This is a genomic window from Acidobacteriota bacterium, from assembly GCA_028875725.1.
In the GTDB taxonomy this organism is placed as follows: domain Bacteria; phylum Acidobacteriota; class Thermoanaerobaculia; order Multivoradales; family Multivoraceae; genus Multivorans.
The window spans coordinates 342,270-399,940 of record JAPPCR010000023.1; the positions used below are offsets into that span (position 1 = coordinate 342,270).

The window sequence follows — 57,671 nt, forward strand, 5'->3', positions numbered from 1 at the left end:
TTTCCCCAGACGATCTCCCGCCAGGGCGCTTTCGATCGACACGCTGACCAGATCGCCATCGCACAGGTCGGGTGCCCGCTCACACGGCACGATCGTCCGGCCGTCCCGGTCGATCACCCATGCGCGGTCCCCGGCCGTGAACAGGGCCGCCGGTTGATGCTCCACGACCCGCACAGTGAGTTCGTTCGGCAGGCGCTTGAGGAGTTGCGCCTCACGGATCCACTCGTGGTCGAGCCGTCTCGCGGCGGGCTCGAGGGCGAGCAGCGGAAGGTTCCGTCCCTCCAGCGGAGCAAGCCGGCTCCGCACCCACTCCTCGGAGATCCGCTCGGCCTCCTCGATCTGGATCTCGAGCTCGAGATCGAACACCGGGGCCGTCGCCAGCCACACGCCGATCCCGACAACGGGCGCGATCCCGAGGAGGACTTTCCCGACGCCCAGCGCCAGCCAGACGACGGGCCGCGGCCGCCTGCGGCGCACGGGACGGCGAGCGCCCGACAGCCTGCGAGTCGCGCGCCGACTCACGAAACGTCCCCCTCGCCGGCGGCGAGTCGATGAGCCAGCCGGTAGATGTCGCCCGCTCCCAGCGTGAAGATCAGGTCGCCTTCGCCGACCTCGGAACGAAGCCGGTCGGGCGCCGCCTGCCACGGTCCGCAGCCGCTGATGCTCGGATGACCGGCGCGAGCAGCGGCGGCCACCACCAGACCCGCGTCGACTCCCGGGATGGGCCGCTCGCGGGACGGATAGATGTCGGCGACCAGCACGTTGTCGGCGAGCAGCAGGGAGCGGCCGAAGTCCTCCGCCATGTCCCTCGTGCGACTGAACAGATGGGGCTGGAACACGGCGTGGATCCGGCCCGTCCGGGCGCCGTTCCCGCCGCTGGGACCAATTACCTCGCGGGCCGCCTTCAGCGTCGCCTCGACTTCGGTCGGATGATGCGCGTAGTCGTCGATCACCGTCGCACCGCGCCACTGCCCTACCCGCTCGAACCGCCGGTGGATGCCCCGGAAGCCCGAGAGAGCCCTGGCCGCCGCCTCGAAGTCGAGCCCGACGGCCCGCGCCGCGGCGACCGCCGCGAGGGCGTTCAGGACGTTGTGACGCCCAGGCAACGGCAGTTCCAGGACACCGAGCGGACCAAGGTGGGCGTCGGCGACCCCGAAGCGGACACCCGCGCCGGTCGGCGACGCGTCGAGCGCCCGGAGGTCGACCCCCGGATCGAAGCCGTAGGTGACGATCCGCCGGTCGGCGAGGCGCGGCAGCAGGTCCCGGACGTTCGGGTCGTCCGCGCAGGCGATCACCTGGCCGAAGAAGGGGACGCGGCCGGCGAAACGCGCGAAGGCAGCCTGGATGTCGGCCAGATCGCGGTAGGTGTCGAGATGATCGACGTCGATGTTCGTGATCACCGCGACCACCGGCGCCAGATCGAGGAAACTCCGGTCGAACTCGTCCGCCTCGGCGACCAGGTAGTCGCTGCTCCCGTAGCGGGCGCCGGTGCCCGAAACGCGAAGGCGTCCGCCGACGATCACCGTGGGGTCGAGGCCGGCGTCCGTCAGCACGCTGCCGATAAGCGAGGTCGTCGTCGTCTTGCCGTGGGTACCGGCCACGGCGACGCCGTACTTGAGCCGCATCAGTTCGGCGAGCATCTGGGCGCGGCGGACGACAGGCACTCCCCGCCGCCGGGCTGCGACGACCTCCTCGTTCCCGGCCGGAACCGCGGACGAGATGATCACCAGGTCGGCCCGGTCGACGTTGTCCGCGCTGTGACCGATGGCGACTTGAGCGCCGAGCGCCGCGAGCCGCTCGGTCGTTTCGCTCCCCTCCAGGTCGGAGCCGCTGACCTTCAGCTGGTAGTTCAGCAGGATCTCGGCGATTCCGCTCATGCCGGCACCGCCGATGCCGACGAAGTGGACGCGCTTGAGCCCCGCGGTGCGCAGGAACAGCAGCATCAGCCGGCCCTCCCCCGGCGCCCGGAGGTTCCGCGCTCCGCGATCTCGCACACCCGGGCGGCGATGTCGCTCGCCGCGTCGGTCCGACTCAGGCCCCGAGCCGCCCCCGCCATCGCCAGCAGACGCCCGCGATCCGCAATCAGCCGGGCGCAGCGGTCCGCCGCTGCTTCGCCCTGCAGGTCGTCCTGGTCGACCAGGATCGCGGCTCCCGCCCCGACCATTGCGCAGGCGTTCCCGCGCTGGTGCCCGGCGGCCATCGGCAGCGGGACATAGACCGCCGGCCGGCCGGCGGCGGCGATCTCGGCCACGGTCACCGCTCCGGCGCGCGACACGATCAGGTCGTGCGCCTGCATGGCGCCGGCGGTGTCCCGGATGAAGCCGGTCACCGTCGAGGAAAGCGCCGGCGTGGCCACTCCCCGGTAACGGTCGCGGGTCTCGTCGACCCAGGCCGGGCCGGACTGGTGCGTGACTTCGACCCGGCTCGGCCCGGCGGCACGGGCGAACAGACCGGGCAGATGACGGTTGAGCGCATTGGAACCCTGACTGCCGCCAAGCACCAGGACCCGAACGCGGTCGCCCGGAAGACGCAGTTCCTCGATCTCCCGGAAGGCCCGCCGCACCGGCACGCCGACCAGCCGCGCCTCGCACAAGAGGCTCCCGGCCGCGGACTCGAAGGCGACGCCCGCCTCGGTCGCGAAGCGCGACAGTCTCCGGTTGGCGGCGCCGCTCTCCGCGTTCGGTTCGAGCAGGTAGAGCCCGCAGCCATGGAGCCGGGCGGCCAGAGCCGCCGGCGCGCAGACATAGCCGCCCGTCGCGAACACGAGCGCCGCGCGGAACCGGCGCAGCAACGCCGCGGCGCGGAGGGTCGAGAACAGGAGGACCGCCAGGGCAACCGCACGCTGCGCGCCGCCGCGGTCGACGAACGGTCGGGCGGGGAGCGCCCTGAAGTCGACTCCGGCCGACGCCACCAACCGTTCCTCGAGGCTGCCGCGGCGGCCGACCCAGGCGGCGTTCCAGCCGAGAGTCCGCAGCTCGTCGGCCACCGCCAGGCCGGGGAAGACGTGGCCGCCCGTGCCGCCGCCGGAAAAGACGACCGTGCCGCGGTGAGTGCCGGTGCTCATCCATGCTCCGAGACGCTCAACAGCAGACCGCAGGCGATGAGGGTCATGACGAGGGACGACCCCCCGTGCGACAGGAACGGCAGCGGCGTGCCGGTCACCGGCACCAGGCCGACCGTGACGCTGACGTTCACCAGGACCTGGATCAGGACCGCCGACGTCAGCCCCCAGGCAAGGAAGCGACCGAAAGCATCCGGAGCGCGGTGTCCGGCGGCATAGCCGCGCCAGGCAAGCACCGAAAAGGCGGCCAACACCGCGGCGGCGCCGAGCAGGCCGAGTTCCTCGCTGACGATCGAGAAGATGAAGTCGGAACTCGCGAGCGGCAGGAAGTAGAGCTTCTGGGCGCTTTCTCCCAGACCCTGGCCGGTCAGGCCGCCCGATCCGATCGCGATCCAGGACTGCAGCACCTGGAAGCCGTTTCCGGAGGGATCGTTCTCGGGTGAAAGAAAGCCGAGGAGGCGTTCCCTGCGGTAGGGCTCCGACCAGATGAAGACAGCGAACAACCCCGGCAGAACCACCATCGCGGGAGCGATCCAGCGCCAGGAGAGGCCGGCAAGGAAGAGCATGACCCCGGCGATCCCCAGAATGAGCGCGGCGCTGCCGAAGTCCGGCGCCTGCAGGACGAGCAGGGTGACCAGCCCCACCGCGAGGCCGCAGGGCACGAGCACCCGGGGCTGGCTGACACCCTCCGGACAGCGGTGGATCTGGTAGGCGACGAAGACGACGACCGCGATCTTGGCCAGCTCCGACGGCTGGAAGGTCAGCGGCCCCACGGACAGCCAGCGGCTGCTGCCGTTGATCGGCGCCGACGCCAGCACGACGACCAGCAGGAGGAGCGACGCACCAAGGCCGGCATGGACCAGCCATGGCTTCGCCCAGCGCCGGTAGTCGATGCTCATGATGACAAGCATCGCCACCAGGCCGAAGACGGCCGCGAGCAACTGGGTGACGAACTGGCGCTTGAAGCCGCCGCCGGGGTCGGGCGGGTTGGCCGAGTAGACCATCACCAGGCCCGCCACGACGAGCAGCACGACGACCATGAAGAGGACCTTGTCGATCGCGAGCTTCCTAGCCATGGCCGCGCTCCCCGCCGGCCATCGCCAGCGCCCGCACCTGTTCCTCGAAGCGGCGGCCGCGCTCCGCGAAGTCCTCGAACTGGTCGAAGCTGGCGCAGGCCGGCGACAGCAGTACCGCCTGGCCTTCGCTCGCGGCCGCCGACGCCGCTTCGACCGCGCGCTCCAGCGTCCCGCACGGGCGGCACTCGACAGCGCCGCGGAGCACCGAGGCGATGACCGGGGCCGCCTCGCCGATCAGGTACACCGCCGCCGCCCTGGCGCCGGCCACCGACGCCAGTTCGGCGAAGGCCGCGCCCTCGTCCTTCGCCCGGCCGCCGAGGATCAGGTGGACGCTGCCCTCACCGAACCCGGTCAGCGCCTTCATCGTCGCCGCCGGGTTCGTCGCCTTGGAGTCGTTGTAGTAGCGGACGCCGCCGACCGTGCCGACGAGGCGCATCCGATGGGGCAGGCCGTCGAAGCCGCGCAACGCCGGCGCGAAGCGGCTCGGATCGGCGCCGACGGCCGCCGCGAGCAGAGCGGCCGCCATCGCGTTCTCCACGTTGTGCAAGCCGTCGAGCGCCAGGTCGTCAAGCCGGAACAGCTCTCGCCGGAACTCCGGCCCCACCTCGATCACCCGGTCGCGGTCGAGATAGCAGCCATCCTCGACCTGTCGCAGCCGGGAGAAGAACCGGCGCCTCACGGCGGCCGGCGCGCCGTCGCGGCCGCTGCTCCAGCGGCGGGCCTCACCGTCGTCGGCGTTCACGACCGCGACGTCGCCGGCGGCCTGCCTGCCGAAGATGCGCGCCTTCGCGGCGGCGTACTCGGAGACGTTCGCGTAGCGGTCGAGATGGTCGGGGCTGATGTTGAGCAGGGCCGCCGCACGGGGGCGGAACCGGTCGATCCCCTCGAGCTGGAAGCTGGAGAGCTCCACGACGAAGACGCGGCCCGGCGGACCGTCCACCCGAGCGCATAGCGGCGTGCCGATGTTGCCGCAGACCTCCACCGGGTAACCGGCCGCCTCGAGCAGCGCCCCGGTGAGCGCGGTCGTCGTGCTCTTGCCGTTGCTGCCCGTCACGCCGACCACGGTCGGCGAAGCCTCAGCCTCCAGGAGGCGCCAGGCGAGTTCGACTTCGGCCAGGATCGGAACGCGGGCCGAGCGGGCGGCTCGCAGCAGCGGACGGTCTGGCGGCACACCCGGACTCAGCACGATCGCGTCGAGGTCGGCCGGCAACTCCGCCCCTTCTTCGGCCAGAAGCTCGTCGACCCGCTCCGTTCGCAACAGCTCACCGGCTCCAGGAGGCAGGTCCTCGGCCAGACGGCCGTCGACCGCCACCACGCGGACGTCCCGGTCGGAGAGCACCCGGGACGCCGCCACCCCCGACAAGCCCAGGCCGTAGACCAGCGCACTTTCCCAGGCGGAAACCGGCGCCGCCATGGACGTCCCCATACGGCTCACTTCAAGAGTCACCCGCTACCTCAACTTCAGGGTCGAGAGACCCAGGAACGCGAACAGGACGGCGAGGATCCAGAAGCGGACGATGACCTGGTTCTCGCTCCAGCCGCGGAGCTCGAAGTGGTGGTGCAGCGGCGCCATCCGCAGCACCCGCTTGCCGGTCATCTTGAAGGACGCCACCTGGACGATCACCGACAGCGCCTCCAGCACGAACAGCCCGCCGACCAGGACCAGCAGCAGCTCCTGCTTGGAGAGCACGGCCACCGCGCCGATCGTGCCGCCGATCGCCAGCGACCCGACGTCGCCCATGAACACCTGGGCGGGATGGGCGTTGAACCAGAGGAAGCCCAGACTGGCGCCGACCAGGGCGGAACAGATGATCGCGACCTCACCGGCCCCCGGCACGTAGGACACCTGCAGGTAGCGGGCGGCGATCGAGTTGCCGGCGATGTAGGCGAAGACCGCGTAGGTGGCGGCCGCGACCAGGGTGGCGCCGATGGCCAACCCGTCGAGCCCGTCCGTCAGGTTGACCGCGTTCGAGGATCCCGCGATCAGGATGGCGACGAACGGGATGTAGAAGACCCCGAGTTCGAGCACGAGGGTCTTGAAGAACGGGAAGCTCAGGTTCGCGTCGAGGTCCGTGAGGTTGACGAGGGCGGCGCCGAGTGCCGCGCCGACGACCAGCTGCAGGGCGAACTTCGCCCTCATGCTCAGGCCCCCGTTGTCGCGCCGCCTCACCTTGAGCAGGTCGTCGACGAAGCCGACGGCGCCCAGCCCGATCGTCGTACCGATGGCGAGCCAGACGTAGACGTTCGAAAGGTCCGACCAGAGCAGCGTCGGCACGATGACGGCGGTCAGGATCAACAGCCCGCCCATCGTCGGCGTACCGGCCTTGCTCTGGTGCCGCTCCGGCCCCTCCTCGCGGATCGTCTGGCCGATCGAGAGCCGCCGGGCCGCCCGAATGAAACTGGGGCCCAGGACCAGGCTGAGCACGACGCCGGTCAGAGCCGCGCAGGCGCAACGGAAGGTGATGTACTGAATGACGTTGAAGGGTGCGATCCGCTCGCCGAGCGGCAACAGCAGGTCCAGGAGCATCAGTTCGGCCTCTCCTGAAGCAGCGCCTCCACCAGGTGCTCCAGCGCCGCGCCTCGCGAGCCCTTGACGAGGACCACGTCGCCCTCCCCGATCAGAAGGGGGGCCCCCGCGCTCGCGGCCCGCGTGTCCTCGAACCAGGCGGTCTCGACGCCAGCCTCCCCGGCGGCCGCGACCGTCCCGGACGCCAGCTCGCCGACGCCGACGACCAGGCCGAAACCGCGTTCCGCCGCGTCGCGGCCCAACTGCCGGTGGTAGCGGCGCTCGGCGCTGCCCAACTCCAGCATGTCGCCCAGAATCGCGACATGGCGCTGGCCGTCGAGCAGGCGCGCCGCCTCGAGCGCCAGGCGCGCCGCCTCGGGGTTCGAGTTGTACGAGTCGTCCACCAGGGTGGCGCCCGACGGCAGCGAGACGACTTCGCCGCGGCCGGCGCCGGGACGGGAACGGCGCGCCGCCGACGCGACTTTCTCGATCGGCACGCCCAGCCGCAGGGCGCAGGCCGCCGCGGCCAGGAAGTTCTCGACGTTCACCCTGCCGTGCAGCGGCAACTCGACGTTCGCCGAGGCACCCCGGTACTCCAGCCTGAATCGCGTGCCCGGCTCTCCAGCCAGGGGCTCGACCCCGTGAGCCGTGACCTCGGCCCGCGGAAGCTTGCTCCGCGCCGGTTCCACTTCGTACCAGACCACGCTCTCCACACTCTTCGCCCTGGCCGGGGCCGCCTCCCGGCGCCGCGCAGCCAGGTATCGCTCGACCAGACCGACCACTCGCGGGTCGCCGGCGTTGGCGACGATCAGACCGTCGGCGGCGAGGCCTTCCAGGAGTTCCGCCTTGGCACGGGCGATCGCCTCGACGTCCGCCGGGGCGCCGGCCGGTTCCTCGAAGCCGGCGAGATGCGCCGGCCGGACGTTCGTGAAGATGGCCACGTCCGGCCGCCCCAGGCGGCTCACCGCCGCCAGTTCGCCCGGCACCGACATCCCCATCTCGGCGACCAACCACTCGCAATCCGTGCCCGTGGCCAGCAGCGTAAGCGGGAAACCGAGCAGGTTGTTCAGGTTGCCCGGGCTCTTGCGTACCCGCCAGCATTCGCCGAGCAGGAGGGCCAGCAGGTCCTTCGTCGTCGTCTTTCCCGCGGAGCCGGTCACTGCGGCCACGCGGATATCGAGAAGCCGCCGGTGATCGCGAGTCAGCTCGTGCAGCGCCTCCGCCACGTCGTCGACCCGGATCTGGGGACAGCCGGCGTCCGCCGCGGGCGTTCTGACCACCGCCGCCGCCGCGCCCGCGGCCAGGGCTGCCGCCACGAAGCGGTGACCGTCGGTCCGCTCTCCGGGCAGCGCGAAGAAGAGCTCGCCGCCTTCGACCCGCCGCGAATCGATCGCGGCGCCGCGGTAGCAGGCGCCGCCGTCGACCTCTCCGATCAGTGTGCCGTTCATGACTTTGGCCGCATCAGCGAGGAGCCGCCTCACCTCGAAGGCGCCTTCCGCCCTCCGGGCAACCCGGAGGCGCTCAGCGCAACCAGTGCCTCCCCGGCCTCCTCCCGGTCGCGGAATGGCAGCTTGCGTTTCCCGATGGTCTGCGTCGTCTCATGGCCCTTGCCCGCGATGAGCACCGCCCAGCCGGGTTCGGCGGCGGCCAGCGTGACGGCTCGACGAATCGCGGACCGGCGGTCCGGAACTACCTCGTGGCCGCAACCCCCGGCCGCGCCGAGTCCCGCCACGATCGTCCGGTGAATCAGCGCCGGGTCCTCGCTCCGGGGATTGTCGTCGGTGACGATGGCGAGATCCGCCAACTCGCCCACGGCGCGTCCCATCAACTCCCGCTTGCCGCGATCCCGGTCGCCGCCGCAGCCGAACACCACGAGGATGCGCCTGTCGCTCAGTTCGCGGATCGCCTCGATCGCGGCGCGCAGGCCGCAGTCGGTGTGGGCGTAGTCGATGAGCACCGGAAACTCCTGGCCGCGGTCCACCGGCTCCAACCGGCCGTCCGGGGGCTTCTCCGCGGCCACCGCGGCGCGGATCGCGTCCGGCGGCACTCCCAGGACGTTCGCCGCCGTGACCGCCGCCGTCAGGTTTTCGAGGTTGAACCGGCCGAGCAGCCGGCTGACGAGCGAGAGACGGAGCCCGGGCGCCTCGACCTCGGCCCGAATGCCCGCGAGGTCGAGCTCGGACCGGACGACGCGCACCTCGGCACCGCTACGGCCGGCGGCGCTGTAACGCCACACGTCAGCGTGGTTCCCGACCTCCAGCGCCAGCCTGCGGCCGTACTCGTCGTCGACGTTGATCACCGCACGACCGCCCGAGCGGAGCAGGGAGAAGAGCCGGCGCTTGGCCTCGTAGTAGGCCTCCATCGAGGAGTGATAGTCGAGATGGTCGCGGGTCAGATTCGTGAACACGGCGACGTCGAACCTCATCCCGTTCAGCCGCCCCTGATCGAGCGCATGAGACGAGACCTCGATCGCCGCGGACCGCGCTCCCAGATCCACCGCCCGCCTGAGCATCCGAAACAGGTCGCTGCTCTCCGGCGTCGTCCGGTCGGAAGCCGCGGAACTCAGCGGGCTCGTGTCGGAGCCCCCGTCGCCCGGCACGTGCGCCCTCCGGCCCAGGGTCCCGATCACCGCGGCCGATCGTCCAGCCTGGGTCAGACAGGAACCGATCAACTGGGCGGTCGTCGTCTTGCCGTTGGTGCCGGTGACCCCGACGGTCAGGAGCTCCCGCTCGGGGTGGTCGTAGAGCCTTGCGGCCACCGGCCCCATCTGGCCCCGTGGATCGTCGACCTCCAGCCAGGGAACGGAAGGCGCGGCAGGCGGCGGTCCGAAGGAGAGGACAGCGGAGGCGCCGCGGGCTATGGCATCGGTCGCGAAAGCCCGGCCATCGTGGACCTCGCCCCGCCAGGCGACGAAGAGGTCGCCGCTTCCGATGCGCCGGGAGTCGTGCTGAATCCCCGTGACTTCCGTGTCGGCCGCGGGAAGGCTCAGCTCTGAGCGCAGAGGCAGGTCGGCGACCGCGTCGCCGAGTCTCATCAGCTCGATCCCGCCGCCGTCCACAGCTCGCCCTCCGTCGGCGCGTCATCCTGATCGGGGCCCGCGGACTGGCCGCCCGCAGCCGCGACCCGGACCTGCGGCGGCCCTTCGAGCGGCGCGGGCGCCGGCTGCAACCAGACGGGCTGGCTCCAGCCCATCGGCTGGCGCGACGGCGTCGCGCCGAGATAGAACAGGGCTTCGCTGATGATGCGCTGAAAGGCCGGCGCCGCCACTTCACCGCCGGAGGTCGAGACGGTCGGCTCATCGATCATCACCAGGCAGACCAGGCGCGGCGCCCGCGCTGGAGCGATGCCGACGAAACCGGCGACGCGGCCGGTCTCCGAGTAACCGGAAGCGTCCGACTTCTCGGCCGTACCCGTCTTGCCGGCCACCCGGTAGCCGGCGATCGCCGCCTTGCGGCCCGTGCCGCTGACGACGACCTCCTCGAGCAGGCGGATCACCCGGTACGCGGTCGCCCTGGAGATCACGCGATGGCCACGGTTGCTGGGCCGCATGTCGACGACCTCCCCTTCCCGTTCCAGCGCGCGCACCAGGTAGGGCCGGTTCCAGACTCCGCCGTTGGCGACCGCGGCGTAGGCATTCGCAAGCTGGAGGGGCGTCACCGCGACACCGTGGCCCATCGAGGCGTACGCCGTCGTCTCCTGGTCCCAGACCCGCAGCGGAACGATGCCCGGGTGTTCGCCGTCGAGATCGATGCCGGTGACTTCGCCGAAGCCGAACGCCGTGACCAGCTCCTGCATCGTCTCCGACCCGGCCAGGCCACCCGCCTTGATCGCGCAGACGTTGCTCGACTTGGCGATCGCGGTGCGGAAGGTGAGTTCAGGAAACGGCTTGTGGTCCTTGATCAGGGCCTTGCCGACCCGGATCCGGCCGTTGCCGCAGTTCATGATCTGGTCGGGATGCACCACGCCTCGTTCGAACGCCCCGGCCGCCGTGATCATCTTGAACGTCGAGCCCGGTTCGTAGGAGTCCTGCAACGCACGGTTCCGCCGCTCGTTCGGGCCAAAGTCGCCGAAGCGGTTTGGATCGAAGGTCGGGTAGGAGGCCATCGCCAGCACCGCCGAGTCCTCGGGGGCCAGGATGACGACGCTGCCGGCACTGGCGCCCGTCGACTCGATCGTCTCGCGCAGGGCGCGCTCGGCGAGGTGCTGGATCGTCGCGTCGATCGTCAGATGGAGGTCCGCCCCCGGTTTCGGTTCGCCCAGGGAACCGGCAACCACGACCAGTCGCTGCTGGCCATCGCGAAGGACGTGCCTTCTGACCGATTCACCCGCGACTTCCCTGTCGTAGCGGTACTCCAGGCCGGCGAGGCTGCGGTCGGTGCCGACGAAGCCAAGCACGTGAGCCATCAGGGGGCCCATCGGGTACCTGCGCTTGCTCTCGCCCAGGAAGTAAAGGCCGGGGAACGCGGACAGGTCGATCCGGTCGGCTACCTCGCGATCGAGCTTGCGCGCCAGGGGCACATGGCCCGGTTTGTTGAGCAACGCCTCGATCCGTTCCCTGGACCGACCGACCAGGGGAGCGATCTCCGCGGCAACGACCGACGGCTCGCCCACCTTCGCGGTTTCGGCGTAGAGCGTGCTCGTCCCCACCGAGACGGCGAGTGGCCTGCGGCGGGCGTCGTAGATCGTGCCCCGCTTGGGATTCAGCACGACTTCGCTTCGCTGCTGGCGGGCGGCCCGTTCGCGGTACTCGTCAGCCCCGCTGATCTGCAGGTCGAACAGCCGAACGGCAATCGCGCCCATCCACAGACCACAGAACGCGACCAGCACCGCCAACCTTCCGACGTAGCGGCGGCGGGCGCTCCGCGCCCGGGGTCCCAGCGTGGTCACTGCGCCGCCTCCGCGACCGCACGGGCCTGCAGGAGGGACACGCTCTCGGAACTCAGGAAGACCATCTGGTCCAGTGTCGGCGGCGCCATCCCGAGCTCCTCCAGGGCCAGGGCAGAGAGCCGCTCCGGCCGGCTGAGCCGGGTCGCCTCCAGTTCGAGCCGAAGCTCCTGCTGCCGCAGCTCCTCCAGGCGCCGTTCGAGTTCCTCGATGCGGTAGCCGGCTTCCAGTCCCTGTTCATGCACCCAGGTGTACGCGAACACGGCCGCCGCGAACGGCAGCAGGATCGCGAACACCGGCCACAGGCCGCGCAGGCGACCGGGATCCCGCTGGCGCACCAGGAAGGGATTCGCGACCTCCTTGCTGACGCTGTAGCCGGTCTTCACCGTACCGGTTCCCTGGCGGCCACCCCGCTAGAGGCGCCTCGCCGCCCGCAACCGGGCGGACCGCGACCTCGGGTTGTACTGCACCTCGCTCGGCTCGGGCCGGATCGGCTTCCGCGTCATCAGCTCGATCAGGCGGGTCTCGGTGCGAGGCCGTCCGGTGATCGGATCCACTTCGCCCAGGGCGCCCGCCCGGAGCCGGTGCTTGACGATCCGGTCTTCCAGACTGTGGTACGAGATGACCACCAGCCGCCCGTCCCGCTCGAGCAGTCTCATCGCCTGTTCCAGCGTCGCTCCGAGGCCGGACAGCTCCTCGTTCACCGCGATGCGGAGCGCCTGGAAGGTCCTCGTCGCCGCGTCGATCGACCTGGCGCCGGCCCGCAGGGCGCGGCCACGCCGCACTCTGGAGGCGCCGACCGCCTCGTGAACCAGATCGCGCAGGTCATCCGTGGTTTCGATCGGCTCGCGACGGCGGCGCTCGACGATCGCGCGAGCGATCCTGCGGGCCTGCCGCTCCTCGCCGTAGTCGCGCAGCACCGTCTCCAACACGCTTTGGGATTCCAGATTCACGACGTCCCTCGCTGTCCTCGTTGCCGATCCGGGCGATTGGTCCATCCGCATGTCGAGCGGCCCGGACCGCATGAAACTGAAGCCGCGTTCCGGCCGATCGAGCTGGAGCGACGAAACGCCCAGGTCGGCGAGGACTCCCGCCGGCTGGCCGATGTCCGCCGCCGCCACGATCTCCCGGACCGACTCGAAGTTGCCGTGGACGACGCGCGCCCTCGGGCCGAACTCGCGCAGCCGGTCCGAGGCGTGTTCCAGGGCCTCCGTGTCCCGGTCGATGCCCAGGACCGAAGCCTCAGGGTGGCGCCGCAGCACTTCGGCCGCGTGGCCGCCCAGGCCGACCGTGCAGTCGACGAACCAGCCGCCCCGTTCGGGCGCAAGGAACCGCAGCACCTCAGAGACGAGAACCGGCCGATGGGTAGCAGTCTGTTCGCCCACATCGGTTAGCCGTCCCTGTCTCCGTTCTCCTCGAGCGCCTCGAGATCCCGTGTGAGCTCGTCCTGGTCCTCGTCCGTGAACGGGTTCGCCTCGAGTTCCTTCTCCATCCGGCCGAGGTTCCAGACCTCCAAACGGTCGGGCCTGCCGAAGATGACGACCTCGCGGTCGATTCCCGCGCGCTCCCGCAGCCGGCTCGGAACGATCAGCCGGCCCTGCGCATCGAGCCGGCTCTGCTGGCCGAAGTAGCTGACCCGGGCCTCGTACTTCCGCCGCATCCGGTGGGTGGAGGGCAGCCGGGCCAGCCGTTGCTCCGCCTGTTCCCAGAGCCGCAGCGGGTAGATCCACGCGCAGTCGCCACGCAGCGACGTGGTGAAGATGTCCGGGCCGTACCGCTCCTGGAGCGGGCGGAGGAAGACACTCGGCACCTTGAGCCGGCCCTTCGCGTCGATCTTGGCCTCTGCATGCCCTCGAAACATCGCCCACGCTCCGAGAGTCAGGTGGGCGGCATTGCCCACAAACTGACGCTCAGACGCGGAACACTAGCACCGTTAGGCCATTCTTGTCTACTTCAGACCACTTTGCTCCACTACGGAATCGAGGCGCTCGACCTCCCGCGAAGCGGCGCCAGAGCGGAGCCGGCCTGGCGGCCGGCGCGCTGTCTTCCGCGGGTCAGACGACCCGCGGTCACTGGCTGGAGTCGGACTCGCCGGTCTCTTCGGCCTCGGGTTCGGCCGCGTCCTGGACGTTCGCGTCGGGCCCGAAACGACTGAGCAGTCCGAGCGCGTCGGAATCGAGCGACTGCGTCGCGACCGGCCGGTAGCCCACCGCTTCTTCCGGCAGGCGCTCGACGATGTAGGCGGCGTCCGCAAGCTCCTCCATGTAGAGAAGGTACTCCTCGTCAAAGAGACGGCCGCGCTCCTCCCGCTCGATCGCATCCCGCACGTCCTCGAAGGGCCGCACGGAAGCGGGCTCGCGCTCGAGCATCTTCAGCACGTGGAGGCCGCCCCGCGCGGCGACGGCGTCCGCCACGTCCCCCGGTTGCAGATCCCAGGCAATGGCGTCCAGCTCGGCCGCCAGGTCGCCAGGCGTCACCCAGCCGACATCAACGGCGGTCGCCCCTTCACCGAGGCCCTCCACCACCTCCGTCGCCTCGGTTCCGGCCGTGAGCCGGGTCCCCGCCAGCGACGCCAGCGGCGCCATCCGGTCCGCCGGGACCACGCCTTCGAGGATCACCACCTCCTCGAACCGGGCCCGCTCGGGGATCGCGAAACGCTCCTCGTTGTCGCGGTAGAACCTGCGCAGGTCCTCATCCGCCAGGTCAACGCGCGGCGCGACCTCGCGGCCGCGCACGATGTTGGTCCGCAACTGCTTGCGCATCTGGTCGCGGAAGTCCTCCTCGCGCATGCCCTGCTGGGCGAGGGCGTCCTGGAACTGCTCCTCGGTCTCGATGCCGGCCCGTTCCCACATCCCCCGGATCTGCTCCTCGACGTCGCTCTCGTCGACGACCACGGCGAGCTGGTCCGCCCGGGAGAGGATCAACTGCTCCTCGAACAGCGCCTTCATGATCATCCGGCCGGCCTCGCCCAGCAGCTCCTGACGCCGCGGGTCGGTGAGGCCCGGCGCGTTCCGGATGTCGCGGATCTGCACGGCAAGCGCCCTCTGGTACTCGTAGAGGGTCACGATCCGGTCGTTGACCCGCAGGACGACGCGGTTCTCCCGGCCCGGCTCCGACTGCCCGGCCGCCGGCATCGCACCCAGAGCCGTGACCAGCGTCGCGACCGCCAATCGCGGCGCAGCGCGACCCGGGAGGCTCCACTCTCCTTCTCTGACTCGGTTCATGTCGTCATCCTCACTCCGTTTCGGAGGCACGGTAGGGACCGCTGTACTCGAACGGTAGTCGTGAAACCGCAACCCGCAGATTGTATTCCCGCCTCGCCTCTTCGATCGCCTGCCGGATCAACGCTTCGCTTCGTTCGGCGACAAGCCGGGACCGGATCGAAGGCGCCGCGGCCTGGAGCGACAACGTCTCGTCGGGCAGGAATCGTTCGACCTGGAAGATCCGAAAACCGTAGTCGGCCTCCAGCAGTTCGCTCCACTCCCCCTCCTCGAGCGCGAACACGACCTCGGCAAGGGCGCCGGGCAGGTCCTCCCGCGACAGTTCGCCCTGGAAACCTCCGTCCGGGGCGCTCGGCCCGATCGAGCGGATCCGCGCCACCTCGCCGAAGTCGACCCCGGCCTCGAGTTCGGCCAGGGCCAGCTCCGCGCTGGCGCGATCCTCGACCAGAATCTGGCGCAGCCGCGCCCGGGCGGGCCGCCGGAAGTCACTCCGGTGCTCCGCGTAGTAGCGCTCGACATCGGTCGTGGAGATCTCCGGCGGCGAAGCCTCCAGCAGCGAGGCAGCGGCCTCGTGCGAGGTCGCCGTTTCATCCGCGAATCCCCGGTCCCGGGCCCATCGCAACAGGAGCTGGTCGTCGACGAACCGCTCGAACAGCCGCGACAGCACGTCACTGCTCGACCGCGAGGCATCGACATCGAGGACCTCCATGACGTAGCGGTCGAAGTCCTCGTAGCTCTTTTCCTCGCCGCCGATCCGTACGACGACTCCTTCCGGCAGGCTGCCCGCGCAGGCAGGGAACAAGGCCGCCAACAGCCACACGGAGGGCCGCGGCACGCGCACCCGGTTCAATGGACCGTCTCCACGGCGCCCAGGCGCCGCTGGGCCTCGCCCGAGAGAAGCTCCAGCAGTTGCAGCGAGATCTCCATCGATTCCCGACCCGGCACGTCCCGCAGCGTCAGCACGCCGTCCGGCGCGAAGGCGGCGCCCTCCCGTTCGGACACGAAGCGGATCAGCCGTTCCACGTCGACCTTCGCGTCGCGCCGCAGCCGGATCGTCAGCCGGTCGTTGCGGTGGGCGATCGCCTGGACGCCGACGCCCTCCGCGATCCGCTTCAGTTCAGCCCCCTGGATCAGGGTGTGGACGGGTTCGGGCGGCGGACCGAAGCGGTCGCGCAGTTCCGCGAGCAGCATCGCCGGATCCTCCGCGGCGTCCGCCAGACGACGGTAGATCTCCAGCCGCAGCGAGATCTCGCCGATGTAGTCCTCCGGGATCGACATGGCCGCGGGCAGGCTGATCGTCGCTGAGGGGACCTCGGACGGGGCCTCGCCGCGCAGTTCGGCGATCGCATGCTCCAGCATCTTCATGTAGGTCTCGATGCCGACCTCCGCGATATGACCGCTCTGCTCGGCGCCGAGCAGGTTACCCGCGCCGCGGATCTCCAGGTCGCGGGCGGCGATCCGGAAGCCCGCTCCGAGCTCAGTGAACTCACGGATCGCCACGAGCCGTTTGCGCGCCTCCTCCGACAGCACCGTGTCCGGCGGCGCCAGCAGATAGCAGTAGCCAAGCTGATCGCTGCGGCCCACCCGGCCCCGCAACTGGTAGAGCTGGGCCAGACCGAACCGGTCGGCTCGGTGCACGAGCATCGTGTTCACGTTCGGAATGTCGATGCCGTTCTCGATGATCGTCGTCGCGAGCAGCAGGTCGTACTCGCCCGCGGTGAAGGCGCGCATGCGCCGGCCCAGCTCGGCCTCCTCCATCTGCCCGTGACCGACGGTGATCCTGAGCCCCGGGACCAGTTCCCGCAGATAGCGGAGAATCCCCTCGATGTCCTCGACCCGGTTGTAGACGTAGAACACCTGGCCGCCGCGCTCCACCTCGAACTCGATCGCCTCGCGCACGAGGTCGCCCGAGAACGGCAGGATCCTGGTCTCCACCGCCATCCGGTCGCGCGGCGGCGACTCGATCAGGGACAGGTCCCTCACGCCCGCCAGAGACAGCTGCAGGGTGCGCGGCACCGGCGTCGCCGACATCGCGAGCACGTGGACGTTGCGCCGGAGTTCGCGCAGGCGCTCCTTCTGGGCGACGCCGAAACGCTGCTCCTCGTCGATCACGACCAGACCCAGGCACGGCATGTCGATGTCCCGGCTGAGCAACCGGTGGGTGCCGATCAGGACGTGAATCTCCCCGGCGGCGAGGCGGGCCCGGATCGCCCGAATCTCGGCCGCCGACCGGAACCGCGACACCATCTCGACCTCGATGTTGAAACCCTGGAATCGCCGCCGGAACGTCCGCAGGTGCTGGTCGGCGAGGATCGTCGTCGGCGCCAGAACCGCGACCTGCAGCCCGCTGTCGACCGCCTTGAACGCCGCCCGCATCGCGACTTCCGTCTTGCCGAAGCCGACGTCGCCGCACAGCAGGCGGTCCATCGGCCGGTCGCGGGCAAGGTCCTCCTTGATCGTCCGTACAGCTTCCAGCTGATCGGGCGTTTCCTCGTAAGGGAAGGCGCTCTCGAACTGGAGTTGCCGGTCGCTGTCCTCGTCCATGGGCACCGCCTGCGCCAGCCGGCGCTCCGCGTAGAGCTTCAGCAGGTCGGTCGCGATCGCCTTGAGACTGCGCCGGATCCGGCTCTTCTTCTTCGCCCAGCTACTGCCGCCCAACTGGTCCAGGCGGGGCGCGATGCCATCGATGCCGCTGTAGCGCTCGATCTCGTCCACGCGGGTCAGAGGCAGGAGCAGGGTTCTCCCCGACGAGTAGAGCAGCTCCATCACCTCGACCGCGCGCACCTGCTGCTGCCGGAGCGGATCGGCCGCAGCCGCCGGACCCTCGCCCGACGGACCATCGAGGGTCTTCAGCCCCAGGAACTGACCGATGCCGTGATCCTCGTGGACCACGAACTCGCCGACGCGCAGGTCGCGCAGACCGGAGACGAAGGGACCCATCCGGCGGCGACGTCGGCTCATGGAGAGCCTCTGGCGGAAGAGCTGACCCTCGCCGTAGAGCACCAGACCGGCGTGCGGCAGCCGGAAGCCCCGCGCCAGTTCGCCGTCGATCAGGCGCACCGCGCCGCCGTCCCAGTCGATCTCGCGGCGGCCCAGCGTCTGGCGGAGCGCCTCGTGCCGTTCGGAACGGGCCACCAGCCAGAGGTCGTCGCCGCGCGCCGCGGCTGTCTCCACTTCACGCGGGAAACGGGGAAGCTGATCGATCAGCACGTCCGTCTCGACCGCGCCGAAGTCGACCCGGAGGCGCCGCTTTCCCGAAGCCGGATCGCCAGGAGCCCGGTCGAACGTCCCGCCGACCCGGAACGCCGCCCGCTCGACGAGCTCCAGCACCTGGTCCGCCGGCACCGTCAACCGCTCCGGCTCGGCCGCGATCTCGCCGTCGTCGCAGCGCCGCCCGTACTCCTCCCACAACAGCCCGGCGTGCTGTTCGACCTCCCCGCTCACCCGCTCGGGATCGACCACGACCACCGAAGCGTCCGCCATCACCTCGCCGAGGCTCGTGCTCTGTTCGAGCAGGGGCAGGTACTTCTCCCAGCCGTCGAAGGGTTCCCCGGCCGCCATCTCCTCCAGTTGGGCCCGAGCCTGGTCCGACAGGTCGCCGCCACGCTCTTGCAGCAGCAGCGCCGACAGATCGGCCGCCCGCTCCGACCCGGCGACGAAGGGCGTCAGGGGCCGGATCCGCAGAGACTCGATCGGCTCCTCGGAACGCTGGGTGGACGGGTCGAAGCGATGAATGCTCTCGACCGTGTCGCCGAACAGGTCGAGACGCGCCGGTCGGGGTTCGCCGGGCGCGAAGAGATCGAACACGCCGCCCCGCTGCGCCACCGCGCCGACCGCCGCGACGAGGTCGCTACGCCGGTAGCCGTGGGCGAGCAGACGGGGCAACAGATCCTCGGGCGCGGCCCGGCCGCCGACTTCGAGTTCGACCACCGACCCGAGGAACGCGTCCGGCCGCGCCAGGCGGTGGAACAGGGCCCGCGGCGTACAGACGACGGTGACTCTCGAAGCCCCGAGCAGGGCATCGTAGGCCGTGCTCTCCTGGGCGCGCACCAGCAGCGAGGCCTCCGCCTGCTGGTAGGGCGTCAGCGCCGGCGACGGAAACGGGATGAGCCGCGCCCGGCCCGGCCCCCGCAGCAGCCCCCCGGCCTCGGTCCAAGCCAGAACCTCGTTCTCACTCGGTACGACAACGAGCTGCGCTCCTTCCCGATCCTCCGCCAGCAGCTCGAACACGACCGCCGCCGCCCGCACCGGAAGACCGACGACCGCCGCTCGCTTCGCATCCGCCAACTCGCGGTAGTCCCGGCCCCGACGAATGCGGCGGCCCAGTTCACGCCACGCGGACACCGGTCGGGGAAGCCGGAATCACTCGTCCGTCTGCGGCAGGACGACAACCGTGTCGCCCGGCCTCACCAGGCCCAGCTCCTCGCGCGCCAGCCGCTCCAGCACCACGGGATCGTCCTGGAGCAACTCCACCCTGCGGCTGAGTCGATCCACGCGCAGCCGGGTTTCCTCGAGGTCGATCTCGAGTTCCGCCTCGCGCTCCGCCAGTTCAGCCAGCCCCGCGTAGCTCTCGGAGCCCGCCCTCGCAAGAAACAGCAGGGCGAGGATCAGCCCCACGCCGATCAACGTCGGCAGCGAACGCTGAGCCCTCTCGCGCCAACGATCCACGCGCTCCCGCAGCCGTTCGCGCCCGTCTGGAGGCGTCGCCGACACGGGGAAAGCCTACACGAGCCGCGGTCCCGCGTCCGGAGCGTCCGAGTGGTTGACACCTCCTCCCGCCTGTGCCACGATTTTCGGTCCTGACGCGGGGTGGAGCAGTCTGGTAGCTCATTGGGCTCATAACCCAAAGGTCGCAGGTTCAAATCCTGCCCCCGCTACCAAGTCGATACAGGGCGCGGCCGTTGGCCGCGCCCTTTTCGCTGGGTGCGCGGGTCTTCTGACCCGCCTCAGGGAACACTGCCGGCGCGCAGCGCCGTCCGCACTGGAATCCCCTACGGAATGAAGGGCAGCACCGAGTAACGCACCCGCTTCGTGTAGCGCTCCCACAGCTCGCCGTACTTCGCGCGGCAGCGACGGTCGTCACGCCGGGAACGGTGGAGCAGCAGTCCCGTCAGCCACGCCGGCAGCAGGAAGGGCACCCAGGACACGAAGCCGGTGGTCAGCGTGAACGCGAAGTAGACGCAGATCTCGCCGGTGTAGTTGAGGTGTCGCCCCTTGCCCCAGAAACCGGACACCAGCAAGCGCCCGTCCAGGGTTTCGGCCTGTCGCCCCCAGATCCTGACGTTCGGATCCTGCTTGAAGCGGTGTTTCTGCTCGTTGGCGCCACGGAAGAGCCAGAAGCCGAAAGCGGCAAGCAGGACGATGCCGGCCGCCGCCACCGGAGGCAAGGTGTCCGGCGCGTCGACCAGCCACCACCCGGACAGGCAGTAGAAGAACGGCACCAGGACGTAGTCGCCCCAGACCAGGCCCAGCCCGAAACGCTCGGCGATGATGTCCCAGGTGTGGACCATCCCGTACTCGAACTGGAAGTAGTTGAACACGTAGACGAAGGTGATGGCCTGGTAGACGGCCATCGCCAGCGTCAGCCGGCCGTGGGTTTCGAACTGGACGGCGGCGAAGGACAGGTTGAACACCGCCAGGCCGATGAGCGACGGCCGGTAGCTGAACATCTTAAGGTCCACACCGAAGAGGGTCGGGTTGAGCTCCGAACCCATCAGGAACGCTCGACCATCTCCCTCCGGGGCGCGCCCGGGTCGTGCTCCCCGGAGATAGAGCCAGCCCGATGCGGCAAGGGCGAACACGTTCGCGACGACGAACAGGGCCGCGAAGCGGGTGTGCAGCACAGAGAAGGAGAACCAGCCGAACCCCTGGGCGACGATGCCCAGCGTCACCGTGACCAGGAACAGGGCCAGGCCGTTCAGCTTGTAGATACGCGTTTCCCCCTCGAGCTCGGGCCCGGCGACCCGCCGGCCGGGCAGGACCATCGAACCCGCGAAGAGAAAGCCGATGAACAGCAACAGCATCCCCGCCGCCTCGAGCAGGGTGCCGGCCGACAGCGCGGACAACGAGAACTGCGGCATGTCTGTACCTCCCTGTCGGAGAAGCCTAGCCGCGTAGGCGCGCGGAAGCCGCCGCCGCGACGATCAGCACCGCTCCGATGGCAATGAACGGCGCCTCCGGCGACAAAGCCTGGAACAGGTAGGCCGCTGCCAGCGGCGCCGCGATCTTGCTGCCGTTGCCATACGCCTGCTGCACGCCGAGCACCTGGCCCACGACGCCGCTCCCGGGCGCGTGCTTCGACACCTGGGACGTCGTGCAGGGGAAGAGCAGCGACGTTCCCAGCGGTACGAGGAAGATCGCCGCTCCGAGCGTCCAGAGGCCGGTGGCGAAGGGAGTGGCGATCAACCCGACGCCGAAGCTCACGGCGCCGGCCCGCAGAACATTGACCTCGCCGTAGCGGCGCACCACCGGCCCCAGCACGACTACGCGGAATGCGATGGACAGGCCGCCGAGATAGAGGAAGAACAGGCCGATGTTCGATTCGTCGACCCCGAAACGGCGACCGAGGTAGAGGCCGATGATCGCCGTCATCCCCGCCATGCCGATCTGGCCAGCGGCATAGATCCAGATCAGCAGGTTCAGCGGACGCAGGGGCTGCGTGGCGACGCGACCCACCGCGGCCAGGATGGAGTAGCGCGTCTTCTCCGCCACCTCCCTTTCCCTTCTCTGTCGCGATTCCGGCAGCCAGAAGCGCGCGAACACCGCTGCCGCCAGGCTGAAGGCCGCGGCCACGGCGCCGGCGCCGGCCGGATGAAGCTGACCCGCGAAGCCGCCCACGGCCGGGCCGATCATCGCCGCGGCGCTGGTGACGGCGGTGACCCAGCCGATGCCCTCGGCCCGCCGCTCCCCGGTGACCGAGTCTGCGATGTAGGCGAACACCACCGGCACCGTACCGCCGCCGACACCGTGCACCAGGCGGGCCAACAGCAGGAGCTCGAGCGACTGGGCCAGCCCGAAGAGCAGGTAACCCGCGGCCGACACCACGAGGCCGAGAAGCAGCGCCGGCCTCCGGCCTCTCCGGTCGGCGAGCCGGCCCCAGAGTGGAGCGGTCGCCATCGACGCCAGGGCGAAGGCGGATACCAGGGCGCCGACTTCCAGGGGCGTCGCGCCGTAGCGCTCGGCGTAGAACGGCAGGAGCGCCACGACCAGGAACTCGCCCAGCGTGCTGACGAAGGCGACCACCATCAAGGCCGCCAGGCGATGGTCGATCAAGCGCGACATTTGGCGGTCCTCCAACCGCGACACGTCAGAGGCGGCCGCCGGCCCGGTCGTCCCAGGCGATGAACGCGGCCGCGCTCAGCAGCATGAGCAGCACCCCGTAGGCAGCGGCGATACCCGTCTCCTGGATTCGCAGGCTGGACTGAATCTCGATCGAGATCGGGCGGGTGTCGTAGGTGTAGAGCACGATCGACGTCACGAAATCGCCCAGCATCGTGATGAAGGCGAGACCCGCGCCCGCGATCACGGCCGGCCGCAGCAGGGGCAGCACGATCTGCGCGACCGTCCTCAACGTTCCGGCGCCCAGACTCGCCGCCGCTTCCTCCAGGCGCGGGTCGAGCTGGCGCAGGCCGGCGAAGATGGAGCGGCCGGTCAGCGGCAGGGAGCGAACCAGGTACGCCAGCGGCAGGATCCACAGCGTGCCCACCAGCACGAAGCGGCCGACCCAGGGCGCGTTGACGCTCATCGCCGCAGCCAGGGCCAGAGCGAACACGGTGCCGGGTATCGCCCAGGGCAGCGTCATCATCGCCTCGAGCGCGCGCCCGGGCAGGCCCCCGCGCCGGAGCGACAGCCGCGCCGCCATCACGCCCACCACCACCGCCGCCAGCGTCGCCGCGGCGGCCATCCAGATCGAGTTCAACGCCGGTCGTAGCCGCTCGGTCGAAGACAGGAGTTCGCCGTAGTTGACGAGCCCGAGCACCGGCGGGAATGCCTCGACCGTCCAGGTGTTCGGCGGCACGAGCGACATCAGGATGAGCGTCGCGTGCGGCAGCAGGAGCACGCCGGCCAGGACCCAGCCACCTGCCGCCGCCCCGACGCGGGCGCCCCGGCTATGCAGACGGCGTCGCGCCGGCGGCGTGCCCCGCGCTCCCGACGCAAGGTCCAGGCCCGGATCGATCTTGCGAAGCAGCAGCAACGACGCGAAGGCGAGTAGCGCCAGCATGGTCGTCTCGACGTAGGCCATGCGCAGCTCGCCGTTCAGCTTCGACGCCACGATCTGGGTCGTCATCACGCGGAACCCGCCGCCGAAGATGTAGGGCGCCGAGAACGAGCCGAGCGAGGTCATGAACGTGAGCAGCGTCGCCCCAGCCAGCGCGGGACGGAGCCGCGGCAGCGTGACCCGGAAGAGGATCTGCGGCCGGCTGGCACCCAGACTCTGTGCCGCCTCGATGGCCGCGCCGTCCTGGCCGGACAGTCCCGCCCGGGTGAACAGGTAGAAGTAGACGTACATCGAGTACGCGTGGACCAGCAGGATCGCCCAGGCTCCGGTGAGACGCCAGGACACATCCAGCCCCAGCGTCTGGAGCCCGCGCGCCGCGAGCCCGCTCTCGCCGTAGAGGAAGAGAAAGGCGATGACGCCGACCAGCGACGGCAGCGCCACCGGCAGCGCGACCAGGGCGCCGAGCAACCGCCGGCCCGGGATCTCGTTGCGCTCGAACAGGAAGCCCAGCGGCACGCCGATCGCGGCCGCGGCGAGAGTGGAGAGCACGGAGATCCAGAGCGTCCGCCACATCGCGTTCCACTCGTCGGCACGAGTGAAGAAGGACTGGAACGCCTCGGTCGTCGGGCCGCCTCCGCCAGGGCTGCCGATGCCGAAGGCCTCCGCCGCGACGACCAGCAGCGGGTAGCCGACGAGCCAGACGAGGAACGCCAGCACCAGCCACGGCATGAGCGACCGGAGCTGCGGCGCCCGTCGGCCGGTCCCGGCGGCGCTCAAGGATCGGACTCCGTCGAAACTCCAGTAAACGCCGAGGGCGGCTCCCCGGCAAGCTGCCGCACGACGCAGGCGCCACTCAGACCCGCCGCGGTTCCCGGCATCGCCACCTCAATGGCCGGTCCCGCCGCCGAGCCGTCCCCTGCGTCACTCCGAGTCGACGCAAGGCGTACCGTGTAGAAGCTGTTGCTGCCGGTGAAGCGCTCCGCCTCGATCCGGCCAGCCAACCCCGACCCGCCGTCCGTCGACAGTTCCAGGGCCTCGGGACGAACACAGACGTCGACCTGCTCTCCCGCCCGAAGTCCGCTGCCGCCTCGACACAGCCAAGGCTCCGCCCGCGGCTGCGATTCCAGGCGCACCGTCAGTTCGTCGCCGTCGCGCCGCTCAAGAACGACCCCCGCCAGCACGGAGCAGCGGCCGACGAAGGTAGCCACGAAACGCGAAGCGGGATCCCGGTAGAGCTCCGCCGGCCCTCCGACCTGCTCGAGGCCTCCCTCATTCAGCAGGCCGATCCGCTCGCCGAGTTCGAAGGCCTCCTCCTGTTCGTGGGTCACCAGGACGGTCGTGATGCCGGTCTGCTTGACCGTCCGGCGCAGGTCGGCGCGGGTCTCCTCGCGCAGCGCCGGGTCCAGGTTCGAAAGGGGCTCATCGAGCAGCAGCACCCGCGGCCGCGGCGCCAGCGCCCGCGCGAGGGCCACCCGTTGCTGCTGGCCGCCCGAAAGCTCGGCGATCCGCCGCTGTTCGAAGCCGGAGAGTCGCACGAGTTCGAGCATCTCGGCCACGCGTGCATCCGCCTCGCCTTGCGCTCCGCCTCGGACCTTCAGCCCGAAGGAGACGTTCTCGGCCACGCTCAGGTGCGGGAAGAGCGCGTAGCTCTGGAACAGCATGCCCACTCCCCGACGCGCCGGCGGCAGGTGTTCGACCGCCTCGTCCGCGATCAGCAGGCGTCCGCGGTCGAGCTGCTCGAAGCCCGCCAGCAGACGCAGCATCGTCGTCTTGCCGCTGCCGCTCGGACCGAGCAGGGCGAAGATCTCACCCGGTTCGACGGTCAGCGAGACGCCGGCGAGGACGACCGTGTCGTCGAACGCCTTGAAGACGTCGTCGAAGCGGACCGAGACGCCGGACGCCGTCACCTGGCAGCCCGTGGGACGCGCCGGCTCATCCTCCGCCCTTACCGCGCACGGCCCGGTCCCACTCCGCCATCCACGCGGCGCCGTTCTCCTCGATCATCTGCCAGTCCACCTCGGCGCGACGGAGTCGGGACTGCACGTCGGCTACCCACGGCGCCAGCCCGCCGGCGTCGAGGTCGAGCCGCGCCGGCAGGCGGAACGCCTCGCGCACCGCCAGCCCAAGGGCCTCGGGCGAGCCGAGCCAGTCGACAAAGGCCTCCGCCTCGGCCTCGCTGTCCGAGCCCGCGACCACGCCGACCGAGTCCTGGATCACGGCCGTGCCGCTCGCCGGAAAGCGGTAGGCAATCGGCGCGCCGCGATCAATCAGGGACAGCGTGTCGGTCATCTCCCACAACGTGAGCACGCCCTCCTGCCGCGTCAGCTTCTCGTGCAGGACCGCGGGGCTGTGGACATACTCCCGGGTCTGTCCGTCGAGCTGCCGCAGCCAGTCGAAGCCGGCCTCGGTGCTGCCCGTCTCCGACACCGAGTCCGCCAGGATCTTCCCGAAGATCGTCCGCATCGTGCCGCTCGCCAGCGGATCGCGGATCACGACCTCGTCGTGCCAGCGCTCGTCGAGAAGATCGTCCCAGTCGGTGGGCGCTTCGTCCTCGCCGATCACGTCGCGGTTGTAGACGATGATCGTCGGCGTCTGGTAGAGCGTGTAGTAGAGGCCCTCCGGATGCCGGTCGGCCGGATCGAGGGCCGCGGCCCAGGACGGCTCGGACGGCGCCAGCAGGCCCTCGGCCGCTCCTCGCGCCAGGATCGTCGCCGGGCCGCCAAACCACACGTCCGCCTGCGGGTTCGCCCGTTCCGACCGGATCCGGTCGTAGACCTCCTGCGAGCCCATGTCGAGCCAGCGCACGTCGACATCGGGCCGAGTCTGTTCGTACGCCTGCTCGACGACCGTCAGCAGATCCCGGCCGTGCGGTGAGTAGACCACCAGCGGTGTCCTCCCATCGCCCCCGCAGCTCGCCACGGCCGCGGCCGCCACGAGACAGAGGAGGACTGATAGACGGCCTAGGGCGTTCGGCATCAGCCGCCAAGTGTACGTCGCCCCACGACGGGGCCGCGCGGTCTACAACGAGCGCGCCGCCAGCCGCGCCCCGACGAGGCGGTTCATGCTCACGCCTTCCTCGGCAGCCCGGATGGCCAACGCCCGGTGCGTCTCGGGCGGCACACGAACCATGAACTTGCCGCTGTATGCGCGGTCCGCGTACGGAACGGGCAGGTCCTCACCGTTCGCCCGCATGTCTTCGACGCTCTCGGCTACGAGACGCCGTACGCCCGCGAGCGCTTCTTCCGGCGTGGACGCGAGCCAACTGAGTGACGGAAACTCGGCGCACAGGCCCACATGCTCCTCGTCTTCCGCCGACCACGTGACCCGGTACGTATAGTGGTCGCTCACTTCATCCCCTCCAGCTTGTCGATTGCCTCGAGCACCTGCCGCACCTGGTACGTCTTGGCCCTCCCCTTGGCATTCTGGATGTTCACCCTGGGGTCCCCCGGCCACGGAGTCCTGTAGGTGCGATGACTCGTACGGTTCTGACGCGGCTCGCCGAAGTACGCGTCGCAGACCGCGACCAACTCCCCGAAGCGAGCGCCCTTCGGGTTGCGGCGAAGCTTCGCCACGATGGCTTCGGTCTTCGCCACCGAAGTACGGTATCTCTATTGATACCGCAGCGCAACGCCTAGAGCGACGTCTTTCGGCTACCAACAAGCAAGACCGCACAGACGGTAAGCCCTCCCCGGTGCCGCGGGCCAGGAGCATCGCCGGACCGCCGAACCACACCTCCGTCTGCAGGTTCGCCAACTCCTCCCGCCCGGAACTCCGGGAAACTCCCGAAACGTCAGCTACTTGCGAGGGATCAGGATCCGAGACTGCTCGCAGAGAGTGGTTCCCGTTTGCCGGACGACCCCGCCAAGCGGCGGTTGGGCCGCTCCGCAGGAGAGCTCGCCTACCCCTGTTCGACGGCCGCCACAAGCCCAACGCGTCTTCGGCACCTCACCTCAACCGACTGACGCCGACGGGCTCATCGACTCCATCGACAAGCATCTTGCATTGCCCTCTTGATTGGAAGATCGTGACACGCGGCATGTAGCTGTACGAGTACTCGTAGTGGTACTCCGACTGTTCCCAGATCTGACCATTCGTCAGCTTGACGACGGTATCTCCTTCCCACCCCTCAAACTCTCCGTCAACCCTGCTCTCAACATCACACGTCGAAGGGACGCCCGTAGTCGCGACGGACGGCAGCCTCACGTCTGTGCCCGTGCGACCCGCGAAAGCCGCGCCGCTGACATCCCCGAGATCGTCCCCCACAGCGGACGCAGCGGATTCCGTCGGCAACTGCTCGCACCTGAACCTCTGGCTGGGCTTGGCGGTGCCGTCCGTTGAGCGCGAGAAGTCGTAGTAGAGGCCAGTGCCGTCAGGCTCGATGCGGAACATGTAGTCGAAGGTGCCATCGTCATCGAGACCGAAATCCCAGCGCCGGTCCAGTCCCCGGACCTCGAACTGTGTCGAGTACGTCGTGCCGGCAACCGACACCTCACCGCCGTGCTCTAGCCGACTCAGCGTGAGTAGTACGTTCGTGCGGCTGAGGTCGGTCCCACCGAAGCAGCGCCACGTCTCCAGTGATTCAAGCCGCTCCTTCGCATCGTCGTCTCCGTTTTCCGCCGCGAGGCGATACCAACGCACGGCCTCGCGGAAGTCGCGGTCTACACCCCTACCGATCAGGTAAGCGCTGCCGAGGAGGTACATCGCTCCAGCATGGCCCTCCTCCGCAGCTCTGCGGAACCACCGTGCAGCCTCGGTGTCGTCCTCCGTCACACCCTGCCCCTGTGCGTAGATGAGTCCGAGGCTGAACTGCGCTCCAGCATGGCCCTGTTCGGCTGCCAACCGGTACCACCGCGCAGCCTCGGCATAGTCCTCGACTTCATATCTGTACCTCTGGCCGAGGCGGTACTGCTCCTCGGCGTCGACTCGCTCTTCAGCCCCAGGTGAACTCGGAAGCGCGTGCGCTGGCTCGGTCCGCCCGAGGGCTGCCACTGCATCGGGATGACCTTGGTCAGCGGCTAGGCGAAACCAGCGGGCAGCCTCAGCAGTGTCCTTCGGCACACCCTGGCCGTGGAGGTACATCACGCCGAGGTTGTGCTGGGCCTGTGCGAGCCCCTGCTCGGCGGCCAGCCGATAGAGCCGGGCGGCTTCGTCGGTGTCTCGGGGAACGCCATGACCATGCTGATACATGTAGCCGAGATTGCCTTGTGCTCCTCCGTGGCCCTGTGCGGCAGCCGGGCGCAGCCAACGGAGAGCCATCACGTCGTCGGTCCCCATGTAGAGAGACCCGACTTCGGCCATCGCTCCAGGGTGCCCCTGATTGGCCGCTCGGGTCGCCCAGAGTAGAACCTGCTTCGTTCTCTCGTCGTTATCCACACCGCCACGTCCTTCGGCGTACGCGACAGCGAGTTCGTACTGCGCCTCCGCGTCACCGCCTTCCGCGGCGCCCAGGAGTTGATTGAACCCGGCGTCGCCCTGTGCTTTAGAGCCGTCTCCGGCATCCTCCAGCGTCGCATCCAGCGAGGCCAACTCGTCGAGCGTGTCCCCAAACATCTCGAGCGTCTGGGCGTGGCCCTGTTGGGCTGCACGATGGAGCCACCTCACTGCCTCGGCACCGTCTTCAGGCACACCGTCCCCCTCGATGTACAGCATGCCGAGCTTGAACTGTGCGTCGGCATGGCCTTGTTCAGCCGCCATGCGGAGCCAGCGGGCAGCTTCAACGGGGTCCTTCGGCACACCCCGGCCGTCGTGGTGGACCATCCACAGCAGAAACTGCGCATCGACGTAGCCTTGTTCGGCAGCGCGCCGGTACCAGCGCGCAGTTTCGGCGTAGTCCTGAGGGACGCCCGCGCCAACACTGTACATGCCGCCCATCTCGAACTGTGCCTCGGCGTCGCCCTGGTCGGCGGCACGGCGAATCCACTTGACGGCTTCGGCCTCGTCCTTGGGCACGCCCTGCCCGTTGTAGTACATCAGCCCGAGGTGGAACTGCGCCATCGGATCGTTCTGCTCGACGGCTCGCCTATACAACCGAAGCGCTTCCGAGTAGTCCTGTGGCACGCCATGCCCGACTTGGTACAGACGCCCAAGCATGGCTTGAGCCTCGGCGTGGTCCTGCTCCGCAGCGAGCCGAATCCACTTCACCGCTTCTGCGGGGTCAGTCTGCATGTGCGTGACCCCGAGTTGAAGCGCGGAGGCGGCGTGCCCTCTCTCGGCCAAAGCCCGTAGTTGTGCGGCGTCAGACGGGTCCAGCCGGCCCGTGGTCTCAGTCTGGGGCTGAACGGCCGTGACCAGAGCTAGACCGCCGGCGAACGCGGCGAGTGCGAGTGCGGACCTCCTGTAAGCCACTTCGCGGAGACACTAACGCATGGCTACGGATGGGGTCACTGTCTTCATCCTCGGACATCCGTCCAGACCCCTCCGAACTCGCTACCAACTGCGGCTAGCGAGCGCCCCGCCTCTCGGCGGCGGCGGCCACCTGGACGCAAATGCCCAGTTGCCTCGGGTTGCCCTAGCGCAGAGTGGTGTCTCGGTTTGGGCCGTGAGAGGAGCCGGCAGCAACGCTTTTCTGGATTCGCCGGCATATGCGGGTGAGGCCGACCCCAGCTCTGGCCGTAACGAATCGAGGATCGTTGTCTCATGTTCGAGTGAAGAGCGTTGGCCCGGGTCGGCTGTAGACGTTTCCGGCGATTCGTCGGTGTAACAGGGTGAAGGCCGCCGCCCCCCAGGCGACTGCGGACGTCTTCCAAGTCCACTCGGTGCATCGGGGTGAGCAGGAGCAAGTGCCTTCTTGCGTTGCCGCTAGCCCATCGGCACCCGCCCAAGAAAGGAGAACTCATCATGTCGATAGCAGATAGCCGCGTCTGAGCGACAGCGAGGGATTCGGTGGTTGGTCCAACGGCAAGACGCTGAAACGAGCTACCCAGAGACTGACGGTTCGAGTCCGTCGACCACCGAATCCCACGTGGCAACACGCTGGGTTCCCGCGGACGACGAGGAGCGGCTCGGCGGTCTCCGCGGTCGTCGTTTCAACCCGCCGGCCTTCCGCCTCAAGGGCGCTTTCGAGCGCGGGATCGGTTCGCGGTGGCGTGACCTGACGTCCCACTGGCTCGGCCGCCCTCGCCGTTTCCTTGAGTGTCCAGCTACGCGGTCACGCGCAGTTGCAGGCCCAACGCCCGAGTGATCCGCATGACGGTCGTGAACGAGGGGTTGCCATCCTTCGAAAGGGCCTTGTACAGACCCTCCCGGCTCAAGCCCGCTTCCCGGGCCAGTCCGCTCATGATCCTTGCTCGCGCGATGTCGTTCAGCGCCGCTCGGATCAGGCTGCCGTCGCCCGGGTCCTCCTCCGCGCACGCCTCAAGGTACAGGCGGGAATCTTCCCGGCTACCCAGATGCTCGGCCGCATCCCACTTGCTGAATGTCTCGGTCATCACTCCCGCTTTCCGGCACTTCGACCGCGACGAACTGTAGACCACAGTTCACACATCGGTCGATCCGGAGCGCCGTCCATCACACGCCGGCGTGACCAGACTCGGATGGAAGCGCCGGAGGTTGCGGAAGTAGGTACGGTGTGACTTGGCCAACCAGTCGAGGTCAACGGCATCGACATCGCCGACCTCGGCCAGCTGCCCTTCGAGCAGGCGACGAGGGTAGACCTTCATCTCGCCGACGATCAGGACCGGCTCGCCGTCTTCGGTGGTGGTCTCCACCCGAAGGCCCTCCGCCTCGAGTTCACGCCGGAGCAGATCTCCCAGGCGCTGGAGAACGTCACCCGACACGGCTACGCGCTCTCAGGAACCTGGAGAACCCGCCTCAACGTCTCTCCGTCGATATTGCCGCCGCTGACGACCACCGCGGTGATCTTGCCGTCGCGCGGTATTGCGCCCTGCAAGAGGGCCGCCACACCGACCGCGCCGCCGCCTTCGACCACCCAGCCCTGCACATCGACCAGGAAACGCATCGCCGACGCGACCTGTTCCTCGGCAACAAGCACCACATCGTCCAGGTAGCGCTTGCAGATCGGCACCGTCATCGAGCCCGTCTCGATATCGCCCGAGAGCGCCTCGGCAAGGGTGTTCCAGACTTGTGGTCTGTCGCTGTTGTGGAAGACGTTGAACATCGCCGGCGTCGATTCGGAACTCACGCCGATCACCTCGACCGCGGGGTTGAGCTCCTTGACCGCGGTGGCAACACCGGAAACCAGGCCGCCGCCGCCCACGGGGACCAGCACCCTTTCGACCCGGGGCAACTCGGAGACGATCTCGACACCGATGGTGCCGGCCCCGGCGATCACCCGCCTGTCGTTGTAGGGCGACAACCACGTCAAGCCGCCCCGGGCGCGGCGCAGGGCTTCGGCCTCGGCCTGATCGAAATCGTCACCGAAGAGCACCGCTTCGGCAGCACCCGCGCCGTAGCGGTGTACTCCGCTTACCTTCTTCTTCGGCGTGCCGACGGGCATCAGAATCTGTGCCGATGCACCGCACAGACGCGCGGCGTAAGCGACCGCCATCGCGAAGTTGCCCGAAGATGCGGCGATGATGCCCTGGGCCAGCGCCTTCTCGTCCAGCGACAGCATGGCGTTCAGCGCTCCTCGTATCTTGAACGAGTGGGTCCGATTGGCGTTCTCCAGTTTGAGAAACGTCCCGGCGCCGAGATCGGCAGCATCTTCGAGCGGTGTCGGCCGCAAATGACCCCTCAGGCGGTGCTGCGCCCGGACGATGTCACCGAGGGTCGGGTGGTCTGTCATGGCGTCGTTCCCAACATAGTATTTTCGGAATGCGATCGGCAGGCCTTGACGAGATCAGATCCGTTCTCGACGTACCCGCCGCCATCGAGTTGATCGAAGCCGGATTCGTGGCGCTGTCGAACGGGGCGGCGACGGTTCCTGCCGTCGGTTACCTTGGATTCGACACGCCGCCGGGCGAGTGCCACATCAAGTACGGTCGAATCCACGGCGATGACGTTTTCGTCGTCAAGATCGCCACCGGCTTCTACGAGAACGCTTCGCGCGGTCTTCCCACGGGCCACGGAATGATGATCGTCATGTCGGCGGAGACCGGCGAGACGTTGGCCCTGCTGGACGACTCGGGCTACCTGACCGATGTGCGAACCGCCATTGCGGGCTGCATTGCGGCCCGCTATCTCGCGCCCGACGTGGTCGAGTGCATCGGCATCGTCGGTGCGGGCATGCAGGCTCGCATGCAGTTGGAGTACCTGCGCCATGCGCGCGACTGCAACCGGGTCCGGGTCTGGGCGCGACGCCGCGAACAGGCGGCGGCGTACCGGAGCGAGCTGTCGGATTCCGGCTTCGACGTTCAGATAGCCGAAACCCTTCAGGAGCTCTGCGAAAACAGCAACCTGATCGTCACTGCCACGGCGGCGAGGACTGCTCTCGTCCGCGCCGAGTGGATCCGGCCGGGAACTCACCTCACCGCGATGGGAAGCGACAGCCCCGGCAAACAGGAACTGGACCCGGCGCTGTTCGCGAGAGCCGGTGTCTGTGCCGTCGATTCACTGTCGCAGTGCATCGACCACGGCGAAACGCACTACGCGGTAGCTGGCGGCCACGTGGCCGAAACCGGTCTCGTCGAACTGGGCGACATCATCGCCGGCAGGGCCAGGGGGCGCTCGGACGGAGACGAGATCACCATCGCGGATCTGACCGGTGTCGCGGTGCAGGACATTCAGATCGCAAAGGCGGTCTGGCAGGCATTGAGGGAGTAGAGCCCGCCCATCAGCCGTCGAGACCCGCCACGAGGTCGCGTTCGGATGGGACGCGCCTGAGTTCGTCGTGCCGGGGCCGGTGGGTCTTCTGCGTCATCAACGACACCGCCACCATCGCGATCAGGCTGAACACCGGCGCCAGCAGCGTGTCCAGGCCGCGCCAGGCGTCCGTGACGGCGAAGTGAAGCACGAGCCGCGCGGCGCTGCCAGCGATCACACCGGCGAGCGCCCCGGTCGTGTTCGCCTTGCGCCAGAACAGGCCGAGCAGCAGGGGCACGAAGCAACCGGCGAGGACGATGTCGAAGGCGAGGATCAGCAGAACGCCCGGCTCGGGCCGGACATAGGCGAAGACGACGGCGCCGGCCATCGTCGGCAGGGCGATCCAGCGGGAGAAGCGGAGCATCCGCGCATCGTCCCAGGTCGACCGGCTGTGGCGCTGGACCAGGTTGCGGGTGATCACGTTCGCCAGGTCGAGCACGACGCCGCTCGCGGTCGACATGCTGGCCGCGATGATGCCCAGCAGCACCGCGCCTCCGATCAGCAGCGGCAGGTCGGTCAGCGCCAGGTCGACGAGCAGGGAGGAGCCCGCGTCGCGGCCGAAGTAGTGGGCGGACAGGCCGATCAGCGAAACCGTCAGGCCGACGACCAGGGTCAGCCCGCCGGCGAGGTAGCAGCCGCGCTTCGCCGACCGGCCCGAATCGGCCGAGATCATCCGCTGGATGAAGTCGATGGCGACGATGTCGCCCAGCGCCAGCGACCCCAGCGCCGCCCAGTTGACGAGGGCGCCGCTCTCCCGCGAGAAGAGGCCCGCGAAGCTCATCGCGCCTTCGGGAGCGGAGCTCAGCAGCGTGCCCCAGCCGTGGCTGCCGCCGAGCCAGACGAAGGCGACGACAATGCTCACGATGAAGATCGAAACCTGGAGCACACTGGTCGCGATCGTGGCGTAGAGACCGCCCGATACGGCGTAGGCGAGGATGCAGAGCGCGACGGCAACCAGCATGGCGAGGTAGGGCGCTCCAAAGACGAGTTCGAACAGCAGGCCGAGGCCCGCCAGGTTGCCCGCGACCAGGACGACGTTGCTCAGCAGCATCAGGCACGCGGCCAGGGTCTCGGTCGGGACGCTGTAGCGACGCCGGTAGAAGTCGGCCAGGGTCATCAGCCGCATGCGGTGCAGCGGCTCGGCGAACCATGTACCGGCGATGAACAGGCACAGGGCGAGCCCGACCGGAATCACGGCGCCGGCCCAGAACCCGCCCGAGTGGACGAGCGACGCGTTGCCCACCGAACCGTTCGCGTCGAACGCCTGGGCGCAGAGGGTGATGCCGACGACGCCGACCGGCATCGCGTTGCCGGCGACGTAGTAGTTCGTCGCGCGGCCGCGGATCTTCGCGTAGGTGCGGACGCCGATGAACAGCGTGAGGGCGACGAAGAGGAGAACGGCGATGCCGATCGCTGACACGGCGGCAGTGTAGTGCTCGAGGCGGTCTCGGGCTCGCCGCTACGCGGAATCGCGCAGATGCCGGCCAGAGGGCCGGCGCCGACACGGCGGACGAGCGCGGCTATAGTGCCGAACGGTGATTCCAAACGGCGCCAACCGGATGCCGGCGCTGGTCGCGCTCGCGGCGGCGCTCGCGGCGTGCGGGGTCCCGGCCGGCGAAGAGGGTGCCGGAGGGCCGACCGGTCCGACGGAGCCCATCGACCTCGAAGTCGTCGCCGAACTCCGCGACGAGGGCTTCAACCGCTCCCAGGTCATGGACTTCGCACATGTCCTGACGGACCTCTACGGTCCCAGGTACGCGAATTCGCCTTCCTACGACAGCGCCGCCTCCTGGGCCCGGGACACCTTGGAGGGGTTCGGTCTCGAAGCCGCCCTCGAACCGTGGGGCGAGTTCGGTTACGCCTGGGAGAACCGCCACACCTCGGTTCACATCACGGCGCCGCAGTACCAGCCGGTCATCGGCTACGCGCAGCCCGGCACCCGGAGCACAGACGGCAAGGTGGCCGGTCCCGTCGCCGCGGTCGACCTTGCCGCCATCCGGACGCGGGACGATCTGGAAGCCCTGGGGACACTGATCCAGACGTCGATCCTGCTCATCTCGCCCGAGCGGGAGTTGGTTCCCAACTTCTCGCCGCAGGCGGTCCGGCTCTCCGACGAGGAACTCAGCGGCATGGCCCGCCTCGAGATCGACCCACGGAACAATCCCAGCCAGTCCACGGACGACGACGAGGCCGACCCCGAGCTGACGCGCCACGACATCGAGACGTTCCTGGAGCAGCAGGGCGTTGCCGTCCTGGTCGAGATCGGCTCCACCAACGTCGGACCGATGGACAAGGGAATCGTCCACGTCTCGGGCGACGGCCCCCTGCCGCTGGACGAACCGGTGCCGATGCCCCGCGTCGTGGTCGCGCCCGAGCACTACAACCGGATGATGAGGCTGCTGGCCGCCGGAACGCCGGTCGAGATGGAGATCGAAGTCCGCAACGTCCTCAGCGACGACGATCCGCTCGACTACAACGTGATCGCCGACCTGCCTGGCGGCGACCTGGCCCACGAGGTCGTGATGATCGGCGGCCACCTGGACGCGGAGCCGGCCGGCACCGGCGCCACCGACAACGCCGCCGGCAGCGCGATCGTGATGGAAGCGATGCGGCTCCTGCAGGCGACCGGCCTCGAGCCGCGGCGGACCATCCGCGCCGCGCTCTGGGGCGCCGAGGAGGCCGGCCTGCTCGGCTCCCGGGCCTACGTCCGCGAGCACTTCGGCGACCCGGCGTCACCGGAGAAGCCGGACGCCCACGCGAACCTCTCCGTCTACTTCAACGTCGACTGGTACGGCCGCTTCCGCGGCATGTACCTGCAGGGCAACGACGAGTCGCGGCCGATCTTCGAGGCCTGGATGGAGCCGTTCCACGACGTGGGCATGTCCTGGATCGTGCCCGGCAACACCGGCGGCACGGACCACATGGCCTTCCTCGAAGCGGGCCTGCAGGGCTTCCAGTTCATCCAGGACGATCTCGAGTTCTTCAACGCCACCTTCCACACGAACATGGACGTCTACGACCGGCTGATCGCCGACGACCTCAGGCAGGCCTCGGTCGTCCTCGCCAGCTTCGCCTACCATGCGGCCATGAGGGACGAACTCTTCCCGCGCACCGACGGCCTCGCGAACGGGCGGCGCTGGCACAAGTAGCCGCGGGATCGACCGGAGGCAGGACCGCTCATGGAGTACCGCACCCTGGGACGGACCGGCGTCAAGGTCGCCCCGCTCTGTTTCGGCAGCGACAACTTCGCCGATCCGACGCCCGAGCCGGAATGCGTACGGATGCTGGAAACCGCGATGGACGCCGGCATCAACCTGATCGACACCGGCGAGGTCTACGCTGAGGGCGAGGGCGAGCGGATCATCGGCCGGGCGCTCAAAGCGAACGGCCGCCGCCACGAGCTGCTGATCGCCACCAAGGTCGATCACGGCCGCCGGGTCGTAGGCGAGAGCGTCGTGGACTACACCAGCAGCATCGGCCCCAACGAGTACGGCCACTCGCGGATCAACCTGATCCGCGCCTGCGAGGGCTCGCTCCGAAGGCTGCAGACCGACTACATCGACCTCTATCAACTGCATCGTCCTTCGCCCGAGATGCCGTTCGACGAAACCCTGAGGGCGCTGGACGACCTGGTCCGGGCCGGCAAGATCCGCTACATCGGCTGCTCGACCCACCCGGCCTGGATGGTCGCCGAGGCCGTGATGACGAGCGAGCTGAAGGGCTACGCCCGCTTCGCCAGCGAGCAGCCGCCCTACAACCTGCTGGACCGCCGGATCGAGAACGAACTGATCCCGATGTGCCAGCGCCTCGGCCTCGGCATCATCACCTGGGCGCCGATGGCGATGGGCGTGCTCGCGGGCCGCTATCTCAGCGACTCCGACTATCCCGAGGGCTCGCGAGCCGCGCTCCGTGGCGGCTTCTACGCCGACCGCGTCACCCGAGCCGGCATCGACGTCGGCCGCAGGTTCGCCGGGATCGCGGCCGACTCCGGCCTCACCCCGGCTCAGTTCGCGATCCTCTGGACCAAGGATCAGCCCGGGATCACCGCACCGTTGATCGGGCCGCGCACGCTCAGGCACCTCGAAGACCTGCTGCCGGTGCTCGAGATGAGCCTCTCCTCTGAGCAGCGGGCCGCCTGCGACGCCCTGGTGCCGCCCGGAAGCGTCGTCGCCGACTTCCACAACACGGCGGGCTGGATGAAGATGAAGGTCATCCCGCCAGCGGCCGGGAGCTAGATCCCCGATGCGGGTCTCCAACGCACCTCACTTCGATCGTCTCGCTCTGCCGTAGCTGAGTCCGCATGCATGTCTCCCACGTAATCCACGCCGTCGACACGCACGTCTGCGGCGAACCCGGCCGGGTGATCGTCGGCGGCGTTCTCGACGTCCCCGGGGCGACGATGTTCGAGAAGATGCGCTACCTCGAGACGGAGGCCGACGAGCTGCGCCTGCGGATGCTGCGCGAGCCGCGCGGCTATCCCGCCGCGAACTGCAACCTGATCCTGCCCGCCACGCATCCCGACGCGGTGGCCGGCTACGTGATCATGGAGCAGGTCGAGTACCCCGGCATGTCGGGCACGAACACGATCGCCGTCGTCACCGTGCTGATCGAGACCGGGATGGTGCCGCACACGGAACCCGTCACCGAACTCACCCTGGAGTCGCCCGCCGGCCTGATCCGGGTGCGCGCTGACGTCGAGCGTGGAAAGGTGAAGCGAGTCGAGTTCGAGAACGTACCCGCCTTCGCCGTCCACCTCGACGCCGTCCTCGACGTGCCCGAACTCGGCAACGTGACCGTCGACGTCGCCTACGGCGGCATGTTCTACGTGATCGCCGACGCCGACCAGGTCGGCCTCACCCTGGCGCCGGAAGAGGCCGCCGAAGCGACCCGGGTCGGCGAGATGATCAAGGCGGCCTGCCAGGAGCAGCTTCCGCCGCCGGTGCATCCGCTCAATCCGGAGATCCGAGGCGTGACGATCGGCCAGCTCTCGGCGCCGCCGCTGAACCCCGGCTCGCACCGGCGCAACACGGTGATCGTCTCGACCGGCACGCTCGACTGGAACAGGCCACTGACCTGGACCGGCGCCCTCGACCGCTCCCCCTGCGGCACGGGCACCTGCGCCAAGATGGCGGCGATGTGGGCCAAGGGCGAGTTGCCCGTCGGCCAGGAGTTCGTCCACGAGGGCGTCCTCGGCACGACCTTCACCGGGCGCATGGTGCGGGAAACGAAGGTCGGCCATGTCGACGCCGCGGTGCCGACGCTGGCGGGCACGGCATGGATTACCGGCTTTGCCCAGTACGTCGTCGACCCGGAGGACCCCTTCCCCAACGGGTTCACGGTCGGCGACATCTGGGGCGGCCACTAAGTTGCATGGAACTGGCCGCCAGTTCCATGCAACGCAGCGCAGCGAGTACGCTGCGACTTAGAGGAGTGAGTGCGATGAGCGAAGACAGAGTCATGGTCGTCACCGGCGCGTCGAGCGGCCTGGGAGCCGAGGTCTGCGAACACTTTGCGCTGAAGGGCTACCGCGTGGTGATGAGCTACCTGATCGAGCCCGAAGCGCAGGCGACCTATGACCGCATCGCGGCCAGCGTGGGCAGCACCGAGCGGCTGATGAAGGTCCAGGCCGATGTAGCGAACCGGGAACAGGTGCGCGCGATGTTCGACGCCGTGATCGAGCGGTTCGGCCAGGTCGACGTCCTGATCAACTTCGCCGGCATCAACCGCGACGCGCCCTTCACGGAGTTGACCGATGACATGTGGGACTCGGTCGTCTCCGCGCATCTTCGCGGCCACTTCGTCTGCGGCCAGGAGTTCGTGTTCCACAACCCCGACCGCCCGGGCGTGATCATCAACCTGGGCGCCGCCTGCGGCCAGATCGGGCGCAAGAACGGAGCGAACTTCTGCAGCGCCAAGGGCGGCGTGATCGCGCTGACCAAGTGCATGGCGCAGGAGCTCTCGCCCCGGATCCGCGTCAACTGCCTGGTGCCCGGATCGGTGAGGACGCGCGAGGTCATCGATCGCTACGACCTCGAAACAGAGGAGGGTCTGGCGAAGGAACTCGCCACCCTGCCGATGGGACGGCTCGGTGAATTCGAGGACATCACCCGGATGGTCGACTGCATGATCGGCTCCGAGTTCACGACCGGCGCCACCTTCTACGCCAACGGCGGCCAGTACATGCATTGAAGCGCCTCGGCGCAGCGCTCCGCGGCTTGCTTCGCCACCCGCTCGAGGTGGCGGTGTGCACGATCCTGGTGGCGCTGGTCGCGGTGACGTTCTCCCAGGTCGTCTTCCGCTACGTCCTGCAGGCGTCGCTCTCCTGGTCGGAGGAGCTTGCCCGCTTCCTCCTGATGTGGCTGGCCGCGCTCGCCACGGCCTACGCGATGAAGACGGGCGCCCACTTCGCGCTCCACTTCGTTGTCGATCGAACGCCGCCGGCCGCTCAGCGCGTGATCGGGTCCGCGGTCGCCCTCAGCGCGGCAGCGTTCCTGGTCGTCTTCGCCTACCAGTCGCTCCGTTTCGCGATCGAGGTGCACGACATGCTCGCGCCGGCGACGCGCATGTCGATGGCGGTGCCGTACTCGTCCGCCTTCGTCGGCAGCACGCTGGCCCTCTACTACGTGCTCGTGAACTGGCGCCGGGAGCTTCGGGGACGGCCCGAGGCGCCGGCGGAGTAGAGGCGGCGCGACGATGGGCATTCTGGTCATCCTGACCCTGGTGGCGGCGCTGCTGCTCGGCGTACCGGTGGCCATCGCGCTGGCCCTCGCGGCCATGGTCGGCCTGCTCTACAGCTCGCCCGAGTTCCTGATCGTGTTGCCGCAGAAGTTCCTGGCCGGCCTGGATTCCTTCCCGCTGCTCGCGGTGCCCCTGTTCGTGCTCGCCGGAGCGCTCATCTCCCACGGCGGCATGGCGCGCAGGATCGTCGACCTGGCGATGCAGTTCGTGGGCCGCCTGCCGGGCGGCCTCGGCCTGGTCGTCATCCTGTCGACGATGCTGTTCTCCGGCATCTCCGGATCGCCGAGCGCGAACACGGCCGCCATCGGCTCCGTCGCCCTGCCTGCCATGCGGCAGCGGCAGTACCCGCCGGCGTTCGCAACCGCCGTCTTCGCCTCGGCCGGCGGCGTCTCGACCCTGGTGCCGCCCGCGATCGACCTGATCATCATCGGCGTCGTCTCGGGGATGTCGATCGGGGCCCTGTTCGCGGCCGGCATCACGCCAGCGATCGTGCTGGGTCTGGCCCTCATGGGGCTGACCTACATCAAGGCCCTCGACCTCAACCTGCCGCTCGAGGCGAAGGCGTCCTGGCCCCAGCGCCTCCGCGTGATCCGCAACGGCATCCTGCCACTGTTCATGATCGTCATCATCCTCGGCGGTATCTACGGCGGCGTGTTCACGCCCACCGAGGCCTCCGCCGTCGCTGTCGTCTACGGCGCCCTGGTGTCCTTCTTCGTCTACCGGGAACTGAAGCTCGAGGACGTCCCGAAGGTCCTGCTGCAGACCGCCTCGCTCTCCGGTGTCGTCCTGTTCGTGCTGGGGACCGCGTCGATGTTCTCCTTCGTCCTTACGTTCGAGCGCCTGCCTCATCTGCTGGCGGAAGGGATTTCGACCCACGCTCCGAACTGGATCGTCTTCATCCTCTTCGTCCACCTGATCTTCCTCTTTCTCGGCATGGTCATGGACGCCCTGCCGCCGATCATCATCCTGATGCCCATCCTGCTGCCGGCGGCTATCGCCCTCGGCATGGATCCGCTCCACTTCGGCATCCTGGTCGCGGCCAACGTCGGCATCGGGATGATCTCGCCGCCGGTCGGCATCTGCCTGTACGTCGCCTGCGGCATCTCGAAGACGCCGATCGAGAAGGTAACGCCCAAACTGCTGCCCTTCCTCGCGTTGCTGCTCACGATGCTTGTCGTGCTTACCTTCGTGCCGGAGGCCACGCTGTGGCTGCCGGAGGCCCTCGGCTATGAGTAGCTGGTTGCGCCGGCATGCCGCAGCCCTCGCCCTCGGCGTACTCGCCCTCCTCGCCGGCTGCCGCGCCAGCGACGGCGTCACCGTACTCAAGGTCGCACACAACGGCCCGGTCGGACACCCGTTCCAGGCCGGCTTCGAGGAGTTCAGCCGGGTCCTGGAAGACCGTACCGGCGGCGCGGTCCAGGTGCAGATCTTCGAGAACGAGCAACTGGGCACCGAGGAGGAGGCGACCCTGATGGTCAAGCTGGGAGCGCTTGCCGCCTCGGCCGCCAGCGCCGGCGGCGGCATCGCCGCCTTCGTGCCGGAAGCCGAGATCTTCAACTTCCCGTTCATCTTCCAGGACCTCGACCACTTCTACCGGGTGATCGACGGCCCGGTCGGCGAGCGGGTCGCCGCTCGCATCGAGGAGGAACTCGACGTCGTCGTCCTCGGCTACTGGTTCGCCGGCCGGCGCAACGCCTGGAACGCGGAAAGGCCGATCGTCACGCCGGACGACTTCGAGGGGCTGAAGATCCGGGTCATCCCGACCCCGATCCTTGTCGACACCTTCAACGCCCTCGGCGCCCAGGCGACGCCGATGTCGTTCGGCGAGCTCTATTCGGCGCTGGAACAGGGCGTCGTCGACGGCGCCGAGACGGACCACGTCGACCTCTACGGTGAGCGTTTCTACGAGGTCACGAAGTACGTGTCCTACACGCGGCACCTCTATCTGGCCGTCGCGCTGATCTTCAGCCGAAAGCTCTACGACGAAATGCCTCCGGACGTTCAGGCGGCCGTCCTCGACGCCGGCAGGGCCTCGGTCCAGGTCGAGCGGGAGGCGATGGCGTCGATGACCGCGGCGGCCCTGGTCGAGCTGGAGAAGCTCGGTCTCGAGTTCAACGAGATCGACCGCGGCCTGTTCGAGGAAAGAGTGCGTCAGGTCTACGTCGACAACGCGGCCCGGGTCGGCGGGCTCGAGGCGATCGAGGAGGTTGCCAGGCAGTAGGCGTCGCGACTTCCATCCAAGGCGTTGAATGTCAGTTGACCCCGGTGTTGCCCGGCGCTAACGTAGTTGGAACATTCGGTACACGGATTTCTCCGGCCGTCGCAGATCAGCGAACCGGCCTGCGCATAGCACCTCAGGAGACAGCTAGAGCTCAAGGAAGGAAGGCGGCCATGAAGCACCGCGGAACCACCGGTTCTCGCGCTCTTGCCCCGGCGGCAAGAGTCCCACGGATCACCCTGTCGGGGGTACTCATCGCCTTCATCTGCGCGGCCGCATGGGGCCAGTCGATCGAGCGCGGCTCGATCACCGGCACCATCACGGACCCCAACGGCGACCGCATGCCCGGCGTCAACGTCACTCTCACGTCGGGAGAACTCGGCGCGACCAGCGACACGATGACGGACGCGAACGGCCGCTACCGCTTCGTCGCTCTGCTGCCGTCCACCTACACCGTGGCGGCCTCCATCGAGGGCTTCTCGACCGCGCAGCAGGAAGACATCGAACTCACGGTCGGCAAGACCCTGAGCGTCGACCTGACGATGCAGTTGGGGAGCGTCGAGGACATCATCATCGTCGAGGGCTCGCCGCTCATCGACGTCCGCAGTTCGACGCTTGTGACGACGGAACTCAACAACGAGATCCTGATGGAGGTGCCGACCCAGCGCAGCATCCGCGGCGTCGTGCAGTTGGCTCCCGGCGTCCACTCCCAGAACGCGGACGGAAGGCAACCTTCAGCCTATGGCTCACCCGGCATGGGCGTCCAGTTCTCGATCGACGGCGTCGTCATCAACAGCCCGGAGGCGGGCGAGAGCGAGGTGCCTCTCGGCTTCTTCTCAGTCGAGGACGTCACCGTCCTCGGCGCCGGCGCCTCGGCCGAGTACGGCGGCTACAGCGGCGTGATCGTCAACGTGACGACGAAGCAGGGCTCGAACGACCTGAACGGTCTGGTCGACCTGCAACTTGCCGACAACGACTGGCAGTCCCAGAACACGAACGACCCCGATCTGCAGCGCAGCGGCAGCGACCGCTCGGACACGGAAGTCCACTTCGACATCGGCGGACCGGTGCAGCGCGACAAGGCGTGGTTCTTCGCCTCGTTCAAGTACCGCCAGGAGGACTCGAAGGCCAGCGGGGACCATGTCAACGCCCCGACCTACGAGAGGCCCCGCTACCTCGGCAAGATCAACTGGACGCCGACACAGGAGAAGATCTTCAGCGGCATGCTCGAGTACAGCACCCGCGACCAGGCCTACCAGGGCGCGGACGAGGGTGACTTCATCGCCCCCGGAGCCACCGTCAGCCTGGAGGGGACCCAGTACCTGTTCAACTTCAACTACACGGACATGCTGTCCCAGAACACGCTGCTCGATCTGAAGTTCGGCGGCTATCACCAGCGTCAGGCCGAGACGCCCGACGGCGGCGATACACCCGCCCGCTACGACATCTATGAAGACCGCCTTACCGAGAACTGGTGGGGGCCCTTCAATGCCAACCGGGAGCGCTACCAGCTCATTGCCTCGGTCAGCCACTTCACGGATGACTTCATCCGCGGCGAGCACGACTTCAAGTTCGGCGTCGAGCTGCAGAACACGCTGGTCAACACGCTCAACCAGTACGCGGGCGGCAAGTTCTACGAGGACTACGCCGGCGAGAACTACATCCTCTTCGAGAGCACCGGCTACGACACCTATGCCGACACCGACAAGATCGTCGGCTACGTGCAGGACTCCTGGGGAATCAACGACCGGGTGAGGCTGAACCTCGGCCTGCGGGCCAACTACTGGCGCGGGGCCGTCGAGTCGGACGTGAACGGCGTCCGCTTCGATCAGGGCAGCGTGTTCACGCCCGAACTCGGGATCGCGCCGCGCATCGGACTGAACATCAACCTCGGAGACGACAACGACTCCGTGCTGAAGGCGCACTGGGGGCGCTACTACCACCAGGTCATCTCGCTGTTCTACAGCCGGCTGGCACCCGAGAGCAACGTGACGGGCTACATCTGGAACGCCGACGACGAGGTCTGGGAGCACGACTTCACCGAAGGGCGAGGTCCCGGCCAGTGGACGATCGACGACAACCTCGGCGTGCCCTACATGCACGCCCTGGACGTCGGCTGGGAGCAGGTCCTCACGCGTACCGTCTCGCTCGACATCACGGCGACCTATCGGACGAACCACCAGTTCCTGGACGGCGTGAACCTCACCGGCGAGTTCGAACCCACGCGGTACACGGATCCCGACAGCGGACGGACCTTCAACGTCTTCAACCAGACGAACGAAGGCGAGAACCGGTACTACTTCACGAACGTCAACCACTGCCAGGACTACGGGCAGGCGTACAAGGAGATCACCTGCTTCAGGAAGGTCCGCAAGTACGCCGGGATCACGGCAAGCCTCGCCAGGCGGTGGCGCAACAACTGGCAGATGCAGGCTTCGTGGACCTACGGTGAGGCAAGAGGCAGCGACAACAACGGATGGTACGAGTTCCTGGAGGGAAGAGGCTCCCAGCTCGGCAGTTCGACCTTCTTCAGGGACCCGAACGACCAGATCAACGCCTACGGCAATCTGACGATCGATCCAACGCACCTGATCAAGGTTCTGGGCAACGCCCGACTCCCGGGCGGGGTCGTCGTGGGCGGCTACCTCTCCTACTTCTCGGGCAACACCTATAACCAGCTCATCAGGGTGGAAGACGTCGATCAGACTTCGGACATCTACGGCTACCCGGCGGGCTCCTTCCGTCTCGACGACGGCATCAACCTCGATCTGAGGGTGGAGAAGGACTTCAACATCGGCAGTAACCGCAGGCTCGGCGTCGGCATCGATGTCTTCAACGTCGGCAACGCCGACACGGTCATCGAAGCCGAACAGACCCTGAACAGCGACCGGCCCTTCGGCGCCCCGAGGCGGCTCATACGCGGTCGGGTCTGGCGAATCGGGGCGCGCTTCCACTTCTAGGCGGCGCCGCGCGGCGCGGCGGGTGCGACGGAGGTTGCACCCGCCTGCTTGGGGGCGGAGGAGAGGGTCTCAGCGGCCGCTCGCACTTACCGGATGGATGAGAGGGGAGTGCTCGCTGCGGTCGGCTGCGCTCCGGTTGGTCGTCGGACGATGAAGGGTCGCAGGGCGTCGCTTGCCGACAGCCTCGCTGAGACCCTCTCCTCCGCCCCTGGGCAGGCTGGACGTCGTCGGGCAACCAAACGGCAGCCAAGAGAGACGCGCCTGGCTCTTCCGGATGTCGGTGCGCCGGCCCTCTGGCCGGCCGGTACCGCGGGTCTTCTGACCCACGGGGAAGCAGGGCCGCGAAGCGGCGCCGCCGAATTCTCTCGTATGCGGTGGCGCTGCTAGCCTTCGGATTCCGCCATGGGCAGCGAACGACCCCGCCGGGAGGAAACCAGCGAGTTGACCGCTGGCCGGGCGAAACGGAACGTGCCGATCCGCTGGATCGGGCTAGCTGTGGCCCTGGCCGTTGCCGCTGTTGTGGTGGTCGGTGTGGGGATCCGTCTACTGTCCGGCGGGGAGGTCGTTGCGCCGTCGGGGCACGTGCTGGGTCGGCTCCCGGCCGGGGTCGGGCCCGGTGACCTGAGCCTTCTGCTCATCACGCTGGACACGACCCGGGCGGATCGCATCGGGGCCTACGGGTTCGCTGACATCGAGACGCCGCACATGGACCGGCTGGCGGCGGAGGGGGTGCTGTTCGAGCAGGCGGAGGCGGTGGCGCCGCTGACCTTGCCGGCGCATTCGTCGATCTTCACCGGACAGTTCCCGCCGGCTCACGGGGTCAGGGACAACGGCGCCTTCTACCTGGGCGACGAGCACGTCGTTCTGGCCGAGATCCTGAGGGACGAGGGGCTGCGTACCGGCGGTTTCGTGGCGGCGTTCGTGCTAGACGCGAAGTGGGGGATAGCCCAGGGCTTCGACCACTACTTCGACGACTTCGACCTGAGCGACACCGTGCGGCTGGCGCTGAACGAGATCGAGCGGCCGGCGGGCGAGGTCACGGACGCCGCGTTGACATGGCTCGACGAGGCCCCGGAGGCGCGCTTCTTCTCCTGGGTCCACTTCTACGATCCGCACTCGCCCTACGAACCGCCGGAACCGTTCGCCGAGCGCTACCGGAACCGTCCATACATCGGCGAGATCGCCTACGTCGACTCGCAGGTCGGCCGGTTGCTGGACTGGCTCGACGAGAACGGGCGCGCCGACGACACCGTCGTCATCGTGATCGGAGACCACGGTGAGAGTCTCGGCGAGCACGGCGAATCCGGCCACGGCTTCTTCGTCTACGAGGGGGCGACGCGGGTTCCCTTCATCCTTCGCGCGCCCTACGACACGATGCGGGGCCGCAGGATCGGCGATGTGGTCAGGGCGGTCGATGTCTTCCCGACCGTCCTCGACCTGCTGGCGGTCGACGCGGGCCAGGCGGAGCGGGATTCCTCCTTCGAAGGCGCAAGCATCGTCCGGCTCCTGACCGGCGCCTCCGGGCCACGGCTGCCGGCTTACGCGGAAGCCGTCTATCCGCGCTATCACTACGGCTGGAGCGACCTCGCCGCGCTGCGAGTCGAGAACATGAAGTACGTCGCCGCGCCCCGGCCCGAGCTGTACGACCTGGCGGTCGACCCGGACGAGCAGAACAACCTGTACTCGGCGCGGCCCGACGAGGCGGACCGGATGGCCTCCATGCTCCAGTCCCTCGAGTCGCGATGGGCCGACGTGGCACGGCCGGCGGCGATTGAGGAGATCGATCCGGAGACCCGCGCGCGGCTCGCCGCCCTCGGCTATCTGGCCAGTTTCGGCGGCAGTACCGACGAGAGCGTGGACCGGGCCCTGCTCGCCGACCCCAAGGACCGGATCCATCTCTTCAACCTGATGCGCGACGCGCGCGAGGCTTCGCTCAAGGGAAACCGGCCGGCGGCCGTCGAAGCCCTCGAACGGGTGCTGCTCGAGGACCCGTCGGTGATCGACGCCTGGGTCCGGCTGGGCGACGAGCAGATGCGCGGCGACGACACCGGCGCCGCGATCGAGAGCTACCGGAGAGCCATCGAACTGAAGCCCGACTACGCCCACGCCGTGATCAACCTCGCCAACGCCTACCGCCGGACCGGCGCGGCGGAGGAGGCGATCCTCGGCTACCAGGAGTTCCTGCGCCTCGATCCCCGCAACGCGATCATCCACTACGAACTGGCGCGGATGCTCGTGGCCAGCGGCGACCTGGAGGGCGCCGACGGACACCTCCGGGAGGCCGCCGCCCTGTCACCTGAGATGGGCGCCGCGGTCGTCAGCCAGGGCGCCGTGGCCCTGCTGCGGTCCGACCTCGAAGCCGCGCAACGGCTGTTCGAGGAGGCGCTGGCGATCCAGCCGGACGTGCGCCTCGCCCACTTCAACCTCGCCCTGCTGGCCGAAGAGCGCGGCGATCCGCGGGCGGCCGCCGACTTCTACCGTCGCGAACTCGACGTCCATCCGCAGTCCTACCGGGTCCAGTTCAACCTCGGCCGGCTGCTGGACAACCTCGGCGACCGCTACGGGGCGACCGCGGCGCTCGAGCAATCGATCGAGATCAACCCCGAGTTCGCCATCGGCCACTTCTTCCTGGCCAAATCCCTCGTCGACCGCAACGAAGAGCTGGAGCGCGCGATGGAACTGGCGCGAACCGGCCTGGAACTCGACCCCGGCTCCGACATGGCGCCCATGGGCCACTACCTGCTCGCCGACATCTTCACCCGCCTTGGCCAACCGGAAGAGGCACGACGTGAACTCGCATCGGCCCGAGCCCTGGAAGGCCGGGGTTGAGCGCCCTCCCATGGGCGTAGAGAGTTCCGCCAAGCCGACGACCGCTCTCTGGGTGCGCGGGTCCTCTGACCGGCATCAAGCGCGATGCCGCGAAGCGGCGAGCGCGTACCTTGCCCTCCCGCTGATCCTCCTCCTCACTGCCTGCACCCCACCCACCGACACCGACCCCGCCTCCACCACCGAACCCGCCATCTTCATCGACGCCGCCCCTGCCGCGAACCTCGACTTCGTCTACTTCAACGGCATGTCGGGCGAGCACTACTTCAACGAGATCATGGGCGGCGGCGCCGCCCTGTTCGATTTCGACAACGACGGCGACCTGGACCTCTACCTCCTCCAGGGCCGGATGATCGGCCCCGATCTCACGCTCGAGGACGCCTTGTTCCCGCCGCCTCCCGGCACGGCCCTCACCGACCGCCTCTACCGCAACGACCTGGAACCCGGCGGCGGCGGCGACCTCAGTTTCACCAACGTCACCGAGACAAGCCGGATCGAAGCCGCCGGCTACGGCATGGGCGTCGCCACTGGCGACTTCGACAACGACGGCTGGACGGACCTCTACGTCACGAACTTCGGCTCCAACCAGTTGCTGCGAAACCGCGGCGACGGCACGTTCGACGACGTCACGGCCGCCTCGGGCGCCGACGATCCCCGCTGGTCCGTCGCCGCCACGTTCTTCGATCTCGACCGAGACGGCTGGCTGGACCTCTACGTCGGCAACTACGTCGACTACTCGCTGGCGGACAACACGCCGTGCCCGCTCCCGAGCGGGGTTCTGACCTACTGCGCCCCCGGCGCCTACCCGCCGGCGGCCGACAGCCTGTTCCGCAACCGGGGCGACGGCACCTTCGAGGACGTGTCCGCGGCCTCCGGGATCGGCAACGAGCCGGGTTCCGGCCTCGGCGCGGTTGCCGCCGACTTCAACGGCGACCGCTGGATCGACCTCTACGTGGCGAACGACCTGATGTGGAACCGGCTATGGATCAACCGGGGCGACGGCACCTTCGCCGACAACGCCCTGCTGGCCGGAGTCGCCGTCAACAGCGACGGCCAGCCCGAGGCCGGCATGGGCGTCGACGCAGGGGACTTCGACGGCGACGGCGACCCGGACATCGTCCTCAGCCACCTGGAACAGGAGACGAACACCCTCTACGTCAACGGCGGCGCCGGCCTGTTCCGCGACCAGTCGGCGTCATCCCGGCTCGGGCCGCCGAGCCTGCCGTTCACCGCGTTCGGCATCGGCTGGATCGACTACGACAACGACTCCCGGCTCGACCTGCTCGTCGTCAACGGCGCCGTGATCGGCATGGACGCGTTGATCCGGGAGGGTGACCCCTATCCGCTGCGGCAGACGGACCAGCTCTTCCACAACCTCGGCCACGCCACCTTCGCGGACGTCACGGCCGAGGCCGGGCCGGTCTTCGAGTCGTCCGAAGTCAGCCGTGCCGCCGCCTTCGGTGACGTCGACAACGACGGCGACCTGGACGTCGTCGTCGTCAACAGCAACGGGCCAACCCGCCTGCTCCTGAACCAGGTCGGCCAGGATCGGTCGTGGCTGGGTTTGAGGCTCGTCGCTCACAACCGCGACGCGCTGGGCGCTCACGTCACGATCCACCGGCCAGGCGCAACGCCGATCTGGCGCCACGTCCACACCGACGGCAGCTACGCCTCGGCCAGAGACCCTCGGGTGCTCGTCGGGCTGGGCGCTGGCGCGTCCGGCGCCGTCACCCGCGTCGAAGTCCGCTGGCCAGACGGCGCAGGCGAGACGTGGGCCGGCGTACGCGTCGGTGAGTATCAGACCCTGTTCCAGGGCGAAGGAGAAGCAGTCGACCGGCAGCGGTGAGCACCGCCAACCGCTCAATACGGCGGAAACGCGTCCGCCGCCCGGGCGCAACAGGCCTCGCGACGCTCGTAGCGCTCCAGGTTCCGAGCCAGCCGCCGCTCTTCGCCGGTGCGACCCTGACGGAGTGCTTCCTGGACGAGGGTGCGCTGGATGCTGACCGCTTCCTCGAAGCGGCCAACTTCAGCCAGCGCCATGGCTGCGGTCTCGGCGCTCGGCGCCGAGTTGTCCGCTTCGAGGAGAGCTCCGGCGATGGCCATGGCCATCTGACCGTCGCGAAGCGATGGGTCCGGGGCGCCGGCGAGGAGCCGGGCGAGCGAGTGAGCGGCCGGCCCGTCGGCCGAGTCGACCGCCAGCCGCGCTTCGAGCACGGCCCTGGCGTCCGCGAAGCGCCCCAGTCCCATCAGCACCGTCGCCTCGCGCAGCCAGGCGAGCCCCTGCGTCGGGTCGAGGTCGCGCACCCGCGTGTAGTGCGACAGGGCTTCCTCCAACCGGCCGGTGCGCACCAGGGCCTCGGCGAGGCCGAAATGAACCTGCGGTGTCCGGTCGCCCTCGGGTAGCAGGCGCAAGGCCTCGCGCAGTTCCGTGGCGGCCGAGTCGAAGTCGCCAGTCTGCGCGAGCACGGCGCCGAGCCCGAGTCGAGCATCGCCGTTCGCAGCGTCACTCTCGAGCACCTGGCGGTATGTAGCCTCCGCCTCGTCGAGCCGACTCATTCGAGTCTGGACGTTGCCCAGCGTCAGCAGCGCCTCCACCTGCCCCGGCTCGAGTTCGACCGCCCGGCCGAGGTGCTCCAGCGCGCGATCGTTTCGCCCCAGTTCACTAAGGAGAACGCCGAGGTCCGAGTGGGCCTGGGCGTTCCCGGGTTCCAGACGGATCGCAACGCCGAAGTGCTCCACGGCCGCTTCGGGACTGCCACGACGGACCAGCAGCGTCCCGAGGCTCTCGTGCGCGCGCACATTCGTCGCGTCGGCCGCCACCGCCTGCCGGTAGGCGGATTCCGCTTCGGCCAGCCGACCCTCCCGGGCGGCGGCATGGCCTCGGGCAAGATGGGGCAAGGCGCCGATGGCGAGCGTCGTCAACTCGTGCATCAGCGGATCGGCCATGGCGACACGGCTCGGCCCGCTCCGCGCCAGCGCTTCTTCGGCGCGGTCGAACTCGCCCAGTTCGCGGTAGGCCTGACCGAGGTTGTAGTGGACGACGGAAGCACGCGGCTGCAGCGTCAGCGCGCGCTGGAACTGCTCGATGGCCTGGCGGTACTCGCCACGCTCCTCGGAGACCCGGCCCATCCCATAGGCCACGGCGGCCGAATCGTCGACGGCAGCAGCCCGAACGTAGAGCAGCTCCGCCTCCCCGACCCGCCCCTGCTCGAGTTCCAGGTCGGCGAGCCGGATCAGGGCCGGCCCGTCGTCGCGACGCAGTTCGAGAGCGTGCCGGAAAGCCGTGGCCGCGGCTTCGACGTCCCCGCTTCCAGCTGCGAGGACCCCCAAGTAGTAGGCCCATTCGAAGGAATCGGGAGCCAGCGCGTGCGCCTTCTCGTAGCAGGCCAGTGCTGCCTCCAGCAGGCGGTGGGCCTGGTAGAGACGACCCAACTCGCCCAACGCTCGTGCCTGCTCGGCGGTGGTCGCCGTGTCGCTGGTGAGCACGGTGTCGAGAGCGGCGCGCCTGGCTTCGAGTTCTCGGGCGAGCGGCGGCTCCAGGTCCGTCAGGGCCGGGTGCGGGATCGCGGTCTCGGCTGACGGCCCCGGCGCCTCATCGGGGCCGGGAGTGCAGGCGACATGGGTGGCCAGGAGCAGGAGAACCGCAGTCGCGCACCCGACGTACTGCTTCGAGGACTGGAGCGCTCCTGTATGGTGATCTCCATCCACCGAATGCAGGTTATCCGCTCCATCGGCTCGGTCTGGTGCGTAGCAACGCTAACTGCGTTCGGTGTCACCGCGCCGCGCGGAACGGCCCAGGCCCAGACGGCGTATTCGGCGACATCGCCGGTCGTCCCCGGCTACGAGCAACTGCGGCTCGCCGGCGCCGCGGACGAGGCCGCGCTGGGCGAGATCCTGCTCGGCGAACTGAACTGCCTTTCGTGCCACACGCCGACCGCCGCTGTTGCCGAGCGCATCCCGACCAGAGCGGCGCCCGACCTCGACCGGATTGCCGAGCGCGCCACCGGCCGCTGGCTTTCGGACTATCTGCTGGCGCCTCACGAACAGAAGCCCGGCTCGGCGATGCCGGACGTTCTCCACTCGCTCGAGCCGGACGACCGCGAAGATGTCGTGCGCACGCTGATCGGCTACCTCGCTCACCGCGGGTCGAAGTCGGTCGACTCCGGGGGACCCGAGCCGCGGCGCGGTCCGGCAGACAGCCCGGTCGCCGCCGACATCCTCGGCGACTTCCCCGTCCACCGTTTCCAGGCCACGGTCGAACGGGGACGGAGGCTCTTTCACTCCGTCGGCTGCGTCGCCTGCCACGCGCCGGAAGGCGCGGAAAGGGAACCGGCGATCCCCTCCGTGCCGTTGCCGGACCTGAACGCGAAGACCTCCGTCGCGGCGCTGGCCGGGTTCCTGCTCGATCCACGCGCCGCGCGGCCGGGCGGCCGCATGCCGCCGTTCCACCTGGCCCTGGAAGAGGCCGAGGACATCGCGGTCTACCTGCTGCGCGGGCAGACGCCGTTTGTGGCGGAACGCCGCCGGGGTTTCGAGTTCGAGTACTACCTGGATCCGGAACAGGACGAGGACGCGCCGGGCTTCTTCCTCCGCCCGGCGCCGGACCTCGACGCGCTGCGCCCGGCCGGTGCTGGCCGCATCGCCACCCTGTCGCTCGATCTGCCGGCCTCGACGAACAGTGGCAACCACGCTGTCCGCTTCAGCGGCCTGTTGCGACTCTCTGCCGCCGGGAACTACACCTTCACCCTGGCGTCGGACCGGCGATCGGGCTCCTCGCTACGGGTCGGCGACGACGTCCTCGCCGCAAAGCCCCCCTTCAGCCGCCGCGAAACGGAGGTCACGATGGAACTGGAGGCGGGCGACCATCCCGTGGAGGTGACGTACTTCATTCGCGGCAGCACCAACCGACCCTTCGTCGACGTCCGGCTCGCCGGTGCGACGCTTCCGGAGCCGACGCCGCTCCACGAACTGACCAGCCACGAGAGCGTCCGCCTGCGGCCGGCCGACGGCCCCGCCGCGCCCCGGCGACGCTACGAAGAGGACGGCAGCATTCTCTTTGCACGCTACGGCTGCTCTTCGTGCCACACCTCGCCGGGCGTCGATCCCGAGCGGGGCCGGTCCTACGCGGTGTCCCGCGCCAGGGCTCCGGCACTCGACGCCCTGGATCCGGAACAGACGCTCGCCGAACCCGCAATGCACGGCGGCGAAACGTCGCCGCGGTACCGGCTGGCGAGCCACCAGAAGCAGGCCATCCGGGCCGCGCTCGCGGCGCTTGCGGACCCGCCGCCCGAGCGTCGGCCCGAAGACGAGATCACCCTCACGATGGCGAGCTTCAACTGCTTCGCGTGCCACCAGCGCCGCATCGGCGAGGTGGAGGTCGGCGGTCCGGACCCGGTCCGGGCCGGGCATTTCCGGGTGGTCGACAACCAGGACCTGGGAGACGAGGGGCGGCTACCGCCTCCTCTTCACGGGGTCGGCGGCAAGCTCAAGCCGGAAGCGTTGCGCTCCATCCTCCTGGGAGACCGCCTGCACGTCCGGCGCGACTTCATGGAGGTCAGGATGCCGGGCTTCCCGACCGGCGCCTCCGAGCGCCTCGCGGACGCACTGGAAGCTGTCGACGCCCAGCCCGGCGATCTGGATGAGCCGCCCCTCTCCGCCGCAGGCACGGAAGACGGCCTCGAACTGATCGGCACGGGCGGCATGAGCTGCGTGACCTGCCATGACATCCACGTGCATCCGGCGCCTGGAATCTCCACGATCGACCTTGCGACCGCCTACGACCGCCTGCGCCCCGGCTGGGCGTTCCGTTTCCTGCGGAACCCGGCCGCGGTCCGCCCGGGAACCCGCATGCCCGCCTACTGGCCGGAAGGCGAGGCGAACTTCCCGCACCTCGGCGGCGGCACGACCAAGGGCCAGATCGACGCGCTCTGGGGCTTCCTGTCGCTCGGCGCCTCGATGCCGACGCCCGAGGGCATGGACATCGGTTCCGAACTCGTGCTGGTTCCGGACCAGCGCCCGCTCGTCTTCCGTACCCACATGATCGATGTCGGCCCGCGGGCGATCGCGATCGGCTTCCCGGAGAACGTCCACGCCGCCTTCGACGCGAACACCGTCCGTCTCGCGAAGATCTGGCGCGGAGCCTTCTTCGACGCGAAGGGCACCTGGCAGGGCAGAGCCGGGCAGTTCTTCGGCCCCTACGGCACGGATCTTCTCAATCTCCCGACCGGGCCTGCCTTCGCCGTTCTAGACGACATCGACAGTCCCTGGCCGGCAACGGGCCGCTACGACCGGAACGTCGGCGGCCGTTTCCTCGGTTACCGGCTGGACGATCTGGGACGCCCCGCACTCCGCTATCGCCTGGGCGACGTGCTGATCGAGGAGACACCGACACCGCTGCCTGGAGCCGGCGGCGCGAATCTGGTTCGCCGCTTCCGGCTCGACGCCGGCCCGGCTCCCCGCCCGCTCTTCCTGCTGCTGGCCGAGGGCGAGGAGATCCTGCCCGGCCCGGAGCGGACCTGGTCCGTGGACGGCACGCTCGACGTCTCCCTCGCCTCCGGCGAGGACCTCACGCCGATCGTCCGCGACTCCCAGGGCGTCCGGCAACTCCTGCAGCGGATCGAGCTCGAACCGAACGGCAGCCTCGACCTGGAAGTGACCCTGTCCTGGTGATGTTCCGTCCTTGCCAACGAACGAAGGCCGGCCAGGCCGGCGCGACCGCGCTGCGCGCGGTGCTGCTCGCCGTGCTGCTTCCGCTGCCGGCCGTCACCCAGGAACCGCTAGACGAGGAAGACCGGCGAGACATCGAAAAGGCGCTGCTCGCCAGCCAGCGGGAGGTGCTGGGCTCGCAGACCGCCGCCGAGGAACGGTACTACCGCGTGCTCACGATGCCGCTTCCGGAAGGCATGTCGATGGAGGTCGGCGGCCTGCTCCAGCTCGCGGACGGCCGCATCCTGGCGGCGACCCGCCGGGGCGAGATCTTCATCGTCGAGAACGCCTTCAGTGATCCGCCGGCACCCGTCTTCAAGCAGTACGCCTTCGGGCTCGGCCAGCCGCTCGGCCTGCTCGAACTCGACGGCTGGATCTACACCTCCCAGCGGGGCGAACTGACCCGGCTCAGGGACACTGACGGCGACGACCGGGCCGACGTGTTCGAGACCATCTCGGACGCCTGGGAAACGAGCGGCGACTACCACGAGTACGTGTTCGGTCCGCGGCTGACGCCGGACGGCAGGCTCTGGATGACGCTCAACATCCCCTTCGGCGCCGAGCCCTACGGTCCGGTCGACTGGCGCGGCTGGGCGGTGCGGGTCGATCCCGCGACCGGCGCGACCGAGTTCGTGGCCGCCGGCCTCCGCTCGCCTGCCGGTGTCGAGGTCAGCCCCTGGGGCGAGGTCTTCTACACCGACAACCAGGGCGAGTGGAACAACGCCTCGAAATTGTCGCTGATCGAGGTCGGCGACTTCCACGGCCACCCGCACGGCATGGCCTCGACCCTGCTGCCCGAGTCGATGGTCGAGCCGCCTCCCGACGGCCAGCCTGAAGGCGGGACCTTCATGAAGGACCTGCACGAGTCGATCCCCAACTTCCGCATGCCCTCCGTCTGGTTCCCCTACGTGAAGCTGGGCCAGTCGCCGTCCGGCCTCAGGTGGGACACCACCGGCGGCAGGTTCGGACCGTTCACCGGCCAGATCTTCGTTGGCGACCAGCACCACGCGATGGTCATGCGGATCTTCCTGGAGAAGGTCGGCGGCCACTGGCAGGGCGCGGCCTTCAACTTCCGGCGCGGCCTGGACAGCGGCGTCATCCGCCTCGCTTTCGCGCACGACGGGTCACTCTTCGCCGGCCTGTCCGAGCGCGGCTGGGGCAGCATCGGTCCCAGGTCGCACGGTCTCCAGCGCATCGTCTGGACCGGCGCCGTGCCATTCGAGGTCCACGAGATGCGGGCCCGTGCCGACGGCTTCGAACTCACGTTCACCGAGGCCGTCGATCCGGAGACAGCCGGCGATCCCGCGTCCTACCGGATGGAGAGCTACACGTATCGGCTCAGCGAGAACTACGGCGGCCCCGAGGAAGACAAGGTGGAAGTCGTCGTTCGTTCCGCCGAAGTGGCCGGTGACGGCAGGAGCGTCCGTCTGACCGTCGAGCCGCTCCGCGCCGGCTACGTCCACGAACTGCACCTCGACGGAGTCCGCAGCGACGACGGCGAACCGCTGCTTCACCCGGAGGCCTACTACACGCTCGTCAACATCCCTGAATAGAGGAGATCCCGTCATGCGGCACCCCCGACTCCGCCTCGCTCCGTTCACTCTCCTGCTCGCGCTGGCGATCGCCTGCGTCCCGGCGGCGCCACCCGCCGAAGAGACCGCGTCCGGCACCCACGACGACCTGCTGCAGCTCTTCGAGGAGTTCCGCGTCTTCCAGGAACCGGCGATCGTGGACGGCGTGCCCGACTACACCGCCGAGGCGATGGAGGCCCAGCGGCAGGGCCTGGAGGACTACAAGCGCCGACTCCGGGCAATCGACATCTCGGAGTGGACCGTCTCCGAGCAGATCGACCATCACCTGGTCCGCGCCGAGATGAACGGCCTCGACTTCCACCACCGGGTGACGCGGCCCTGGTCGCGGGACCCGGCCTTCTACCTGATGTCCCAGGGCGGCGCCGGGCCGGCGATGTCGGGTTTCCGGTCGCTGTTCCGATTCGAACCGCCCTTCGACGAAACGGAGCTTGCCGAGTACAGGACGACCCTCCAGGCGGTGCCGAAGGTCTACGAGCAGGCAAAGTCCAACCTGACCGAGGCAGTGCCCGATCTCGGCGGGATCGCGATCTGGGCCGCTCCGCGGGAGGCGCGCATCTACGACGAGATCGCGGAACAGCTCGCCGAGCACCACCCGGAACTCGTCCCGGACGCCGAGGCTGCCCGCGACGCGGTCCTGGCCTTCGGCGGCTGGGTCGAGGAGAACAAGCCGTCGTGGAGCGGCGTCGCCGGCATCGGCAAGGAGAACTACGACTGGTGGCTGCGCAACGTTCACCTCTCGCCCTACGGCTGGGAGGAGAGCCGGATGATCGTCGAGCAGGAGTACAACCGGCTCGTCACCTTCCTGGCGCTCGAGGAACACCGCAACCGCGACCTGCCGCCGTTCGAGATCGCCGACACGCCGCAGAAGTACGCCGACAGCCTGCACCAGGCGCTCCGTTATGTCGTCGACTTCCTGCGCGACGGCGAGGTCATGAGCGTTCCGGACTGGGTCGACCCGCACGACTACAGCGACCCGAACGAGCCGCCGGAGCCGTTGCCCTCAGACACGAGCATCGACCACAAGGCGCGGGAGCGCGAGATCCTGCCCGGCGAGACCCACGAGTACATCGGCCACATGCTCGACGACCAGCGGCGCCAGCGCGACGACCGGCCGATCCGCGGCGCCGACCGCCGCTTCAACATGGAGTGGATGCGGATGGAGGGCTGGGCGGTCGCCCTCGAGGAACTCATGATGCAGGCCGGCGTCCTCGACGAACGGCCGCGCCGCGGCCGCGAGGTCGAGTACCTGATGAACATCTCCCACATGAGCCTGGCCCTGCCCGACCTCGCCATGCACGCGAACCTGATCACCTTCGACGAATCGCGGGCACTCTGCGCCGCGCTGATGTCCAAGGGCTGGTCCCGGGAGGACGAGCGCATGGTCTGGTACGAGATGGAGTCCAACCTGCGCTTTCCCGGCTTCCACACCGGCGTCGTCGTCGGCAAGGCCCACTTCATGAAGCTCTTCCGCGAACGCGCCATGCAACTGGGCGACCAGTTCGTGCTCCGCGACTTCATCGACGAGTTCCTGGCCGGCGGCATCATCCCGATTTCCCTGATCCGCTGGGAGATGACCGGCTACGACGACGAGATCCGTTTCCTGACCGGCGAGGACGACGTGCCGAACCGGGTGTTCGATCCGGCGCTGCAACTCGCGGACCGCCAGTAGGTAGGCTGCCCGCCCGATGCAGTACCGCACTCTCGGACGCACCGGCCTGAAGGTCTCGCCGCTCGGCCTCGGCACGAGCAACTTCGGCGACGTGACGCCGGAGGACGAGGCGCGGCGGATCATCGAGCGGGCGCTCGACGCCGGCGTGAACCTGGTCGACCTCGGCCACATCTACGGCGACGGTCTCGCCGAGCGGATCGTCGGCAGCGTGCTCAGGGAGACCGGCCGGCGACACGAG

Annotated in this window: 43 protein-coding genes, 2 tRNA genes and 2 pseudogenes (2 of these 47 cut by a window edge); 17 read left to right on the forward strand and 30 right to left on the reverse strand. The window is 68.9% G+C overall.

The annotated features are described in order from the left end of the window. The 16 genes from OXI49_17075 to OXI49_17150 form a co-directional block, all read right to left on the reverse strand. Positions 1–477, reverse strand: partial view of an FtsQ-type POTRA domain-containing protein gene (locus tag OXI49_17075; protein ID MDE2692217.1) — the 5' portion only. The gene continues 414 nt to the left of window position 1, outside the view; only the first 477 of its 891 coding nucleotides appear in the window; the start codon lies at positions 475–477; its stop codon lies beyond the left edge, outside the window. A gap of 41 nt (positions 478–518) precedes the next feature. Beyond that, a complete protein-coding gene (murC, locus tag OXI49_17080) occupies positions 519–1,943 on the reverse strand; it encodes a UDP-N-acetylmuramate--L-alanine ligase (protein MDE2692218.1) in 1,425 nt (474 codons plus the stop codon). After that, positions 1,943–3,064, reverse strand: coding sequence for an undecaprenyldiphospho-muramoylpentapeptide beta-N-acetylglucosaminyltransferase (gene murG, locus OXI49_17085; GenBank protein ID MDE2692219.1), 1,122 nt, complete (start codon positions 3,062–3,064; stop codon positions 1,943–1,945). The genes murC and murG overlap by 1 nt, the downstream gene beginning before the upstream one ends. Beyond that, positions 3,061–4,137, reverse strand: coding sequence for a putative lipid II flippase FtsW (gene ftsW, locus OXI49_17090; protein ID MDE2692220.1), 1,077 nt, complete (start codon positions 4,135–4,137; stop codon positions 3,061–3,063). The genes murG and ftsW overlap by 4 nt, the downstream gene beginning before the upstream one ends. After that, a complete protein-coding gene (gene murD, locus OXI49_17095) occupies positions 4,130–5,563 on the reverse strand; it encodes a UDP-N-acetylmuramoyl-L-alanine--D-glutamate ligase (protein ID MDE2692221.1) in 1,434 nt (477 codons plus the stop codon). The genes ftsW and murD overlap by 8 nt, the downstream gene beginning before the upstream one ends. A 24-nt stretch (positions 5,564–5,587) precedes the next feature. Continuing rightward, complete coding sequence (gene mraY / locus OXI49_17100; protein MDE2692222.1) at positions 5,588–6,664, reverse strand: phospho-N-acetylmuramoyl-pentapeptide-transferase; 1,077 nt, start codon at positions 6,662–6,664, stop codon at positions 5,588–5,590. After that, on the reverse strand, positions 6,664–8,091 hold the full coding sequence (locus OXI49_17105; GenBank protein MDE2692223.1) for a UDP-N-acetylmuramoyl-tripeptide--D-alanyl-D-alanine ligase: 1,428 nt from the start codon (positions 8,089–8,091) through the stop codon (positions 6,664–6,666). Before OXI49_17105 ends, mraY begins: the two co-directional genes overlap by 1 nt. 29 nt (positions 8,092–8,120) lie before the next feature. Further along, the gene (locus OXI49_17110; protein ID MDE2692224.1) at positions 8,121–9,677 is read right to left on the reverse strand and encodes a UDP-N-acetylmuramoyl-L-alanyl-D-glutamate--2,6-diaminopimelate ligase; all 1,557 of its coding nucleotides are present in this window, start codon (positions 9,675–9,677) and stop codon (positions 8,121–8,123) included. Continuing rightward, on the reverse strand, positions 9,677–11,530 hold the full coding sequence (locus tag OXI49_17115; protein MDE2692225.1) for a penicillin-binding protein 2: 1,854 nt from the start codon (positions 11,528–11,530) through the stop codon (positions 9,677–9,679). The genes OXI49_17110 and OXI49_17115 overlap by 1 nt, the downstream gene beginning before the upstream one ends. Continuing rightward, complete coding sequence (locus OXI49_17120) at positions 11,527–11,913, reverse strand: cell division protein FtsL (protein ID MDE2692226.1); 387 nt, start codon at positions 11,911–11,913, stop codon at positions 11,527–11,529. Before OXI49_17120 ends, OXI49_17115 begins: the two co-directional genes overlap by 4 nt. Before the next feature lie 27 nt (positions 11,914–11,940). Continuing rightward, complete coding sequence (gene rsmH, locus OXI49_17125; protein MDE2692227.1) at positions 11,941–12,912, reverse strand: 16S rRNA (cytosine(1402)-N(4))-methyltransferase RsmH; 972 nt, start codon at positions 12,910–12,912, stop codon at positions 11,941–11,943. Positions 12,913–12,917: 5 nt separating this feature from the next. After that, on the reverse strand, positions 12,918–13,388 hold the full coding sequence (locus tag OXI49_17130) for a division/cell wall cluster transcriptional repressor MraZ (GenBank protein ID MDE2692228.1): 471 nt from the start codon (positions 13,386–13,388) through the stop codon (positions 12,918–12,920). A 208-nt stretch (positions 13,389–13,596) separates the two neighbouring features. Beyond that, positions 13,597–14,751 carry a SurA N-terminal domain-containing protein gene (locus OXI49_17135; GenBank protein MDE2692229.1) on the reverse strand — a complete coding sequence of 385 codons (1,155 nt, stop codon included), beginning with the start codon at positions 14,749–14,751 and terminating at the stop codon, positions 13,597–13,599. 10 nt (positions 14,752–14,761) lie between these two features. Next, positions 14,762–15,589: a peptidylprolyl isomerase gene (locus OXI49_17140; protein ID MDE2692230.1), complete on the reverse strand. Its 828-nt coding sequence runs from the start codon at positions 15,587–15,589 to the stop codon at positions 14,762–14,764. A 5-nt stretch (positions 15,590–15,594) separates the two neighbouring features. Continuing rightward, positions 15,595–19,092 carry a transcription-repair coupling factor gene (gene mfd, locus OXI49_17145; protein ID MDE2692231.1) on the reverse strand — a complete coding sequence of 1,166 codons (3,498 nt, stop codon included), beginning with the start codon at positions 19,090–19,092 and terminating at the stop codon, positions 15,595–15,597. 18 nt (positions 19,093–19,110) lie between these two features. Beyond that, positions 19,111–19,461 carry a septum formation initiator family protein gene (locus tag OXI49_17150; protein MDE2692232.1) on the reverse strand — a complete coding sequence of 117 codons (351 nt, stop codon included), beginning with the start codon at positions 19,459–19,461 and terminating at the stop codon, positions 19,111–19,113. Positions 19,462–19,551: 90 nt separating this feature from the next. Between OXI49_17150 and OXI49_17155 the strand changes: the two genes are divergently transcribed. Next, positions 19,552–19,628 (forward strand) — tRNA-Met (locus OXI49_17155). 111 nt (positions 19,629–19,739) lie between these two features. Here OXI49_17155 and OXI49_17160 read toward each other — a convergent pair. The 9 genes and pseudogenes from OXI49_17160 to OXI49_17200 form a co-directional block, all read right to left on the reverse strand. Then, a complete protein-coding gene (locus tag OXI49_17160; GenBank protein MDE2692233.1) occupies positions 19,740–20,828 on the reverse strand; it encodes a DUF1295 domain-containing protein in 1,089 nt (362 codons plus the stop codon). Positions 20,829–20,853: 25 nt separating this feature from the next. After that, positions 20,854–22,029, reverse strand: a complete 1,176-nt coding sequence (locus OXI49_17165) for an MFS transporter (protein MDE2692234.1) — start codon at positions 22,027–22,029, stop codon at positions 20,854–20,856. Between the two features lie 25 nt (positions 22,030–22,054). Continuing rightward, on the reverse strand, positions 22,055–23,743 hold the full coding sequence (locus tag OXI49_17170) for an iron ABC transporter permease (GenBank protein ID MDE2692235.1): 1,689 nt from the start codon (positions 23,741–23,743) through the stop codon (positions 22,055–22,057). Beyond that, entirely contained in the window at positions 23,740–24,873 is a 1,134-nt protein-coding gene (locus tag OXI49_17175) for an ABC transporter ATP-binding protein (protein MDE2692236.1), read from the reverse strand. Before OXI49_17175 ends, OXI49_17170 begins: the two co-directional genes overlap by 4 nt. A gap of 25 nt (positions 24,874–24,898) precedes the next feature. Beyond that, positions 24,899–25,900 (reverse strand): extracellular solute-binding protein, encoded by a 1,002-nt coding sequence (locus OXI49_17180; GenBank protein MDE2692237.1) that lies wholly within the window; start codon positions 25,898–25,900, stop codon positions 24,899–24,901. Positions 25,901–25,984: 84 nt separating this feature from the next. Further along, the gene (locus OXI49_17185) at positions 25,985–26,314 is read right to left on the reverse strand and encodes a toxin-antitoxin system HicB family antitoxin (GenBank protein MDE2692238.1); all 330 of its coding nucleotides are present in this window, start codon (positions 26,312–26,314) and stop codon (positions 25,985–25,987) included. Next, positions 26,311–26,559 (reverse strand): toxin HicA, encoded by a 249-nt coding sequence (locus OXI49_17190; GenBank protein MDE2692239.1) that lies wholly within the window; start codon positions 26,557–26,559, stop codon positions 26,311–26,313. Before OXI49_17190 ends, OXI49_17185 begins: the two co-directional genes overlap by 4 nt. Positions 26,560–27,580: 1,021 nt before the next feature. Then, positions 27,581–27,955, reverse strand: a pseudogene (locus OXI49_17195) (tetratricopeptide repeat protein). Positions 27,956–27,976: 21 nt separating this feature from the next. Next, a pseudogene (locus tag OXI49_17200) lies at positions 27,977–29,131 on the reverse strand (hypothetical protein). A gap of 715 nt (positions 29,132–29,846) precedes the next feature. Here OXI49_17200 and OXI49_17205 point away from each other — a divergent pair. Next, a tRNA-OTHER gene (locus OXI49_17205) sits at positions 29,847–29,920 on the forward strand. A gap of 185 nt (positions 29,921–30,105) precedes the next feature. On the opposite strand, the gene OXI49_17210 is transcribed toward OXI49_17205, so the two are convergent. From OXI49_17210 to OXI49_17220, 3 genes are read right to left on the reverse strand one after another with little or no spacing between them, the layout of a single operon-like run. Then, complete coding sequence (locus tag OXI49_17210) at positions 30,106–30,393, reverse strand: putative addiction module antidote protein (GenBank protein ID MDE2692240.1); 288 nt, start codon at positions 30,391–30,393, stop codon at positions 30,106–30,108. 48 nt (positions 30,394–30,441) lie between these two features. Continuing rightward, positions 30,442–30,741, reverse strand: a complete 300-nt coding sequence (locus OXI49_17215; GenBank protein ID MDE2692241.1) for a hypothetical protein — start codon at positions 30,739–30,741, stop codon at positions 30,442–30,444. 2 nt (positions 30,742–30,743) lie between these two features. Continuing rightward, entirely contained in the window at positions 30,744–31,709 is a 966-nt protein-coding gene (locus OXI49_17220; protein MDE2692242.1) for a pyridoxal-phosphate dependent enzyme, read from the reverse strand. A 29-nt stretch (positions 31,710–31,738) separates the two neighbouring features. On the opposite strand from OXI49_17220, the gene OXI49_17225 reads away from it, so the two are divergent. After that, positions 31,739–32,686 carry an ornithine cyclodeaminase family protein gene (locus tag OXI49_17225; protein ID MDE2692243.1) on the forward strand — a complete coding sequence of 316 codons (948 nt, stop codon included), beginning with the start codon at positions 31,739–31,741 and terminating at the stop codon, positions 32,684–32,686. 10 nt (positions 32,687–32,696) lie between these two features. Here OXI49_17225 and OXI49_17230 read toward each other — a convergent pair whose 3' ends face one another. Continuing rightward, complete coding sequence (locus tag OXI49_17230) at positions 32,697–34,145, reverse strand: hypothetical protein (GenBank protein ID MDE2692244.1); 1,449 nt, start codon at positions 34,143–34,145, stop codon at positions 32,697–32,699. Positions 34,146–34,260: 115 nt separating this feature from the next. On the opposite strand from OXI49_17230, the gene OXI49_17235 reads away from it, so the two are divergent. From OXI49_17235 to OXI49_17280, 10 genes are all read left to right on the forward strand, one after another. Continuing rightward, complete coding sequence (locus tag OXI49_17235) at positions 34,261–35,874, forward strand: M20/M25/M40 family metallo-hydrolase (protein ID MDE2692245.1); 1,614 nt, start codon at positions 34,261–34,263, stop codon at positions 35,872–35,874. Between the two features lie 30 nt (positions 35,875–35,904). Continuing rightward, the gene (locus tag OXI49_17240) at positions 35,905–36,960 is read left to right on the forward strand and encodes an aldo/keto reductase (protein ID MDE2692246.1); all 1,056 of its coding nucleotides are present in this window, start codon (positions 35,905–35,907) and stop codon (positions 36,958–36,960) included. A gap of 65 nt (positions 36,961–37,025) precedes the next feature. Next, on the forward strand, positions 37,026–38,090 hold the full coding sequence (locus OXI49_17245; protein ID MDE2692247.1) for a proline racemase family protein: 1,065 nt from the start codon (positions 37,026–37,028) through the stop codon (positions 38,088–38,090). Between the two features lie 74 nt (positions 38,091–38,164). Continuing rightward, complete coding sequence (locus OXI49_17250) at positions 38,165–38,914, forward strand: SDR family oxidoreductase (protein ID MDE2692248.1); 750 nt, start codon at positions 38,165–38,167, stop codon at positions 38,912–38,914. Continuing rightward, the gene (locus OXI49_17255) at positions 38,911–39,405 is read left to right on the forward strand and encodes a TRAP transporter small permease (GenBank protein MDE2692249.1); all 495 of its coding nucleotides are present in this window, start codon (positions 38,911–38,913) and stop codon (positions 39,403–39,405) included. Before OXI49_17250 ends, OXI49_17255 begins: the two co-directional genes overlap by 4 nt. A 13-nt stretch (positions 39,406–39,418) precedes the next feature. After that, a complete protein-coding gene (locus tag OXI49_17260) occupies positions 39,419–40,699 on the forward strand; it encodes a TRAP transporter large permease (GenBank protein MDE2692250.1) in 1,281 nt (426 codons plus the stop codon). Beyond that, the gene (locus OXI49_17265) at positions 40,692–41,684 is read left to right on the forward strand and encodes a TRAP transporter substrate-binding protein (GenBank protein MDE2692251.1); all 993 of its coding nucleotides are present in this window, start codon (positions 40,692–40,694) and stop codon (positions 41,682–41,684) included. The genes OXI49_17260 and OXI49_17265 overlap by 8 nt, the downstream gene beginning before the upstream one ends. Before the next feature lie 170 nt (positions 41,685–41,854). Continuing rightward, positions 41,855–44,641: a carboxypeptidase regulatory-like domain-containing protein gene (locus tag OXI49_17270; GenBank protein MDE2692252.1), complete on the forward strand. Its 2,787-nt coding sequence runs from the start codon at positions 41,855–41,857 to the stop codon at positions 44,639–44,641. Positions 44,642–45,043: 402 nt separating this feature from the next. After that, positions 45,044–47,470 (forward strand): sulfatase-like hydrolase/transferase, encoded by a 2,427-nt coding sequence (locus tag OXI49_17275; GenBank protein MDE2692253.1) that lies wholly within the window; start codon positions 45,044–45,046, stop codon positions 47,468–47,470. Continuing rightward, positions 47,430–49,313, forward strand: a complete 1,884-nt coding sequence (locus OXI49_17280) for a CRTAC1 family protein (GenBank protein MDE2692254.1) — start codon at positions 47,430–47,432, stop codon at positions 49,311–49,313. Before OXI49_17275 ends, OXI49_17280 begins: the two co-directional genes overlap by 41 nt. A gap of 14 nt (positions 49,314–49,327) precedes the next feature. Here OXI49_17280 and OXI49_17285 read toward each other — a convergent pair whose 3' ends face one another. Next, positions 49,328–51,175 (reverse strand): tetratricopeptide repeat protein, encoded by a 1,848-nt coding sequence (locus OXI49_17285; GenBank protein MDE2692255.1) that lies wholly within the window; start codon positions 51,173–51,175, stop codon positions 49,328–49,330. On the opposite strand from OXI49_17285, the gene OXI49_17290 reads away from it, so the two are divergent. The 4 genes in view from OXI49_17290 to OXI49_17305 are tightly spaced (at most 16 nt apart) and all read left to right on the forward strand, a layout consistent with a single transcriptional unit that may run on beyond the window. Further along, entirely contained in the window at positions 51,158–54,136 is a 2,979-nt protein-coding gene (locus OXI49_17290; protein ID MDE2692256.1) for a hypothetical protein, read from the forward strand. The two genes, OXI49_17285 and OXI49_17290, sit on opposite strands and share 18 nt — an antisense overlap. Beyond that, a complete protein-coding gene (locus tag OXI49_17295) occupies positions 54,133–55,725 on the forward strand; it encodes a hypothetical protein (GenBank protein ID MDE2692257.1) in 1,593 nt (530 codons plus the stop codon). The genes OXI49_17290 and OXI49_17295 overlap by 4 nt, the downstream gene beginning before the upstream one ends. A gap of 13 nt (positions 55,726–55,738) precedes the next feature. Next, the gene (locus OXI49_17300; protein MDE2692258.1) at positions 55,739–57,433 is read left to right on the forward strand and encodes a DUF885 family protein; all 1,695 of its coding nucleotides are present in this window, start codon (positions 55,739–55,741) and stop codon (positions 57,431–57,433) included. A 16-nt stretch (positions 57,434–57,449) separates the two neighbouring features. Beyond that, positions 57,450–57,671, forward strand: the beginning of a protein-coding gene (locus tag OXI49_17305; protein MDE2692259.1) for an aldo/keto reductase. 825 nt of this gene lie beyond the right edge of the window; the window shows 222 of its 1,047 coding nt (coding positions 1–222); the start codon lies at positions 57,450–57,452; its stop codon lies off the right edge, out of view.

Bases quoted from the DNA above. Each gene is read 5' to 3' on its own strand.
- murC (MDE2692218.1), bottom strand. From the start codon at position 1,943: ATGCTGCTGTTCCTGCGCACCGCGGGGCTCAAGCGCGTCCACTTCGTC.
- murG (MDE2692219.1), bottom strand. From the start codon at position 3,064: ATGAGCACCGGCACTCACCGCGGCACGGTCGTCTTTTCCGGCGGCGGC.
- ftsW (MDE2692220.1), bottom strand. From the start codon at position 4,137: ATGGCTAGGAAGCTCGCGATCGACAAGGTCCTCTTCATGGTCGTCGTG.
- murD (MDE2692221.1), bottom strand. From the start codon at position 5,563: ATGGGGACGTCCATGGCGGCGCCGGTTTCCGCCTGGGAAAGTGCGCTG.
- mraY (MDE2692222.1), bottom strand. From the start codon at position 6,664: ATGCTCCTGGACCTGCTGTTGCCGCTCGGCGAGCGGATCGCACCCTTC.
- OXI49_17105 (MDE2692223.1), bottom strand. From the start codon at position 8,091: ATGAACGGCACACTGATCGGAGAGGTCGACGGCGGCGCCTGCTACCGC.
- OXI49_17110 (MDE2692224.1), bottom strand. From the start codon at position 9,677: ATGAGACTCGGCGACGCGGTCGCCGACCTGCCTCTGCGCTCAGAGCTG.
- OXI49_17130 (MDE2692228.1), bottom strand. From the start codon at position 13,388: ATGTTTCGAGGGCATGCAGAGGCCAAGATCGACGCGAAGGGCCGGCTC.
- OXI49_17135 (MDE2692229.1), bottom strand. From the start codon at position 14,751: ATGAACCGAGTCAGAGAAGGAGAGTGGAGCCTCCCGGGTCGCGCTGCG.
- OXI49_17160 (MDE2692233.1), bottom strand. From the start codon at position 20,828: ATGCCGCAGTTCTCGTTGTCCGCGCTGTCGGCCGGCACCCTGCTCGAG.
- OXI49_17165 (MDE2692234.1), bottom strand. From the start codon at position 22,029: ATGTCGCGCTTGATCGACCATCGCCTGGCGGCCTTGATGGTGGTCGCC.
- OXI49_17210 (MDE2692240.1), bottom strand. From the start codon at position 30,393: ATGACCGAGACATTCAGCAAGTGGGATGCGGCCGAGCATCTGGGTAGC.
- OXI49_17220 (MDE2692242.1), bottom strand. From the start codon at position 31,709: ATGACAGACCACCCGACCCTCGGTGACATCGTCCGGGCGCAGCACCGC.
- OXI49_17225 (MDE2692243.1), top strand. From the start codon at position 31,739: ATGCGATCGGCAGGCCTTGACGAGATCAGATCCGTTCTCGACGTACCC.
- OXI49_17240 (MDE2692246.1), top strand. From the start codon at position 35,905: ATGGAGTACCGCACCCTGGGACGGACCGGCGTCAAGGTCGCCCCGCTC.
- OXI49_17245 (MDE2692247.1), top strand. From the start codon at position 37,026: ATGCATGTCTCCCACGTAATCCACGCCGTCGACACGCACGTCTGCGGC.
- OXI49_17250 (MDE2692248.1), top strand. From the start codon at position 38,165: ATGAGCGAAGACAGAGTCATGGTCGTCACCGGCGCGTCGAGCGGCCTG.
- OXI49_17260 (MDE2692250.1), top strand. From the start codon at position 39,419: ATGGGCATTCTGGTCATCCTGACCCTGGTGGCGGCGCTGCTGCTCGGC.
- OXI49_17265 (MDE2692251.1), top strand. From the start codon at position 40,692: ATGAGTAGCTGGTTGCGCCGGCATGCCGCAGCCCTCGCCCTCGGCGTA.
- OXI49_17270 (MDE2692252.1), top strand. From the start codon at position 41,855: ATGAAGCACCGCGGAACCACCGGTTCTCGCGCTCTTGCCCCGGCGGCA.
- OXI49_17275 (MDE2692253.1), top strand. From the start codon at position 45,044: ATGGGCAGCGAACGACCCCGCCGGGAGGAAACCAGCGAGTTGACCGCT.
- OXI49_17290 (MDE2692256.1), top strand. From the start codon at position 51,158: ATGGTGATCTCCATCCACCGAATGCAGGTTATCCGCTCCATCGGCTCG.
- OXI49_17300 (MDE2692258.1), top strand. From the start codon at position 55,739: ATGCGGCACCCCCGACTCCGCCTCGCTCCGTTCACTCTCCTGCTCGCG.